Raw genomic sequence first — 56,645 nt, forward strand, 5'->3', positions numbered from 1 at the left:
TTTATTCGGTCGCATGTTCGCCATGCCTCCGCGTGAGACAAATTACTTCACAGAAAACAAAAAATTCTACGTGGTGAATTACTCAGACTCCCCTTTTAACGTCTCTCGCGAGCTTCGACAAGACGAATGGCGCCTCTCGGTGAAGGGAGAAGTGAAGAAACCCCTGTCTCTTGGCTGGCGAGAGCTATTAAACCGCAATAACTTCGAGCAGATCTCTACTCTCATGTGCATCGATACATTACCCGGAGGCGATAGCCTCGGGAACGCACGCTGGAGGGGGATTTCCCTCAAGAAACTCCTACAGGAAGCGGAGATCGATGAAGAAACCACACGTGACATTGTCTTCCGCGGAGCGGACGCCTACGACGATAGCATTCCGCTGACGCGCGCCATGCAGGATGATGTGATGCTCGCGTTTCTCATGAACGGCGAGAAGTTACCGAAGGAACACGGCTTTCCGCTGCGCCTATTGGTACCTGGACTCTACGGCATCAAGAATGTGAAATGGATTGTGGAAATCGAGGCCTACGCCGGGGATTATCGAGGTTATTGGCAACGAAAAGGGTGGACCGATGACGCCACCATCAAGACATTTTCACGCATTGACTCCCCCGGACACTACCAGACGCTACGCGGCCCCGAGCAGCGATTCCGCGGAATTGCCTTTGGCGGCCCACACTCCATCAGCCGAGTGGAAATCAGCCTGGATGCCACGAGAACGTGGGATTCCTGCGAGATTGAAACGCCGATGTCGCCCTATTCATGGGTCATTTGGAACTACACTTGGCGCCCCTCGAAACGGGGCAAGTACCAGGTCGCCGTTCGCGCGATCGATAGCAAAGGGCAACCTCAGATCGCCGAACTCATTCGACCGCAGCCGGCCGGATCGAGCGGACTACACACGATTGTTGCGGACGTGGAAAGCCTCTAACCGAGCAGTCGTTTAAGTACGTAGTTCTACACTCATACGCACGTCCAATTCCCGACATCGGCAATCTTACCGCGCAAACGACAATCCAAGACCAGAGCGGCCGTAAAAGACGGTACCCGCAAGACAGCCGCCTCTGCCGAACATAAGCGGCGGCTCGCACAGATCATATTCAAGCAAATGCGTCCCCACTGCCCCCTCCTGCGCGATCAGGATGTCGCGGTACCGGTCCGCCACAACCAGCGCTACTCTGGTGAGGATGCTAGTCTCCCCTACTTGCGCGCCAACAACGATCGGAATACCTGCCGCCTTCGCACGCGCGGCGACCGTGCATGCTCTTAGCAGACCGCCCATCTTGGAGACGCGAATATTTAGAATCCACAAGGAAGGCTCGCCTTCAATCAACGGAAATTGACCCACATTCACAAAACTCTCGTCCAGAATAATCGGCACGCCACAGTGCCGGGAGAGTGCCCGACACCCCTCGTAATCGCCGACCCGCAGCGGCTCTTCCAGAGCGGTAAATGAGCCCTGTAAGCTCTGAATATACTCGCAGGCTTCATCCACGCGGTGCCAGCGATTGTTGGCATCAAGCCGCACGCGAAGGCCTGGTGTGCCCGCAGCCGTGAGCGCCGCTACACGCTCACGATCGGCATCCAGATCGCCCATGACCTTGAGCTTGAAATCGATAAACCCTGCGGCAAGATACTGTCGCAGCTGTTTCTCGAACGAGGAAAACTTTTCCCCGCCTAGTACCGCCGAGTACCGAAATGGCCCGGACAACGGCGTGCCGCCAAGCACCACTTCAATCGGCTGTTCCAGCTCTTTTCCCAATAAATCCAGGCAGGCCGTTTCAACCGCGCACCAGGCCGCCGGATTGCGGTCGATCAGATCAGCATGCGCGGTTCCCCACGTCTGCAGATCATCCATCGATGAACATGTCATCCATTCGGCCCGGTGGCTGCGGAAAAACTCCTGGGCACTAGCCACGGTTTCGCCCGTTACGTACTGCCGCGGACAACCTTCTCCCATCCCCACCAAGCCACGAGCAGACTCTGCGCGAACCAGCACCGCCTCGGTCTTGGCTCGTGTAGCCGAGGCATGCGTAAAGACCTGCCGGAAGGGGATCTCTAAGGATGTCATGGTCAAGCTACGCATGCGCATCACGTCATCACCTCCCCATGCCGCTCAAAATCGAAGGTGGAATCATGGGCGTATTGGAGGCGAATGAGCTTGAACTGCGCCTCGCGCTGCCCCTTGCTGACGCAATGTTGCCGATAGACATCCCCGGTTCCAGGACGCAACTGGAGGACGTGAATCGGCTGCAGCCGCCCACTTGCACGCTTGGCCTTGAATTCGATATTCATCGACGAGAGCCGCTCCTCCACGAGGATTCCCAGATCACCCAGTGACGAGGCATGTTCTAGACACAGGGTGTAGCGAGAATTCTCGACGTCGGCCAACATGACAAAAAATTCCGAGCTCAGCCCACGCGCGATCAGAACCTGCCCCACGGCCTCGGTGACCTGATGTTCATAGAGCTTTTCCCCCGTGATATTGGTCACACCCTTCCCTTTTTGGACAAAGCGGATCGTGGGCGTCCGATTGAAGTACCCCGTCACTTCAATGATATCGTTCATCGCATACCGGTACAGACCGTTCCTGGTTGTCACAATCACGGTGTATTTCCGGCCCGCCTGCAGCTGCTGGAGCAGGACCAGCTCAACATCTGATGCTTCGTCTCCAACCTCCACAAACTCAAACAAATTATCCGCTAGGGTCGGCACACATCGGTTGTTGAGCACGTCCACATTCACCGTCCCCAAACATTCGCTCGAGAGATAGCCCATTTCAATAATCCTGGTCTGTGGCGACAACAGCGACCCTAGTTTGGGTATCAGTACCGCACAATTTCCACCAGTCCACGTCACCACGGCCCGCAAGTTCGGCCAGAGCGTCGCACAATCCAGGGCCTCCTCTTGCCCGATGAACACCCGAAGCTGTGACAATCTCGTTGAACTGATTGGAAGCTTCTCAAATGGCGGCAGACAACCCCCTCGCGTCTCGCCGGACAACGCCTCCAGCAGTAGCGCATACTCCCCGCGAATCACCTCCAGCAATTTCAGAATCGTCGACGGATTAGGTGTGGCCAGCACTGAAAGAGAGGAATCCGCCAGCGCTCGGACTGCGATATTGAAATAGCGCTGCCGATAATCCGACGCTGCGGATTCGCCGCCCCGAAGTATGCTTTTTCTCCGAATGGCGGCTGGCAAACAATCGAACATCAAGCCCGACATCGATCCGAACGGGGTGCCGCCAGGCAAGTGGCCCTCGATGGTTTGCCCGCTGATCACCAGCACGCGACCTTGGTAGATGGCCGGCACTCCCTGCCATTGCGCATAGGCACACAGGCCCTGATAACGGCGTATCGCTTCGACCGTTTGCGGGAGGATCGGGATGTTCTTCGGCACTCCCGTCGTCCCGCTAGTTTGCGCAAAGAGGATGGGCTGGCCGGAGGTAAGAAGCGGCTCCCTGCTCTTTTCCTGCACCTCAATGGCAGGCCGCAGGTCTTCGTACGTACACACCGGCACCTCGCTGGCAAACTCCTCGTACCTGCGCAAGGACCCGAACCGATGCTTGCGCCCAAAGGCCGTGCCGGCTTGTCGCGCCAGAATATCCCGAAGCGCAGCCTGCTGAGCCAGCTCCGGGCAATGGGTATGGGCAATAAACGGATTCCAATCGCGATACTTCGTAAGGGTCAGTGAGAGCGACAAGGCAGGATCATGGAGAAATCTCAACATCCCGGCTCTCACACTGTCTGCTTATCAAGGCCGGGGGTAAATGGCGCAGCCATTTGATCTAGAAAACCACGAGGGTACTGCCGATTCACCAAGCCTAGCGCACCCACCGACCCGTCAGCTGGCAGGTAACGGGACCCGAACACAACATCCCAGACAATCAAATGATTGCCGTAATTGTGATTCGACTCCTCCTTCTGCATGGAATGATGCCATCGATGCAGTTCCGGTCCACTGACCACATAATTCAGCCATCCCAGCCGCACATCCGCGTTGGAATGCTGAAAGAACCCGTTCACGGCGTACCACACGAAGTACAGGCCCAACACGTCTTCCTGGACGCCAAGCGCGAGGAACGGCAGCGCATCAAAGACAAATTGGAGGCCCTTGTCGATGGGATGAAATCGTCCCACGTTGAGCGTATAGAGCCGCTGCGGCGCATGATGCACCGCGTGAACGCGCCAGAGAGGCTCCCACTCATGGCTGAGCCGATGCAGCCAATAGCGCAGGCCATCGACGATCAGCACCATCAACATCGTCTGCGTCGGAACCGGCCAGTCATGCGGCCACCACACAGACATACCCCAGCCCCGTCCGTGGAGAACATCAAAGATTACAAACACCGACGCCGCCGCCAAGGCCTTCGGCAGGATGATATGCACGAGTGCCAGAAAGGTCGAATCCTGAACGACCTCAACCCGCGACGGCCGCCAGTCAGATCGATAGGGCAACGTCGCCTCCAGCGCCATGATCAGCAACGTCCCGAGCGTGACCGGTAGATAGGTCGCCGGCAGCACCCCCGTGCCCATGTGAAACAGCACAAGATTGCCGATTACGCAGGCCAGCAAGATTGAGGGATAGGCCCCATATCGAAGCAGAAGGATCACGCCGCACCTTCCGAGACTGGTGCGACCGAACAGGATCCGCTTGCCGTATGAAAGGAGCCACTGACGAGCAGGAAACTAGCCAGCACCAGATGAAATAACGTCGGTACAATGGCGCCGAACCAAAAATGATTCGGTGCGACGGTGAGCCCAATCAACAGCCGAATCCCCATCACGACGAAGTAGACCCACCCCAGCACCAGGAGCAGCCGGCCCTTTTTCCCTGAAGGGACCACGGTCCCGGACAGAAAACTCCACACGACACGACCGCAAGCGACAAGAATGATCAATTGGAGCGAAACGAGCAGCGGATACGGAAGCGCTCCGCTCTGCCAGGTTTCGAATGGCGGCAGCGAGGTAACCGGCGAGTAGGCTTGAATCAGCTGTGCCGCCACACGGAAGAAGAACAGAAGCAGCAGCCCGAGTAGCAGCCAACCATAGGGGTGAGAGATTCGCCGGCCTGACGATGCATCAGCCATGGCCCCCTTATTCTATGTCGCATCCAAGTGCAGACAAGAAAAAAGAGATTCTTCAGAGGATTCAACCTAGGGTTTGGGGGCTGGTCCAGAGGTGCGAATGAGTGCAGGACACGCAGGATCGTCGGAGAGAAGGAGAACGGTCGCACAGGGAGACGCCATGCGCTCCATCGTTCGCATCGATGGGGTAAGACTGGGCCTGCGCACACGCCGGCCCTACCGGCCGGCGTCCATACGGGCATTAGCAAAGGTGTTTGCAAAGAGCTCTACCATCGCACGCACCCCTTTTCGGACGGCATCGGAGACTTCGTCCCTCGGCCCGTACCCGAGAATCGCTTGATTCCACAGGCTCCCCGGCGTTTTTTGTGCAGTGTACGACCCCGCGTTACAGTCTACGTGATAGGCGGCAATATACTGTTCGCCCACCGTCCAGACCTCGCAAGTAAAAAATCCAAGCTGGTTGAGCCGCTCGGGAGCGTCGGAAGAAGGACCACTGGACGATTCGAGCGCAATCCCCGGCACCTTATTGAGCAGCGTCGCCCTCGTCACATCGGTCAACTCCGCTCCATTGATGCCAAGCTTCTCAGCCGTTCCCTGGGTTTGCACTTCAACCGCCACGAACTTTTTAATGTGTCGCATATCGGACAATGGCACGGACTCCGGATTGGCACCCAGCGCAGATACGGTCGGCAGAAGACCGATCCCACACAGCACCAGCAACAAGGACACCCTGCCCACGGCGATTGTCTGTGACCTCATCGTCACTCCCCTCGTTCGACTCACAGCATTCAACGCTTCCACCCTCCTCACGCCCTCATCTGAGATCCTTCCGATCAATCCATGCTCTGGAACTTCAGCATCACTCCATGATTCAGCGACAATGCGGCCCATCTTAATCCTCTTCAACTCTTTTTCCAACGCACGGCTCAACAATCCCGCCACTACTCCACCGCCCGCTCCAGCAGGGTCCCAACCGGATCGAGTCTGGCCGCCAACTCTGCCGCTAATCCGTGCCGCACCGGCAAAAGCGCAGGAGCATTGTACGTGAGCCATACTCGGCCGACCTGGTCTTGCCATGCCAAGGCCTTCATCGGCAAATCGATGGCCACCGTGGGAGCCGCCAGCATGAGCGCCGTGCCGCCTCTGGGATTACCAAAGAGCAGTAATTCCGTAGGGGGCATTTCCAACCCGACCTTCCGCGCCTCGTCCGCATGATTGATGCGAGCGAAGAGAAGCATTCCCTTGTCGGTGACGGCCCGTGCGATCCGATCGATCGTCTCAGCAACCGTATAGTGACTTTGCTTTGTCACAAGCGTGTCGTCGGCATGAGCTGGGGACATACGGACTAAGAGCCCCAGCAGGACGCCACACAGACCGACGATGATCCGATCACAAGTGTTCATGTGAGCTGCCTCCTTAACCCGGACTATTCATGAATACCTGCTCCGGCGTCCGATCCTCTCGCCCGGCGAGGCTTGTCTCGGACGCCTCGCGAGAGCATTCATGAATAATCCGGGTTAACGCCCTGCCATCAGGTACGCCTCTCTCAGGAATAACCATAAATCTCAGCTGTCTCTGCTTTCGTAAGTTCTCGCCACTCACCGGGCAGGAGCGCCCCCAAGAAAATCGGGCCGATCGCAACCCGCACCAGTCGCAATGTCGGATGGCCTACCGCTGCCGTCATCCGTCGAACCTGGCGATTCATGCCTTCGCGCAGAGTGAGCTCCAACCATGCGGTGGGCACATGCTTTCGGAATCGAATGGGCACTGGCCGCTCCGGGATCTGAGGCGCTTCCAGCAACAGACGAACCCGAGCAGGCTTCGTGCGTCTTCCGCCGACCACCACCCCTTGTTGCAGGCGCTCCACGGCAGCCGCATCGGGGATACGCTCAACCTGTACAAGATAGACTTTGGGAAGATGGTGCTCGGGATCGGTAATGCGATGGGCTAACGCCCCGTCCGAAGTCAGCAGCAGCAGGCCTTCGCTATCCCGATCCAATCGACCGGCCGCATAGACGCCAGACACATCGATGTAGTCGCCCAGGGTCTGACGCCCCTCCGGATCGGTAAAGCAAGGCAGCACATCGTAGGGCTTGTTGAACACCAGCGTGCGGGCAGTGCGGTGAACCGTCATCAGAACGGGACTCTCCGTATCGCCGCAATCCTTCGCCTCATCACAGAAGTGGACGGACAGCACCGCAACACGATGAAGGAGTGCGTGTGACGAATGACCAGTAACGAGGGACCTATCGCGGCACCGCGACTAATCAAGTCGCCGGAAGCGCGCGGAGTATTCCTCATGAGGAACCGGTGTGCTGAAGAAGGCGGATTTACTCTGATTCATGATGCGGGTCTTGACGAGCAGACTTCCGTCCCCTTCCAGAGTCAATTCCTGTGCGATGTCGGAAATGTTGCGGAGGGGCTCTTCGGCTACCCCGCCTTCCGAGCGGGTCCGGTGAATTCGGATCTGATTGCGATCGCAGGTGACCCGATCCTCCGGCTGTAGATCCAATTGATGGGCCGTGATGGCGCCATCAAACCGGTTGACCAGTTCCAGGGTGTCCTCATGGACCAATTCCACGCGCACGGCCTCCTGCGCGAGATCCGCAGGCACCGCCACGCCCAGCATGGCATTCAAGGTGAGCTTGTTGTCCCGGTTCCGGTAAAAATTCATCGTGCCGGGGAGTGGCTCTCCCTGAAGCTCATACGTTCCGCCGATCTTGGGACATTCCGGCCACGCCAGGCTCGGCTTCAAGGTCGGAGGGAGCGGCGTTCCCGGTGACTGACAGCCGGAGAGGCTAAGCAGCCCCGCCAACGCCAGAACAATAAAACGCGCCCGAGTTGGGGCTTGTCGATGCATCGGGTTGGTCACAGTGGTCATGGAATGAGTCTAGCGAAGCGACCGTTGGCCTGTCTAGTCCGATTATGCAGGCTCATCTGGACAACCAATCCGGTGCGTCAACGTGAGACAATCAGCTACCGCCCAGCACGGAGGCGCAGGCTGAGGCCCTGCACTCACGCCCACTGCCAGCACCACAATCGACGAACGGCTTATGAGTATTGCGCGTTAGGGACACCCCAGGCTTGCTCAAGTATGACAAATGTGGTTCCATCAGCGTGCCCTCATAGTCCTCGACGAGACGTTACGAGCCTGATATTCACCAAGGAGTCCTGCCATGCGATGGGAAGGTCAACGCGAGAGCCGGAACATTGAAGATCGTCGAGGGATGGGTGCGGCCAGGTCCGGCGTAGGCCTTGGATTAGGGGGCATCGTCCTGGTCCTCGCCGTGAGCTTCCTGACCGGAACCAATCCCCTGACGCTGCTCAACTTGCTCAACGGCGTCCAGGAAATCACCCCGCCATCCGAACCGGAGCGCCCGAGCCCGAAGGGTGCACCGCGTGACAGCCTCGGCAAATTTGCCTCCGTGGTTCTGGCCGACACCGAAGACACCTGGCGAGTTCTGCTCCCTCGATTGGGCAGTACGTATGAAGATCCTCAGATGGTCCTCTTCACCGGCACAGTACGATCCGCCTGCGGCACCGCCTCGTCCGCCGTGGGCCCGTTCTACTGTCCCGGCGATCAGAAGGTCTATCTGGATCTTTCCTTCTTTGACGAAATGGCCCAGCGACTCGGCGCGCCCGGCGACTTTGCCCAGGCCTATGTCATCGCGCACGAGATCGGGCACCATGTCCAAAACCTGCTCGGCATTGCGGGGAAAGTCACCCGACTTCAACAACGTGGCTCGACGGCAGAGCATAATGCGCTCTCCGTGCGCATGGAATTGCAGGCCGATTGTTTTGCTGGCGTATGGGGCTACCATGCCCAGCACAACCGAAACCTGATCGAAGCAGGCGATTTCGAGGAAGGACTGCGAGCTGCCGCCGCAATCGGTGATGACCGGCTTCAGAAGATGGGGCAAGGCCACGTACAGCCGGAAAGCTGGACCCACGGGTCATCCGAACAACGCATGACCTGGTTGCGGCGCGGTCTCCAGTCCGGCGATCCCAACAACTGTGATACCTTCTCCGGCGGGCGCACCTAGTTCCGCCACACTTCGTGAGCAAAACGAGTTCCTGACCGGCTATCTCCTCTCAGCCGGCGCAGCCACTGGCGACATATTTATGGGGAATCCCCAAAAACCGGCTGGTCATCAAAACCCGATACTGATCCCGCCGCCCGACCGGCTTCCGCCCCCGAAACCGACGCCGCCGAACACGTTCCACCAAGGTCCGATCACCCGGCGGTCATCCACCTGCCTGGAATCCCATCGATGCAGATGCTTCACATCCAGCGTCGGAAAACGATAGTCCGCCTCATCTATTTTTTCGACCGCCGCGCCCGTAATTTCGCCGACAATCGTCACCCTGGTGCCGTCCGTCATCGTGGCCGGATCGAGGAACTCTTTCTGAAGCGCCAGGAACCGCCCTTTCGACTCCATGCGGTCGGTTACTGGCCCCTGCTCGTCATCGAGCGGGAGCTGCAGCACCTCCAGTTGAGTACCACCCTTCATGGCTTTCGCCTTGAGCACTTCACCGGCCCACACTACGACCTTCCCGCGATAAGAATCGGGGGCTTCCAAGACCTGACTGAACGTCACGGCCTTATCGACTTGCGGCTCAAGCGATTCGGGAATGACCGACGTCGCGCAACCGGCGGCCACAGCGAGCAGGCCTAGTATCAGATACTGTCTTGTGCCTAGCAGCATGAGCTCAGTATAGCGCCCGTCGCAAGAGGATGCCACGGCGGAATCTCCCCTCGACCTGACGTTCGCCATCACTGACGCACGACCACATTTCATCCGCTCCGGCCTCTAGGCTATACTGCATCTCTGACGACATCCTCACGAAAGGAACGGTTCCCTATGTCGCGTTCGTCACTCGATTACGTCAAACAGATTGTGCGGGGTTCGCTCGGTATGATGGCCGCTGTGAGTCTGGCCACAGGCCTCTTCACGAACGAGGCGGCAGCCATCGAGGCCACGATGCTGGAGCGCGCCAAACTGGCCACCATCGGTGTCCTGGAGGACACGCAAGACCAACGCACACCGGATAAACCGGGCAAGATTCTGGTGCGTGGAACCGGCTTTCATCTCCGCGACGGCTACATTGTCACCGCCCGCCACGCAGCGGAAAAGCAAGATGTCACGACCGGCACCGTCATCCAAAAACAGATCCACGTCCTGACCACCGACCTCCATGAAATCCCCGCCGATCTTGTCGGCGACAGCGCGTTCATGGACGTCGTGGTCTATCGCGTCGCTGAAGCCCATCGCGCGAAGTTGCGCGCAACGGTCCCCTTTGCCTCCGGCGACGTGCAACCGGGGCAAGAAGTCTTCACCGTGGGCTACCCCATGGGCTGGGGCCCGACTATGTCGTTCGGACACCTGGGCAATACGAACACCTTCCTCCAGACCGTGGACACCAGATTGATTCAAGCCGACGTGGCCGCGTGCAGCGGCAACTCCGGTGGCGGCCTCTTCAACGACAAGGGTGAAGTGGTCGGCATCATGCACGCCATCATCCAGACCGAACGGGACGACTCGACCGCGCATTGCAGCCGCATGGCCTTTGCCATTCCCGCGATGCTGGCTGAACGGATCGTCACCGCCGCTCTGGACGGCAAGCCCATGGCCTTCTCGAAGATGGGCATTCACATGGTCGCCGTGAAAGACGGCACCAGGTGGCGCATGGCGGTGAAAGACGTGATGGAACCGGCCAAGTCCGCGGGCATTGAAAAACACGACATCATCATTGCCGTCGATGATACCGATATTCAGGATGCCGCACATTTAAAGAACTATTTGATCGAACGAACCAAGCCCGGGCAACAAGTCAGCGTCAAGGTCCGCCGCATCGATACCAATCTGACCTTTACGGTAACGCTGGCAGGTGGATGATCCAACCTGTTACGACAGGCCAGGCAGGGCTTGATACCAGCCGTTGGCTTGGGCGAGCACGATGGGACGGTCAAAGAGGGTGCTGATGCGGTCGTCGGTCAGCAGGTTTAGTTTCGGGCCGTCGGCCAGTATTTTGCCCCCCTTCAGAAAGATCACGCGATCGATCTCCGGTGGGATTTCGTGCAGATGGTGGGTCACAAGCACAACGGTCTTGCCTTTATGAATCTGTGTGCGCACGAGGTCCAAGTACTGGAAGCAGGATTTGAGATCGAGCCCGCTGGTCGGTTCATCCAGGACAAGAACCGGCGGGTCGTGAACCAAGGCTCGCCCAAGAAGAAACCGCCGCTGCTCCCCTGTCGAGAGCTGCCCGAAGACACGCGTGGCGAACGATTCGATGCCTAGCTCCCGCATCACCGCATCTGCCCGGCTTACCTGGTCTCGCGTAAACGTCTGATGGTCGTAAGTGTCGTTACTGGCGTAAAAGCCTGAGAGGACGACATTGCGCCCCTCGGCACAAATCAAATAATCCCGCTGCAGATCGTAAGAGACGATGCCCAGTTTCTTGCGCACATCCCACACGCTCCAGCGTTCCTCACCGAAGAGCCGCGTGCGCGTCTCCTCTAAAGCAAGAGGATGAACTTCACCGGATAACAACTTGAGGAGCGTAGACTTGCCTGCCCCATTGGGGCCGAGAATGGCCGCAGGTTCGCCCGCATTGAGCCGAAAGGAGAAATCGGAAAAGACGCGGGTCTCGCCCCGGTACACCGTGGCATGTTGAATGTCGAGAATCGGGAAAGGGATCGCCATACAACAGGTTGGATGCTGACTGCGTAAGCTAGTGCATATTCACTAGAACAGGCCCTGTCGCGTACCGCCGACCGTCTTCCCGGCCCGGCGAGACTGTTCAAGCCCGGCACGTGCCAGTGCGTCCACCCGTTCGTTGTCCGGATGACCGTTGTGACCCCGCACCCAGTGCCATTCCAGCTTGTGACCGGAAGCGAGCGTATCGAGTCGGCGCCACAAATCCTCATTCTTCACCGGCTCTTTGCCGGCGGTTTTCCACCCGCGCCGCTTCCAGCTATGAATCCATTCGCTGATCCCCTTTTGCACATACTGCGAATCGGTGTAGACGCGCGCCTCCACCGGCTGCGTGAGCGACTGCAACGCCTCAATGACGGCAAGCAGTTCCATGCGGTTGTTCGTCGTGGCCGGATCTCCGCCGCACATTTCCGTTTCGGCGTTGTCTATGCGCAGTAAAGCCCCCCAGCCACCAGGTCCTGGATTCCCGCTGCAGGCCCCGTCGGTATAGATTTCGATCATTGGCTCAGAGTCCTCTTCTGTTCATCATCAGGTACCATGACCGACAGGTCGCCCGCCGCTCAAGAAGCACCTTCCGCCGATCACACACACGAGTCAGACCGAAGACGACTCGGCTTCGCAGGATCAGGCTTGATCTATGCGTTTGGTTTCTTACTCACCGGAACAGCACCATACGGTGAAGAACTCGGAATCTTTGGCGTCGCCGTCTCCACATCGGCGTTTTGCGCGCGATGCAAGAGTGCGTGATCCATCAGCACCAGGGCCATCATGGCTTCAGCAATCGGCGTGGCCCTGATACCGACGCAAGGATCGTGACGCCCATTGGTTTCGAGGGTCACCGGGTTGCCCTGCTTGTCGATGGAACGTCGCGGAATACGGATGCTTGATGTCGGCTTGATGGCGATGGTCACGACCACATCCTGCCCGGTGGAAATACCGCCGAGAATGCCGCCGGCATGATTCGTCACAAACCCTTCAGGCGTGAGTTCATCGCCATGCTCCGAACCCCGCTGCGCGACCGAGGCGAACCCTGCGCCGATCTCCACTGCCTTGACCGCATTGATGCTCATCATGGCGCCGGCCAGGTCAGCATCCAGCTTCGCATAGACCGGAGCACCCCACCCGACCGGCACATGCTCGGCCATGGCGGTAATCTTTGCGCCCACGGAATCGCCGGCCTTCCGCAACTCGTCCATGAACGATTCAAGCTTCCCCACCACCTCGGCATTCGCCGAAAAAAATGGATTGGTGTCCACCGTTTCCCAGCTCTGAAAGGGAGCTTCGATCGGCCCGAGTTGACTGAGGTAGCCACGGATGACAACACCGTGCTTTTCCTGCAACCACTTCTTGGCAATCGCAGCCGCCGCCACTCGCACGGCCGTTTCACGCGCCGAAGATCGTCCCCCGCCGCGATGGTCGCGGATCCCGTACTTCTGCCAATAGGTGTAGTCGGCGTGGCCCGGTCGAAAGGTGTCGAGGAGGTTGCCATAGTCACGGCTGCGCTGGTCTTCGTTCCGGATCAAGAGGGCGATGGGCGTACCGGTCGTCTTGCCCTCGAACACCCCGGAAAGGATTTCAACCGTATCGGATTCCTGCCGCTGCGTGACGTGGCGTGAGGTGCCCGGCTTGCGCCGGTCGAGATCCCGCTGAATGTCTTCGGCGGATAGCGCAAGGCCTGGCGGACACCCATCCACCACGCAGCCGATCGCCGGTCCGTGGCTTTCGCCGAATGACGTGACGGTGAAGACTCGGCCCAACGTATTGCCGGCCATGGGTTGGATGACTCCTACCTACTCGACGAGATCCAACTTGATGCGCAACTCCTTCAATTGCTCGGCACTCACGCCGGAAGGCGCTTCGGTCAGCGGGCATTGCGCGCGTTGCGTCTTGGGAAACGCGATGACATCGCGAATCGAATCGGCGCCACCCAGCAGCATGATCAACCGGTCGAGGCCGAACGCAATGCCGCCGTGCGGAGGCGCGCCATACTCCAGCGCTTCCAGCAGGAAGCCGAACTTCGCTTGAGCCTGTTCCTTGCCGATCCCCAACAGATCCAGAATCCGCAACTGGATGTCGCTACGATGATTGCGAATGCTACCACCGCCGATTTCGCTCCCGTTGAGCACCATGTCGTAGGCCTTGGCCCTGGCCTTCAACGGCTCCGTGTCGAGGAACGGCAGGTCTTCATCCATCGGCGCGGCGAAGGGATTGTGCATGAAGATATAGCGTTTCTCTTCCGGCGAATAGTCCAACAGCGGGAACTCCGTCACCCACAAGGGCTTCCAGGCTGTTTTGTCGATGAGATTCAGTTCCTCACCAAGCAGCAGCCGGATTCGTCCCAAGACATCGTGCACGATGGCCGGTTTATCCGCGCCGAAGAGCACCAGATCGCCGGGCTTCGCTTCCGGCAAGGCCTCGGCAAAGGCCTTGGCATCGAGAAATTTGGCGATTACCGATTCTAACTGGCCGTCCGCAGTGACTTTCAACCAGGCTAGGCCTTTCGCGCCAAAACTTTTCGCCGTTTCACCGAGCGCGTCGATACGACTCCGCGCAATGGAGGCCCCTCCGGACACGATCAGCGCCTTGACGAGTCCGCCCTTGGTCGCCGCCTCCTTGAACACCTTGAATTGGCTTTTCGCGGCAAACGCCGTGACATCATGCAACGGCATGTCGAAGCGAAGGTCCGGCTTGTCCGACCCGTAGCGCCCCATGGCGTCGGCATAGGTCATCCGGGGAAAGGGCGTGGGCAACTGTACCCCGCCGGCATCCTTGAAGACAGAGACGATCATGTGCTCCATGAGCGTCATGACCTGCTCACGATCCACGAACGACATTTCGAGGTCAATCTGGGTAAATTCAGGCTGGCGATCGTTACGAAGGTCTTCGTCGCGGAAGCAACGGGCAATCTGGTAATACCGATCCACACCGCTCACCATCAACACCTGCTTGAACAGCTGCGGCGACTGGGGCAGTGCATAAAACATCCCCGGATTCACGCGGCTGGGCACCAGATAATCACGAGCGCCTTCCGGCGTACTTTTGGTCAACACGGGCGTTTCCACTTCCAGAAACTGCTCCGCATTCAAGAATGCCCGCACCGCCTGCATGATCCCGTGACGCAATCCCAGCAACCGCTGCATCCTCGGGCGCCTGAGATCCAGATAGCGGTACTTCAATCGAAGAGACTCGGTGATCTCAATGTCGTCCTCGATCATGAAGGGTGGCGTCTTGGCTTCGTTGAGAATCTCGACGGCATCCACGAACACTTCGATCTCACCGGTGGGCAGGTTCGGATTCTTGGACTCATCCGGCCTGGCCATCACCTGGCCGGTCACCGACACAACGCATTCGCTCCGCAAGGTATGTGCGGCTTGGTGGACCGCCGCATTCCGCTCGGCGTTGAACACCACTTGCGTCAACCCTGTTCGATCACGCAGATCGATGAACAGCACCATGCCGTGATCCCGGCGACGTTGCACCCATCCGTTCAACACCACTTGCTGACCGACTTGCGCCTTGGTCAATTCCCCACACCGATGGGTCCTGATCTTCATGCTCTTCTCCGCGTTGAGGGCCGCGATTTTCCAGCAGGGCCTCGTTGTCCCGGGCGCGAAGCTGACGATCCGCCGCGCCGCTTCTGTTGAAAGTTCTGACCAGGACCCGAGCGCCGAACCGTCATGCCCCGACCGGGGCCTTGAGGTTTCGCACCGGACCGGGGCCGCTGAAATCCTGCTCCAGGCTGAGTGCGCTGGGGGTTTTGGTCTGGCCCGGTCGGACGCGAGCCAGGGCCACGATCAGCCCCCTGCGGGATCGGACCAGCCTGAGTCCGTTGAAAACCAACCCCTTTGGCAGGACGACGAAATTTGGCACCTGGACTCATGGGCCGCCGCGTGGTTCCGCGACCTGAGCGTGAAGATTTCGCACTGGCCAGAGACCGTTGAGATCGCGGCCCCCGTTCGGAACGCTGAGCTTTTGGCCCACGCCCTGAACGCTCGGGCTTGGGAGGACGAGGCGGAGCCGGCTCCGTCGGCGGCATCCATCGAGTCGGTTTTCCGGACGCGTCCAGTTCCGGACGTTCCGCTCTGGCCACCCGATCCTCCACCAGATCCCGTAACCGATTCGCCTCGCGGTCGGTCAGGAATCGATATTCTCGCGGCGCCAAATCTCCCAAAAGCAACGGTCCCATGCGGACACGCACGAGCTTAATCACCGAATGGCCCACCGCCTCGACCATCCGCTTCACTTGATGTTTCCGTCCTTCGTGAATCGTGACCTCAAGCCACGAATTGCTCTCAGCCTTGCTGACCTTATTCACCTTCGCCGGCGCCGTGAAGCCGTCTTCCAGCTTGACGCCTCGTTCAAGAGCTTCGATCTTCGCATCGTCGAGCACACCCTTGACCTTGATCAAATAGGTTTTCGGAACATGGTAGCGGGGATGGAGCAGCGCCTGAGCCAGGTCGCCGTGATTCGTGAGCAACATGAGCCCTTCGCTGTCGAAATCCAAGCGGCCGACAGGAAACACGCGCACGGTGACTCCGTGCAGGAGGTCCTTCACCGTGGGACGTCCCTCAGGATCATCCAGCGTGGACATGACGTTCTTGGGCTTGTTGAGGATCAAATACACATAGGGCTGCGCAGCCCGAAGATGTTTCCCATCGACTTTGACATGGTCGCGAGCGGGATCGACTTTGGTGCCGAGTTCCTTTACCACGCTACCATTGATCGTCACGCGCCCGGACGTGATCAACTCCTCGGCTTTGCGTCGCGAAGCCAGTCCGGTGCCGGCGATGAGTTTTTGTAGTCTGACTTCCATTTATCTCTATGCCTATCCTTCAGCCATCGTGAGGCGGATGAGATTTACCGTGAGCGTGGCAGCATGTACCAATGTACTAGCCACATCAGGCCCCATCCGATAATTGCAAAACTCACAGCGGTTACTATTCCGTACCTAACGCCCGCGTAGATCACCATCCCAAACCACAATATGCCGAGAATTGAATCAATAATTCTTGAGAGGTTACCGTTTAGTCTCCAGTTAGCAGGAATCAAAAAAGATAATCCTGCAAACGACACCAGAAAGAGGGGGGAAATATTTTCCATTTTAAAACGCGAAATGACTACTCCCACTCAATTGTACTTGGAGGTTTTGAGCTGATGTCGTAGACGACCCGATTGACGCCTTTCACTTCATTGATGATCCGACTCGACATCTTCCCCAGCACATCGCTCGGAATTTTGGCCCAATCGGCGGTCATGCCATCAAGGCTCGTGACCGCGCGGATGGCAATGACATATTCATACGTCCGCTGGTCACCCATGACACCGACCGTCCGGATCGGCAGCAGGACGGCGAAGGCCTGCCAGATCTCTCGATACAGTCCCGCGGCGCGAATTTCCTGATCGACGATCGTTTCCGCCCCGCGCAGAATGGCCAGCCGTTCCTTGGTGACTGCGCCGAGCACGCGGATCGCCAGGCCGGGACCGGGAAAGGGTTGCCGCCAGATAATCTCATCCGGCAGGCCGAGCTCCTGGCCCAAGGCCCGCACTTCGTCCTTGAACAATTCACGCAGGGGCTCGACCAGCTTCAACTTCATTCTGGTCGGCAATCCCCCGACGTTGTGGTGCGTTTTGATCGTCGCCGAGGGGCCCTTGAAGCTCACGCTTTCGATGACATCGGGATACAACGTGCCTTGCACGAGGTATTTGATGCCTTTCAACTTTTTGGACTCGACCTCAAAATTCTTAATGAAGAGACGGCCGATAATCTTTCGCTTCCGCTCAGGGTCGGTCACGCTCTTCAGGCCCGTGAGAAACTGACTGGTGCGATCGAGGATCCGCATGTTCAGATGCATCTGCGACGCGAAGGTTTTCTCGACCTGGTCACGTTCACCGGTACGCAACACCCCGTTGTCGACGAAAATGCAGGTCAGTTGATCGCCGACCGCACGGTGCGTGAGCGCGGCCGCCACAGAGGAATCCACCCCGCCGCTCAAGGCGCAGATCACCCGCTCCGTCCCGACCTGTTGCCTGATCTGTTCAACGGCCGTGTCGACATAGGAGCGCATGGTCCAGGTCGGCTTGCAGCCGCAGATATCGTAAACGAAGTTCTTGAGGATCGTGGCGCCCTCGGTGGTGTGCGCCACTTCCGGATGAAATTGAAGACAGTAGATGCGCTGCCTGGCGTCGTGCCGCTTCATCGCGGCGATGGGAGAATTGTCCGTGTGTGCGATGGAGCGGAATCCTGGCGGCATCCGTTCGATGCGATCCCCGTGCGACATCCACACGACGGTAGAGCCCCGAGTCCCTATTCCCTTGAACAGATCCGACCGGTCATCGAGGGTCAGCTCAGCCCGGCCAAACTCGCGGTGCGGAGCCTTCTCCACTTCGCCGCCCTGCAGATGCGTCACCAGCTGCATTCCGTAGCAAATCCCGAGAATGGGAATGCCCTGTTCGAAGAGTTGTTTGGATACCGAAGGAGCCTTTTTGTCGTACACGCTCGATGGTCCGCCGGATAACACGATACCCTTCGGACGGTAGGCTAATACCGTCGCGAGCGGCACGGTGCAGGGCAGGATCTGCGAATAGACCTGCGCTTCACGGATACGTCGTGCGATCAGCTGCGTGTACTGGGAGCCGAAATCAAGGACAAGGATTCTATCGTGCCAGAGTTCCATGGAGATGTTTCCGTGAAGCGTGAATCGTCGTTCGTCTAGTGAGGGGATCTGAATTGCGAGATACGCTTCACGAGAAACGTTTCACGCGAGGCTATTCCCAATCGGTGCGATAGTTGGGAGCTTCTTTGGTGATGATGACGTCGTGCACGTGCCCCTCGCGGAGACCGGCCACTGTCTGGCGGATGAACGTCGCCTTCTGCTGCAAATCCGGGATGGTCTTACATCCGCAGTAGCCCATGCCGGACTTCACGCCGCCCACCATCTGGTAGATATGGGGAGCCAGCAAGCCTTTGTAGGGCACCCGTCCCTCAATGCCTTCAGGAACCAATTTCGGTGTCGGTCGTCCGCCCTGACCGTATCGATCGCCGCCCCCCCGTTCCATGGCCCCGATCGAACCCATGCCGCGGTACACTTTGTAAGTACGTGCCTGGAACAGCACCGTTTCGCCGGGAGCCTCTTCCGTTCCTGCCAGCAGACTGCCCAGCATGACCACCGAGGCACCGGCCGCCAAGGCTTTCGTAATATCGCCGGAGTACTTAATCCCCCCATCGGCGATGACCGGAACACCCGATCCCGCCAATGCCCTGGCGCAGTCTGCAATCGCCGTCAACTGCGGCATGCCTGCGCCCGACACCATGCGTGTCGTGCAGATCGAACCAGGTCCTACGCCTACTTTCACCGCATCCACACCGGCCTTGACCAAATCCTTGGCCGCCTGGGCCGTCGCAATGTTGCCGGCAATGATGTCCAACTTAGGATGTGCTTTTCTCACCATTTTGACCGTATCCAGCACAGCCTGCGAATGCCCATGCGCCGTATCCACGACCACCACGTCGACACCGGCCTTCACCAGTAACGCCACCCGGTCTGCGGTATCGGGTCCCACCCCCAAAGCCGCCCCGACCCGTAAACGACCGTGGGCATCCTTGCAGGCATTGGGATACTTGATCCGTTTCTCAATGTCCTTAATCGTGATCAGGCCTTTGAGTTCAAATTGCTTGTTGACGACCGGCAGCTTTTCAATTCGGTGCTCGTGCAGAATCTCCCTGGCCTTTTCGAGGCTGGTTCCCTCCGGAGCGGTGATGAGCTTATCGCGCTTCATCACCTGCGACACCTTCAGTTCCATTCGCGTCTCAAAACGCAAGTCTCGATTCGTGAGGATCCCGACCAATTTACCCGACTTGGTCACAGGGATACCGGAAATCCGGTATCTGGCCATGAGGTCATGCGCATCACGGATGGTTTGATCCGGCGAAATCGTAATGGGATCCAGGATCATCCCGCTCTCAGACTTCTTCACCTTGTCGATTTCAGCCGCCTGATCGGTAGGAGAGAGCACACGATGCACGATGCCGAGTCCACCCTCTTGCGCCATTGCAATGGCCAATCGCGCCTCAGTCACGGTGTCCATGGCCGCGCTGACGATGGGAATATTCAGCTGAATGTTTCGAGACAGGCGAGTACGGGTGTCGACCTCGCTCGGGAGGACCTGTGATTTAGCCGGTACCAAGACGACGTCGTCATAGGTGAGCCCGAGCCGAATCTCCTTCTCTAACATCAGTCGCCACCCTCTCCCGGGCCTTTCGCCCGTTGCCCCTACACTCTCGTGGTTTTATCGACCTGCCCTAACTCTGCGGCGGCATCCGCCTCTTCCTGCAACCGCTCGCTGCCTTCATCCGCCGGCATGAATTGCTGCACCCGGGTGTTTCCGCTATCAACGGCGAACACACTCCCCCGGGAATCCACCACGATGCCATACGGGAAGTTGAATTGTCCGTCACCACCGCCGAATCCACCCCACTGAGCGATAAAGTTGCCCTCACGGTCGAACTTCTCGACACGATGGTTGCCGGTATCCGTGACGTACACATCGCCCTGACCATCGACGGCAATGCCCCAAGGAGAGCGCAACTGTCCGGCTTCCTGCGCCAACGGGCTGCTGGCATGGCCGGCCTCGGAACTGCCGCCCCACTTGGTGAGCAACTGCGGCAATACGTTGGTGCTGGTATCGAACTTCTGCACGCGGTGATTACCCATATCGACGACATACACCGTGCCGTCGGCCTGATCTACGGCGATCCCGCGAGGGAAATAGAATTGACCGTCGCCGTTGCCGAAACTGCCCCATGACATGATGAACTCTCCGCTCATGTCGAACTTCTGCACTCTGAAGTTGGCGCTATCCACGACATAGATGTATCCGCGCACCCGATCGATCGCGATACCCCATGGGGCATTGAACTGGCCTTCGCCGTTCCCTCGCGATCCGAACTTCATCAAATAGCCGCCCAGCTTCCCGTCGAACTTCTGCACGCGGTGATTGTTGGTATCCACCACGTAGACATCCCCCTTGGCATCGCAGGCGATACCCGTCGGGTTATGGAAGTTCGCATTGGCGGCGCCGAAATTCCCCCAGAGAATGATGAAATTCCCCGTGCGATCGAATTTCTGGATACGGTTGTTCCCGTTGTCCACGACAAAGATCGACCCCTGTTGATCGATGGCCAGGCCATACATCGGCGCCATGAATTCGCCGCCGTGCAACAACGACGCACCGCGACCAGGCTTGCCCCACTTGGAGACACAAAGATAGCCGGAGGTGTTGACGAGAATCGTCGCGCTCGCCGGGGTGGAGATATTGTTTCCAAGATCTTTGAACCAGACGATGACGGTCTTCTGCCCGTCCCCAGGAGACAGAATGAAGGGGATCGTTGCGCCGAACTTGATCGCCGGCGGCACCTCGACCCAGCCCGGCGTTCCCGCCATCGGGGTCATCGGGTTCTCTGAGATATAGTACGCCGCCACGCCGGTATCGAGGTCGGTGGCGGAAATCGTGACGACAATTTCAGGTGAGTTCGTCATAAACGCGCCGTGGTTGATCACCGCATACGGCGTCTGAGGAGCCGTGATATCGATCAGCACCGGCGTCGCGGACACTTCGTCCGACAATCCACTCTCCGTGCCGTCCTCATAGACCGCCGTCAGCGCGTAATAGTAGGCCTGGTCGTTGGTCAATCCCGAGTGATTGTACGGACTGGTGACGCCCTCGATCTTGGTGCCGCCTTCCTGCGTCAGATTGGCCGAAGTATGAAAGTAGAGATTATAGGAGACCGCCCCAGGTACATCCATCCAGCTCAAGAATGTTTCGGTATCTCCGGGCTTGATCGCCAGATTGCGGGGAATCGGGTACTCACTGACGGCTTGCGCACGTTCGCGCTCCGCCTTGCCACGGTCCAATTCTTCATCGGTCGGCACGTATTTGATGACCCGATGGTTACCGCTATCGACGACGTACACCGCCCCTTCTTTGTCCACGGCCACGCCGGAGGGAAAGTTTAACTGGCCCTCGGTCTTTCCACGATTTCCCCAGGCACAGAGGAAGGTCCCGTTTCCGTCGAACTTTTGAATGCGGTGGTTGCCCTGATCGACGACATACACATTGCCCAAGGCATCGCAGGTCACGCCCCAGGGGGCTTTGAACTGGCCGGGACCGCTTCCTTCACGGCCCCACTTGGTCAAAAAGCTTCCGCGGGTATCGAACTTCTGAATGCGATTATTCCCTTCATCGGCCACATACGTATTCCCGACGAAGTCCACGGCCACACCGCGCGGGAAGAAAAAGGCCCCGTCGAAACTTCCATCCCGACCCCACTTCAACAACGGGGTTCCATCGCCCTTGAACTTTTGAATGCGGGCGTTGTTGGTATCGGTCACGTAAATATTGCCGTCCTGATCGGTGGTCACACCCCAGGGAGCGTCGAACTTATTCATGTCGGCCCCACGCCAGGCAAACCCGAACTTACCCCAGGCCTTCATGGGATTGCCGTCGGTGTCGAGGCGCTGCACGCGATTGTTTCCGGTATCGGCGACGTACACCTGCCCGTCCGAATTCGTGGTCAGTCCGCGCGGATAATAGAAGCCGCCTTCTGCGCTGCCGGCTTCGCCGCCCCAGCGACCGAGAAATTTTCCGTCTTTGTCGAATTTCTGGATGGAGTGATTATCGGTATCGGCCACGTAGATATTGCCGTCCTTGTCTACCGCAATACCAGTCGGAGAACTGAACTCGCCGTCCTCCACGCCCTCCTGCCCGATGATCTTGGCAATGAGGTAGGGAGCCGGGATCGCCATGACTTCCTGAGATTCGGGGCTCTCCCCCTTCTGCGTCACCACGGTCACGACATAGTGGTAGCACGTTCCGTTTGCCAAATCGTCATGCATGAAGGGCGACTGCGCACCTTCAATACATGTCCCCTTTTCCTTGGTCACGCCGATGACGGTTTTGAAATCTTCCGCGCTGGCGATGGGGCGAGTGAGTTCGGAGAATTTAATCTGCACGCCCTTGGTGGTCATGAAATACAGGTTGTAATACATGGCCTCCGGCACAGCGTCCCAGGTAATCATCACCCGGCCATTTCCAGCTTGAGCGGCCACCCCAGTCGGTGCAGGAGGCAGGTCTTCCTCCTCAGCAACGGAGTCCCCGGCGCCCCACTCACTCTGACTTCCCTCCGCCGTGAGATACCGCCGGTCAAACCGAAACATTTCGTCGAGCAGCCAAGCCTTGATCATGGTGTTCCTCGTGGTACGAGATTGGTGAAGATTGGCGGATGTTTCAATAACTTAGATCGGCCAGTCTAACAAAGCGAAAAGAAGGGAGTCAAGGCAAGACCCGCGTGGCCTGGGACGCTCTGGAGGCTCTTCCGCTGATACATCGGCAACGGAGTCACCGCGCCGACCAGAGCGTACGAAGCCGCGCGCTAGGCAGGGTAGGCATCCATCCCCCCAAAGCTGGATGGACGCATTTCTTTCGAATGTCATAGGCTCTGCACTCTCGACGTTGGATAACAACGCGCGTGCCCGGTAAGATGAACCAATCGGAGGTGTACCATGTGGCCAACACGACTTGTGCTCGCAACCCTCGCCGCGAGTCTGCTCCTTACTCCCAGCGTGCACGCGGTCGAGTCATCCCCTGTAGAAATGTGGGAATGCCCAGGCCCAGAGGGAACGATCCTCTACACCAACAAAGAGCGACCCGATTGTCAGGCCAAGGTCCTCAAAGCGCTCTCCGTTGTGCCCTCGCTACCCGATCTGCCACTCGCCCCTCCCAACGGTTCGACCTATCAGCCGACCCCGAAAGCGAAAGATTTTTCATACGACACCCCCATCGGCGCCTTGCGCAATCTCTCCCAGATACCCGAGTCAGGACGCGACTGGTATGCGGGCAACGCCAGCGGCGGGTCGGTGCAGGGCGAAGTTTGCAGCATGTATATGGAATGGATTCATCTGAATCAGAACAGCCGTGGCGGTCACTTCTTCGGCACCGATCCGTCGTACGGCAGCAATCCGACGGCCCGAAACTGGTACACCCCGAGTTACTCATTCTATGACAACGCCCGATACGTCACCCTGTCACAGATCTTCGGCGCGGGTTTTGTTCCAATCGGTTGCCACTAGGTGCTCGCAGCCGCGAACTGCTGCTGATCGTCAGACACAAAAGGCCTTCGGGAAAACCCCCTTCACAGGAGTCTCTCGAAGGCCTTTTATGCATAACGACTGAAAAAGCGCCGGCGGCAATGCGGGGCGAATCTATCGGAGTCTTTGAGCAGACATTGCGACCAGCAGTCAGGACTCTTCCGCGATATCGGCGACTACAAGGTCCCCTCCGGCCTCATTCTCCAGAACGAGTGACTCTGAAGTCTGCCCCGCTTCATCTGCCGGCTCAAGAAGAGCCACAGGCTCATCCATGCCTTCGGACAGCCCTTCGACGACCGCCTCTGTAGATTGCGTCACGGGCTCTCCATCAACTGCCACGACCTCATCAATCGGCAACATCGCCTGCTCAGATTCGCCCAACTCTTTGAACTCACGAAGCGGCGGCAGCTGAGATAAATCGCGCAACCCAAAATGTTCGAGGAAAAACTTGGTCGTCCCATACATGATCGGGCGGCCCGGCTCTTCCTTGCGGCCAACGATGCGCACGAGTTTTCGCTCCAGCAGCGTCCGAATAACCCCTGATGTTTCGACCCCTCGAATCTGCTCGACCTCCGCGCGAACGATCGGCTGCTTGTAGGCAATGATCGCCAGGGATTCCAAGGCTGAGCGCGAGAGTTTCGAGGGAGACTTTACCTTCTCCAACCGTTTGAGCCACGGGGCGAATTCGGCCTTGGTGACGATCCGGTAACCGCCGGCCACTTCAGCCAACTGCAGCCCGCGGCCTTCCTGCTCATAGTCCTGAGCAAGGCTCGCGAGCGCCTGATCGACATCCTGCTTCGTAACCGCTCCGAGCAATGCCAAGAACCGTGTGACCGGAATAGGCTCGGCAGTCACAAAGAGCAAGGCCTCGAGGATACCCTTCAGTGCGCGCATGTCGGACAGCGCAGAATCGGCCGCCGGGGCCGCCATGTCGTGGACAACGCCCTTGCCCGACTCCGGCACCACCTCAACCGCATCGAGTGACGCAGTCGGCTCGTCAACCGGATCCCGCACCTCGATCGATTCCTCGATTGCCTCCTCCACGCCGGGACTCATAGGTTCTTCCATTCAGACTCCTCCACTAGCTCCCCTTCCGCAACCGCTGAGAAGGCACGCGAGACAAGAATCGCCCCGAAAGTTTCACTCTGAAACACGCGCACGACCCTGATTCGAATCAATTCGAGCAGGGCCAGGAAGGTCACGATCACCACAAGCCGATGACTCGACTCCTCGAACAGCGCCGTAAAGGCCATGGATTCATGCAGTTCCAGCGCCTCGATAATGGCGCTCATACGGGTGCGGACCGTGAGGTTGTCCGGAATGATTTCAACAAGTCGCTTGCCTGGATGGCGGGACAAGACCCCCTGCAGCGCATCAACCAGATCAAAGAGGGAAATTTCGTCGAGCAGACTCTCGTCTTTCTTGACCTCGACCGGCGGACCGGGCTCGCGCGAAAACACATCCCGCCATAGACGTTCTTTATAGTCCAGCTGCGAAGCCGCCTCTTTGAACTGCTTATATTCGAGCAGTCGCCGGACGAGTTCTTCGCGCGGATCGGGGCCGTCCTCCTCGTCCACCGCCACCTCGTCGACCGGCAACAACATCCGTGACTTGATATGCAGCAGGGTCGCCGCCATCACGAGGAATTCACCGGCCACAGCCAGGTTCAATTCCTTCATCACCGACAGATAGTCCAAGTATTGCTGCGCGATCAGCGCAATCGGAATATCGTAGATGTTGATTTCGTTTTTCTTAATGAGGTGCAAGAGGAGATCGAGAGGACCTTCGAAATTCTCGATCTTGACTTGGTAGGGCAGTTCAGGTTGGTCCATCAGGTACGAGAGGCTCCCTTGGCCAAAGTTTCAATCTTATACCAATTTATGGGGGGACCGGGCAAGGCTAAAACTATATGTTGTGGGTTCAACCAGGGCTACTTGGCCCTGATGATATAGACCAACAGCCCCAGCGCCATGACAAATAGGAAGATCGTGACGGCCTGGGAAAATGGAGCCGAGGCAGAAGCCGTAGGACCCGGCATCGTTGTGCTGACACGAGCGGTTCTGGTCAGCTGCGGTGTGCGCGCGAAGGTCGCCTGTGCGAGATCATCGGCCTGTTTAAATGCGGCATCGGAAAAGTCGGCCTGCGATCCGAATCGCGCGGAGGCAAACGTAGCCGGACGGTCGAAGATGGCGAACAGAAAAAATGCTTCCCGATCGAACTGAGACGAAGAGAAGTCGCACTTCGCACGGCAATGCGCACCGGAAAATCCTGTTCCGAGGTGAAATACCGCTCGCGAAAAATTTGCATCCTGCTCAAACACCACTTCCAGAAACTCAGTTAACCCCTGAAAGGTCGCCCCGCGAAAAATCGCCGGGCCGGCAAACACCGAGCGGTGAAATCGAGCGTGCGGGCCGAAATGCGTATCCGAAAACATGGCTCCCTGCGTAAATCGATCCTGAACAAAATAACTCTCCTGATGGAAGGTCGAATTCGATCCATCGACCAGGCCGAGAAACACGGTGCGCGAGAGGTCGACGAATCCGGCGAAATCCGTGTGCGCCAACACCACCGGTCCGGTGATCAACAGAAACCCGCTCTTGAGCCGGTTGACGATCCGTCCTTTCACCCTCGACTGCTTGATCACGAATGGCCCGCGGATGACATGCACCTCCTCGTCATTCAGCCCCTCAAGCACTCGACGGTCCTCGGGTGCCAGGTCGCCCACCGCACTCGCCTTCTGAGCCGGCAGCTCATCGAGGACCAGGTCGCCCTGAATCACGACTCCAGACAGGTCCAGCCCCTTTCCCGCCGCCAGCGCCCGCAGCAATTCTTGCGCGGATACGGCACGTGCCTCCCGCTCAGCCTCGGTACAGGTATTCGGTAAATGCAGGGTGAACACAGCCACTGCGCTTTTTACACCCGTCTCCGCGGCACATTCCGCGCGCAGTGCAACGGGGAGCAGCACCATTCCCCACAACACCCCTATTACGGCCCAAATGGGAAATCCACGAGGCCGAGAGGATCGGGATGATGATTCCACAAAACCTCTCCGAACCAACCGAGAAACACATAACGGTGCGAACACTTTACTCCCCCAATGCCTTTGCTACACTTCGACTCATATGTCCGCGATTACACCCGTGGTTCATACCAGCGGAGGCCGACGCTTCCTATGCACGGTCTTTGTCTGCACCGTTGTGCTACTCGCAACTATCCCGCGCGCCGGCGCAGAAGCGGTGGTCGAAGTCCCGATGCTCGCGGCGATCCAATCGAATAACCTCGGCGTGTTCGAAGTGCTCCTGTTGCGTTGGGATCACCGGCCAAGCCCCTCGCCCATGGAGCTGCAATGGCTGGGCGGCAACATCCGGCCCGGACAGACGAACCTCAGTTCCATGGTCCTTGCCTTTCAATATGCGCTCGCCCACACGCCACAGATCGATCATGCGGGAACGGTCAGTGCCATGGGCATCGCATACGCCGCAACCGGGACAGACGGCCCGAGCGCAGGGGCAGTGATGACGGTCGGATTTGCGGCGCTATTGAAAGGAGATCATATCCGGCGAGGGATTGCCTTAACCGGTACGATTGCCAAGGATGGCACCATCGGACCCGTGGGCGGCATCCCCGACAAGATTCGTGCGGCAGCCCGCGAGGGTTATCGCACGATCCTGATCCCCCAAGGCCAGCGGGACGATCCGCGCTGGAACCTCAACCGGCTCGCCTGGGAGCTCAACGTTGAAGTCACGGAGGTCGCCACAGTCGAGGAGGCCTACCGTCTCATGACCGGAGGCACACTCGAATAGGAGTCTCGCGGTCGGTGGACGCCGCGGCTACGCTTCCACCCCCAACCCTTCGACGATTGCCCGAAACTCCGCGTCCGTGAGACGATGCATGCCAAGACTAAGCCGCCGAGTCAATTCGGCCTGCGCCTCGATACCCAACACCCGCTGAAGCAGAGCCTGACAGTCCGGCGCATGACCCTGCCAACGCCGGAGCGGCGTGACCCGAACAAATCCATATCGGGCTTCTGTTCGCACCTCGTCCTTGAGCAATTCATCCAGGGCTTGAAACGGCTGGACCGGTGAAGTAATCGTAAACTCCGCTCGAATACCTTCCTTCAGCACATACACCAGTCCGTGGGAGTCCTGCGCCAAAAACTTCTGGAGATTGTCGCGAATCAAGGCCGTGCAGAGACCCCAAATCCCGGCGCCAAGCTGCAGCTCGGCACTCTCCTGGGAGGTCCGTTCACGAAGGGCTCCGGCGATAAACAAAAAATGGCTCATGAAATCTACAGGATCAGGATGATGGCCAGAAGCCGCTACCAGCGGAGCACCACAGCGACGGGCGCGAGGAATCTTCCCCAGACAGCCCCAGGCCTGTCTGGACGGAGGTCACCATCAGGCCTGTTCAGTGGAGCCTTCACTGGCTAGGGAGCACGTGGCACAAAGAGGCATCAACCGAGCACAACCCGGTAAGCCACGACACCAACGTGGGCTAATTGTTGCGATACTCGTCTGCGTCGTCGAGGAGATCTTCCGACTTTTCCAGATAGTCCACGTCGTCGTCTTCACCATCGAGTCCGAGTTCTTCTTCGATCTCTTCTTCGATTTCTTCCGACACATCCTCAAGGTCTTCCGCCATTTCCTCTTCGTCATCGAGCTCCAGCGGTCGAGGCTCGGGCTCCACCTTCGCCGCCTTGCTGACCTCCGGCACTGGAGGCTTCGCAGGTTTCGACTCAGGAATCACGGCCGACTGTTCGACCGGAGGGTTGACCTTGGGGGGCGCAGGCTTGGGTTTGGGCTTTGCCGCAGGCTTGACGGCTTTCGGCGCCGGCTTCACCGCTTTGGAGACGGGCTTCGCCTTGGAAGGACGTTTGGCCGCTGCAGCCGGTTTTTGGGCCACTTTTCTTGCGGGCTTGACGACTTTCTTCGCGGCAGGTTTCCCCTTTACCGCTACCGCCTTCTTGGCCTTCACAGGCTTCTTAGCTGCCACGGCTTTCTTCAGCTTCGTCGCCTTTTTCACCGCGACTTTTTTCGGCGGCGAGGCTTTGGCAGCAACGCTTTTCTTTTTCACGATTTTCTTCGCCATTCCACGTCCTCCTCTCAGGTCTTCAGCATGGCACGTCGGTGGTAAAGCGGCCTCCATCTAGCATGAACAAGCGGGTTCTTGCAACCATCCTGCACCCACGGCTGACTGTGTCAGGCTGCAACGCTGTCGCGCCCCTGCAAGCATTCACATTCGTGCCGTCGGCGCCGCCCGGGCGCATCCAGCACGACCCGGCGTGTTCCTTCCTCCAGCCCAGGCGAATGCCTCCCCATAGGCCGACTGAATCCTTCCGTCGGGAACCTGTCTCTATGTATAATAGATGTATATTGATTCACCGGAATGACGACGCTATGAGCTGGAGACTGTTCTTCTTCGTATTGGCGACAAGCACCTTGATAGCCTGGCCGACCTCTGCGACGCCACCGGCGACGCAAGTCCTGATGGACAGCGGATCACCCTATTATGTGCCTGCAGCTGTGACTGTAACCGCCGGCGGCGCCATCCGTTGGGAAAATCCAACGCCCACCCACCATACCGTGACCCACGATGCATGCCTTGAAGAAACCGGCCGTTGCGCCTTCGACTCAGGGGCCGTCGAACCGGGAGGAGCCTACACCATCCCAAGCCTGCCGCCTGGCCGTTACCCCTATCAATGCCGCATTCACCCCATTATGCGCGGCATGATTATCGTGACGGAGTCGCCGCTGCTTCCCTCGCAGACGTAGCCACTCCTCCTCATCGAGGTTCTTGCACGTCAGCGCCGCGCTCGTGTAGGCTGCGGCTTTTCGTGCCTAGGACCTAACCAGATGAAAGCTGCCGCAGCCATCCAAGAGCCCCTCACATTGAGCGGCGACACCCTCAACCTGCTTGCCTGGCGTATTCCCGACCTCGTAGCCTACCAGCACGCCTTCGACGAATGGTGGCTAGCGCCGCTCGACGACGACTTCCCGCTCGTCCGGCTCAATGCCGTCGGGATTGAAATGCTCACCTCCATGAACGGCCACATTACGGTGGGCGCGCTCGTGGAGAAGTACGGGAATAAGATCTGCGGCCCGGACGGCCAGCCCGGGACCTGGCACCTGGCACGGTGGTCCACGCCCAATTATTCGCTGTGCTACTTCGGCACGGAGCCGCCCGGGGGCCATCGCCACAAGGCCAAATGGGACCTGCTCCTGCAGCAAATCCGGGAGAGCTGGTCGGGGCAGCAGGAGTTCGAAGGTGAGGAACACCTCGAAGATTTCCATGTCCACGAGTTGAAGGAAAGTGACCTGGAGGATGGCCACTTCGATCTGATCGAAACCACCGTCTCCCACCTCTTCCGGGAACCCTGCGAAGCCCTGGGCGGCACGACCTATGGCCGCCTGCTCATGCGCCAACTACGCCGGCTCGGCTGGTTCAAACCGAAGCCAAAAGTCATTGTCGAGATCGGTGGTGGATTGGGTTATGTCGCCCGCGAGCTAGGACAGGAACTACTGCCCTTCGAGAAACAAGGCATTCAATACATTTCGTTGGATGTCACGCGCCCGTTCCTGCAGCTCCAGACCAAACGCGCGAAGGCCGGCGGCTGGACCGGCACCGGCACCCATGCCAACGGCGAATGCCTGCCCTTTAGAGACAACTCCGTCGACCTCATCATCGACAACGAAAATATGGCCGACATGACGCCGGTGAAGCTCAGCCGCAAGGAGCTCACGGAAGGCACAGGCGAGACCGCACAACATCAAGAAGCGCTGGATTGGATCAGGCGGCTGAAGGTGCCGCTTGAGAAGGAATTGCCCGAAGAAGTGATCTTCAATCTGGGACCGATGCGGTTCGTGGCCGAAGTCTGGCGGGTACTCAAGCCGGGCGGTCGGGCATTTCTCACGGAGTTTGGCGTCGAAGAAGGTTGGCCCGCCGCCGTGAAGCTCCCCCACCACACGGAATACGAGGTGCAGTACAACCACCTGCGACAAGCGGTACGTTGGCTTGGCTTTCAGGAGCGGTACCTGTCACTCCCGCAGTTTTTGCAGATCAAGCCGGACACGAAAGTCCTCTGCACCGGCGCGGCCTATACGATTCAACGGTTCTGTCAGGGACTGGGGCAGAACTTTTCTGTGCGGGCCTACACGGAAAGTGAGCTCACCAAAACCCTGGGCGACATCCTCCCCAAGCTCCAAGGCTGCCACTACCACGACATCGCCGACCCCGCCTGGTTCGGCCTCATCGACTTCAAGGTGCTACTGCTGGAAAAGCCGGGCGGCATCCCCCAACCGACCTTCACCGAGCAGAAGAGCGGCCTCCGCTGGTATTCGCAGAGGTAACGTTCTGGCGATTCCTCAATTTCAGCACTAGGGGCCACTCAAGTGTGATCGCGATCCGACAGAGGGAAACCTTACGCTTTAACTGAGCCTTCAACTGAACAGAAGCCAGGATTGTCATTGATCCGCACGCGCTCAAAAATAAATCGAATGACTGAAAAAAAATAGCACTTATCGACCACCGGCAAGATGTATCAGCACCCCTTCGCGCAACCCCAAATCGCTGACCAGCAGACTCGACATCCCCAATGTCTCCATCACCGTGCGCAGGATGACCGCGCCGGCAGCAATGACGTCTTCCCGTCCACGTTCAAGCCCGGGCAGGCCTTCCCGTTGCGCCTTCGAACAACTGAGTAGCTGCAACTCCAACTGCTTCACCATATTTAGCGTTAGCGTGTAGTTGTGAATTCTTGCCGGCTCATAAGCAGGCAACTGCTGAACCATAGCGGCCAGCGCAGTGATGGTTCCTGCGGTGCCGACGAACATGACTCCTGGCGACCGTGGCATTGCTGCTATTGCGGCAGTGGTTTCCCGGCGCACCCAGTCGCGCGCTTCCTGCACCTCGTCTGGGGTCGGCGGATCACTGTGCAGTATCCGTTCGCTCAACCGCACGACACCGATATCGATGGATCTCGCCAGCGTCGCCTGGCCGGGCCGGTCCAGAATAAACTCGGTGCTCCCTCCCCCGATATCCAACGCCAGCAGATCCGTCACACCAGAGGGCAGGCCGGAACGGATACCAAGCATGGTTCGGCGGGCTTCCTCCTCGCCGGAAATGATCTCAACCTGGAACCCGGCTTCCCGTTGGACCAGGCCTAGGAACTCATCACGATTCCCGGCATCGCGCACCGCACTCGTCGCCACGGCCGTTGCCGCGTCAACATGATAGCCGTCGATGACCTGACGCCATTCTTTCAACGTGGCCACCACTCGTGCCATGGCATCGGGACGCAGCACACGCTCCCGATCCACCCCTTGACCGAGCCGGAGAATGCGTCGGTCAGATCGGAGCTCTCTCAACCCTCCGGCAGAGGTCAGTTCCGCTATGAGCAAACGACAAGTGAGCGTCCCGATATCGATACCGGCGAAAATTCGTGTGGGAGCAGTCGTCTCGGGGATCATCAACTGAGTCTCATTGACCTTCGACCGTGATGTCGTTCATTTCCAGCAGCAACTTGGTATGTTCATCTTGCAGTGTCCGCACCTGTTGCATCAGGCGGGTGATTTCAGAATCGGACAGGATACGGTCTGCCGATTCACCACGATCGTGCAACGCAATCGTCCGTTCGCCGATGTCCCCGTGGAGATCGTCAAGCTGCTGATCCACCTTTCGCAATTCCAAGCGGTAGCGCAGTAGTTCGCCCTCTTCCAGCGCGCGCGTGGCGGCCTTGGCCGTGCCGTGCCGCAATGTCACCCAGCCGGCCCGCAAATCGTGACTCAAGCGCTGCAACATTCCCATCGATCACCCTCCACCCAACCGGCAGTGTCCCAGCTGCTTAGCTCACATCTCCCAAGGCCAGCTTACCTCGCCAGCGACGAAACATCGCGGCCTTGAACGCCTGGTGCTGGGGTAACATCAGGCCCGGATCCTCTTCCAACAACGTCACGGCTTCCTGCCTGGCCTGCTCCAACAATTGCGCGTCCCGCACCAGATTCGCAGCTCGAAACTCCGGCACCCCCCACTGACGCAGCCCCAGAAATTCACCGGGGCCTCTGATCCGGAGATCTTCTTCGGCAATGACAAATCCATCGTTCGAGTTCACGAGCGCGGCCAACCGTTGTTGCGCATTGGAGGCATTCTGCTCCGGCGGGCCGTCACGGCTGACCCGCGTCCTGGCCTCTCGCGCGAGGTATGTGGCGATCAAAATACAGAGCGATTGATGTGCCCCACGCCCGACACGCCCTCGCAATTGATGTAACTGCGCCAACCCGAATCGTTCGGCATGCTCGATGACCATGACCGTCGCATTCGGCACGTCTACCCCGACCTCGATCACTGTGGTCGCGACGAGAACCTGAATCGTCCCGGCCTTGAAGGCCGCCATGGTGCGCTCTTTTTCCGCCGTCGGAAGCCGGCCGTGCAGCAATCCAACCCGCGCCTGAGGAAAGACCTCGCGCTGCAGGTGTTCCGCTCCCTGGATCGCCGCCTTGAGATCGACCTTCTCAGATTCCTCGACCAGCGGGTAGACGATATACGCCTGGCGCCCGGCCTTCAACTCATCTCCCACCAGCTGCCAGGTCTTGTGACGTTGCCCGTCGGTATAGAGCAATGTTCGCACCGGTTTGCGGCCCGGCGGCAGCATGTCGATCACCGATACATCTAAATCCCCATAGACCGTCATGGCCAGGGTTCTCGGTATCGGCGTCGCCGTCATCACCAGCACGTCCGGTCGATACCCTTTCTCCAGCAACGTCTTCCTTTGCAGGACGCCGAACTTATGCTGTTCATCAACAATCACCAGGCCAAGGTTCGCGAACCGCACCTTCTTTTGAATCAATGCATGGGTGCCGATCGCGATCTGCGCAGCGCCGGACTCCAACTGCTTCAGCGTCTCGTTCCGGTCTTTTGCCTTCCCGCCGCTAGTCAGAAGCACTGCCTTCAACCCCACTGCCCTCAGCAAGGGGACAAGATTCAGATAGTGCTGTTCGGCCAGAATTTCGGTAGGGACCATCAACGCCGTCTGGCAGCCCGATCCACAAGCCATCACAAGGGCATGCAGCGCCACGACGGTCTTCCCGGACCCGACATCACCCTGCACCAGGCGATTCATCGGCCGCGAGGTCACCATGTCGGCTTGGATCTCACGAAACACACGTTCCTGCGCGGAGGTCAGCGTAAAGGGAAGGATCTTCGCCAGTTGCTTCAGTTGCGCCACGTGAGGATTAAACCGAAATGATTTGAGCTCTTCCTTCATCTCCCGTTGGCGAAGCACCATGGCCGCCTGTAGCAGAAACAGTTCTTCAAACGCCAATCGTCGGTGAGCAGACGTCACCCCCTGATCCAGGGCGGCCAGATCCGTCTTCGGCAAGGGAAAATGCACGTGTTGAATCGCCTCGCCGATCGGCGGCAGCCGATGGCACGCACGGACAGACAGAGGCAGTACCTCCTCTATGTCAGCCCCATACTCCGCCAGCAACCCCTGCATCAAAACTCGCATCTGACGTGACGTCCACCCCTTCGTCTCATGGTAGATCGGAACGATGCGCCCCACATGGAGTAACTCATCCTCGCCGCCGCTCAAGACTTCAAATTGCGTCGCTTCCAACCGCACATCGGTCCACCCACCCCGACCGGCCGCCACCCGCCCAGACATCATGACCCGCAGGCCTTCCTTCAACACATCTTCCAAGTATGGTTGATTAAAAAACACCGCGTGCACAGTCCCCGTTGCGTCCTGAACCGCCACATCGAGAATCGACAGCCGGCGAACGCGCGCACGCGTTGCCTCTGCCCGAGTGATCACGCCGCAAACGCTCCGTGTAGCCCCCGGCACAAGCTCGGCCACCGGCGTGATGACCGAACGATCTTCATAGCGCCATGGTAACGTCCACAAGGCCTGCTCGACAGTGCGCACGCCCAGCCGCTCCAGCAAGAGGGTTCGTTTGGGACCAACTCCTTTTGCATATTGAATCGATAGCTCCCACAGCGGTCTGGCAGGACTGGACCGAACCGGTAAAGGTTGTACTTGGTTCTCCTTCGGAGGCCCCGCCGGCTGACTCACCGCTCGCGCGTCCCCTTGTAGGCGGCTGAGCAGCGCCAGCGCTTTCGTGAGCCGATCCTGCTGTTCGAGGGGTGTGAGCCGAGTGTGAAAGTCGACAAACAGGTTGCGTAGTGCGATCAGTTCCGTCTCCAGCGCTCGCGGATAGACTCGCTCGCCAAGAGTGCCAATTACCTGTTGCGACACAAAACGGTCAAGATTCCTGACCGCCGAGAGATGGGCGTACGCATCGCGACAAGCAAATTCAATCGGTCTGGTTACACGATGCAGGAAGGCTTGGAAAGGATCGTGAGAGTCGGCGGATTCAGGACGTGGCATCCTGGAGCAGGATCGTACCACAGCCACCTTGACGGCTCAACGAGGGGACTTCTGCCGAATGGTAGCCAGTCGCACAGACCCCGGCTGCTTTTTCAACTTCCCTTTGTCCGCTCCCGGCTCGGTGGTACAGTGAATTCGCGTAGGATTCACGGAAGGACACCTATGTATCGACGCAATATCAAACATATTCTCGGGCCTCTAGCCGTGTTGATCGGCATCTTTATTTTCTATCAAACCTGGCTGAAGCCTCGCTATTTCCACGACACACCGGCTCCATCACCGCAGGTCATTGTCGAGGAAACCACCCCTGCGTCGAACGCTCCTGTGGCCCCATCGCAGGAACGTACCGCCCCGGAGATCAAACGGTCAAGGACTATCGATCCCGTCAGCATTCCAGTTCCGAGACATCCCGAGCTGCTCGGAGCCATTCACGAAGAACTCGAGAAGCACAATATTGCCTTAGCAGAGACGAAACTGGAGGAACTGCCGTCGTCGATCCTGACGGAATCCGCCACCAAGCGGCATGTTGCCATCTTGTGGAATAACCTCGGAATCATCCAGGAAAGAAGCGGGGGGACCGAAGTTTCCGTGAAAGCATTTAAGAAAGCGGTCGCGCTCGACCCCCAAAATCCGATTGCCCACCTCAATCTCGCCCATGCCTACTGGGGGTTGCGGGACCCCGCACTCACGGAAGATTTCCTCCGGAAAGTCGTGGCACTGTCTCCGGATGAGCCGTTCCCCCATGTTGCCTTGGCAGACCTGCTACAGGAGAAGGATCACCTCCCGGAAGCCGGCAAACACCTCGCGCAGGCCCAGGAACGAATTAAGAAAGACCCCGGTCTTCAGTCTTATCTGAAGGCGGTCACGACGAAAGTACATCGCGCCGAGAAGGTCGAGGATAAATTCTCGACGCACAGCAGCGTCCACTTCACCGTCAAGTACGACGGAGGTGACGACCCGGACACGTGGACGACCGTGCTGGATATTCTTGAAGAGGCCTATCGGGAAATCGGTCAGAAATTCAACTTTTTCCCGTCAAAGCCGATCATAGTCGTCCTGCACACAAAGAATCAGTTTCAAGGCGCCACGGGAAGCCCTGGTTGGGCGGATGGCCTGTTCGATCCCGTCCTTGGGCGCATTCAAATCCCAACCCAAGGCGCTGCAACGGATCGGGCTTGGCTGAGTCGAGTGCTTCGTCACGAATTTGTGCATGCCCTGATTCACGAGGAATTGGGGGCAACCGGTGGAATGATTCCAACCTGGCTGAATGAAGGCTTGGCAATGCAGCTGGCCGGTGATCCCTGGCAAGAGGTGACCAGCGTCACGCCCGGTGAGCACAGCCTGGTTCCTTTGACGGCGCTTGAGGGTAGTTGGGAGAGTCTGCCTGCGGAGAAGGTCAGTCTCGCTTATAGGGAGGCCAATGCCGCCACCCACTATCTCATTGAACGGTTCGGCATGCACAAGGTTCACGAGGTGCTGGTCCACCTGAAGGCCCGTCAGACAATTGCTGCCGCCATGCAGGATAGGCTGCTGCTGTCATACGATCACTTCCAGCAGCAATGGGCGGACAGTCTGGGCTCCACACTGGCTCAGCCAAAATCCTAAGGCTATCGCAGCTTCGTCTGGTACGCGTGATGCCTCGACGCAGCGCTAAGATTCCAAGATGGAATGGCCTGGGGATGGGCACGAAGCTCCGGCTCGGTCGGAGACTCCTCAATGCGATCCAGTTGCTCGAACGAATCCTCCCATAACAGCGTTCCGGACGTGCGATCGTAGGTCCGCACAACCAAATCAAAAATATGTCCGATGGGGTCGCCGACCGGCCTGACGAACAGCCCACCGAATAACACCCCTTCGACCCGGGCCCGCTTTCGAACCCCTGGGGCGAACTGATCCTGCCAGACAAGTCCGCCCGTGAAAGGATTTACGGCCCGAACCGAGAAGAGGGTCTGAAGTGGAATGGTGCTGGAAACCGATACTTGTAGCGCCGATGTGCGGGTCGGGATGATCGTCGCGCTGGCTCTCGTCATCCCTCCTTCGCCCAATTTGAGCAAGTTCAGCTGCCCTTCCCAAAGAAACCGCCCCGTTTCTGCATCGTACACTCTCAACATAAAGACTGACTTCCCTTTAGAGTCAGTTCCAATGCCACCGGCAAAGATGCGCCCCTTATTCCCATCATGTTCGGCGACGCCCTCTTCCTTCACGTTTACATCGAACGAATCCTCCGACAGGATGGCGCCTGTCGGCGCATCGTAAGTCCGTACCGTAATCATTGACGACCCGGCCGCCTGAAACCCAAACCCGGCTGCTAACACTTCTGAATGATCGGCAGGCACTTGGGCCACGCCCTTCCCGCTAAATCCAGAAGCGGTTATGCTGCCGGGAGATACGTGGGAGGGGGCAGCTGAGGAAAGGCCGGAAATGAGCACAAGCACACTCGTCGCCCACAAAGCTAACGCCAACCGTCGCTCCTTTGGTTGACGACCGAACCTTCTCGACCCTCTGCTTGATCGCATTCCAAGAAGCCACCCAGCAATGCTCTCTGAAAATATATGTAGGGCCACGTGTGCCTCCCTGTGAGAGGCGGATTCTCGCTCGAATACCCACAGGCCGTAAATCACACAGCGGGCCGGGCTGGCCCCTCAAAGGTTGGGTACATGATCGCATCCTCAGGTGAGCTTGGACTTGCGGGGACAGGGGGATCCCTGGTGACGAGCCCCCAGACAAATCGCCTGGCATTAGAACCAGGGGCCAGGGAACTTGCGATGGGCAATCGCGGCAGTTATAGTGCCTCCATGAAGGCATTTCGTCCGGTCATCACTCTGCTCGTTGCTCTGGTCGTGCTGGAAGGCCTTCTTTTTGAGGCAGGATCAGCCAACTCGCTGGCCACGATCCGGGACGGTATTTTGTTAGGGTTTCTGTTCGGGGTTCCGACACTACTGGTGGCGGGAATTCTCCTACTCCGTCAACACTGGGTCGTGATGGCAGCCGTCATGTACAGCACGATTGCCCTGGCACTCGATCTCTCTACAATTGTCCAGGAAGCAAGCCAGGCTTCCCCCCGCCCTCCGATCCTGGCACTGACACTCGGAAGCAGCCTGCTTAATTTTCTCCTCATGATCTTCGGGGGCCGGTGCGCGCTTTCCTTCCGGCCGGACGAATCGCCTCCAACACCCCCCCATCCCAATCTTCAGTCCCCTTCTTCATCCTAAGCGGCCTGATCCGCACAAACCCCGCCGCTCGAAGCCACTCGGCTGTTTCACTGAATGAATAGGTATTTCCCGCAGGTGTAACCAACAGCATACTCACGGCGAACAGGCTGGCTTCTTCGGGATAGAGGCCTTCTCGGTCGTGAAGAAATACATCCTGAATGATCAGTCGTCCGCCGGGGGATAATGCAGAATACAATCGCCGAAACAGCGCCTGGTTTTCTTCCGCGGAATAGATATGGAGCACATTGGAATACCACACTACATCATACTGACCCGGCTAGCACCTCATCCATAAAGTTGGGCGGCAGATAGGACAGCCGCTTCCTTGCCCTGTGTGTCGCAGCAATCTCTTTCGCCACATCCAAGGAGCGGTGATGCATCGCTCAGGTAAACCGACGCCGATACGCCAGCAAGTCCGGCTGATCGCGTTCCAGCGGACTCCCGGTTCGAACAACCCGCGCGAGCCGCGACCAATCCACCCAGTGACTCTGCAACAACTCAACGTAGGCTCCTCGGTATTTGGGATGCTTCGCATTCAACACCGTTGCGGAAAATGGGGTGTTACGGTAGGCCTTCTCGCGCTTCCTCAACAATCCGCACATCGCAAGATTCCGACAAAGAATGTCCACCCCTCGCTCGCTCACATCAAGAGCCTGAGCAAGCTTCTGGATAGACCAGCTCCCCGATCCCATTGCGGTAAAGAGACTCAGCTCCGGCGCGGTGACAATCACACGCGGCAATCGGCAGGCAGCCAGGAGGCGATGAAAGGTTTCAATACTGGTGATGGGAGGGCGCATCACGAGGTAACCCGGCTGAATTATCTCGTGCTATGGCTCAATCTTGAATAGATTCTGGCACCAGCGCACGGCAGCAAGGACCTCATCAAACCGCTGAAAGTCTACTGTCTTGTGGAACGTAATGGCGACATATTCGTCATTCATATCGGTCTGTTCCGCGAAGCCTGCCTTCAGAAGCGCAGGACGCTTCTTAGACACCGCAGGGCCCAGAAAATACTTGGCCTGTTTCGCCACTTCATCGGTACCCAGGTCTTCGGTTGTTCCATCGCACATCAGACTCTTCACATCGTCCATGGCGATGCCGTGCTGGCAGAGGAGTTGCCCGTCCGACCGCACCTCCAACAGCCACCCATCATCCCCCAGATCAAGCGCCAAGGCTCCACCGGGCTCCAGCTCATAAAATTGCGGAACCGTACTCACCAGCCGTGCTCGAGCCTGTTCCCATGATGGAAGCGCGACGGCATTCATGCGCGTGACTCCCGAGGCTGGGGAGTCGGATCTTCGGCGCCTAGGCGGGCGCGAAGCCGTTCGAGGCGAGTCACATTCTCAGCTAATTTAGGGAGATCGTACTTACGGTCCATTCGCACCACCTGCTCCAGTAACTGAACGGCCATCTGCAGCTGACCCAAATCCTCATAACACTGGGCGAGAACATAACGGGCACCGCCTGTACGCAGTTCATCTCGGCTCCGCTCCGCGATTGATTGACTGGTATGACAACAAGCAATGGCGTCATCGTAGCGCTTTTGGATGGCAAAGGTTCGCCCCATCATCCGCCAGGCATCGGCGACGCCTCCTTGATTGTTGAGACGGCGCATGAGCACCAGAGACTGCTCATAGTACCGTAGCGCCTCTTCGAACTGGCCTGTTTCACGCGCCACCAGGCCGAGATCGGAAAACAGCACTGCCTTTCCCAGCTCGTCGTGTACCCGCGTCATGATATCGAGCGCCTCAAGGTAATAGGCTCTCGCACGATCCCACTCCCCGGCGTCGGCGCGGAGATTCCCCAGATTGGCCAGGGTCGTCCCAATGCCCTTCTCGTCACCCAAGACCTTCTGCAACTCCAGCACTTCCTGATAGTAGCTCTGAGCCGACTCACGGCGACCACTAACCGCGCAAATATTGCCGAGATTGCCCAAGGTCGCGCTCAAAGCGCGATGATCACCGGTCAGGCGATCACATTCCAGGGCCTTTGCATAACAGACGTAGGCATCCGTATAGTGCCCGCGCGCAAAATGCTCGTTGCCCTGACGGTTGAGTTCCTCTGAGAGTCCGTTTCGAAGGGCCATTGTTCCCTACGTCTGAAGGGCCTGCTCCACAGCCTGTTTAGCTCCGAATACGATGCTAGCGCCATCGCCCACAAGAATCGAGTCGAAGTTATATTTCAACAATCGCCGGAGCCCGACTCTCGCATTCGTGATATCGCCATATTTTTCCGGAGCCAGGAGGCTCAAGCCTCCCGCCGGTTTGCCAATTAACGCATCGCCGACGATCAACACGCCCTTCCCCTGCTGAATGTACAACGCCGACTCACCCGGAGATTTTTGATCATTCAGGTGAATGACCCAAATACCGCCGGGCAACAACTCGCCATCCTTGAATGTCTTGGACGGCTTCACATCCATCTGCGCGACATCGGCCTCAGGCATTTGTAGTTGGCAACGAAAATCGGCCTGGTACGACGCCGCCTCACGAACATGATCACGGTTGGTGACAATGATGTAATCAAGGGCACCCTGGCGTCGAACAAATGTGTGGGCCTCGGCCGTCATCGGCGGAGGATCAACCAGAATCTTATGTTCCCCCACGTTGAGAAACAGCCCGTTAAAATCGAGCTGCTTGTCTTCTGAAAACCAGGACCATTGCCAAATACCGGGAAGGAGCTGTTTCACTGATATCGCCTCACGTGGATGGGATTACAACGCTGCCACCGCATCCTGGAGAGTCTTTGTAACCTTCGCACAGATGCCGGCTTCGCTGGGAAGATCGACAATATCGTCTTCCGAGAGGGTAATGAACTTCCGATTCGGCCCCTTCGTGAGGGATATAAGGAACATGCTGTTTGTTGGCTTCGTCGGAATCACGACCTGAACGGTCTGATCAATACTCTGCACAACTTCCAGAAACTTCTGCTTTCCCTCTTCCCATTCGTCCATGGATGATCCTCTTTCCCCACTACATGGTTCCTGCGCCGGCTGGAGTCGAAGCTGCCAACAGTTTTTCCACTTCCTGAATGATGACCTCGGCGCCCGCCAATTCCATATTGCCCACCCGCTGCCACCTGATCACACCGCGCTGATCGATCACATACACATTGGGAATGAACTTCCCACCGCCATACAGTTTGTCGGTGGTCTTATTCGGATCGAGTAAATAGGGGTACGTCACCTTCACGGGAAAGGCACTCAAGAATTCGCCCACGCCCCGTTTGGAATCCCCCGACGAATTGACCCCGACGACGGCCACATTTTTCCCGGTCATCGCCTCATGGACCTTTTGCAGGTTGGTCCCTTGGGTCATACAGGGATCACAAATATGAAACAACCCGAGGACAACCACTTTCCCCTTTAACTGCTCAAGCGAAACAGCATCGCCTGTCACAGACGTCAACGAGAAGATCGGCGCCGGCTCGCCGACTTTAAAAAACCCGGCGGCGACTACAAGGTGGGCAGCCCACAGATGCACCAATACGATCGCAACCGCTACGAGAAGTCGCTTCATCAGATCCTCCTTCCTGGAACCAAGCCAATGATGGAGGCCAATGCTCCCTCGGCTGGTTCTCAGCAGTCACCAATCACTGCTGGTGATGCAGGCATCCTAGCATGCGTTTTTTTTCGGGAGCAACCACTTAGGGAGGCAAGCCATTTATCTATTGACGAAGGAGAAACGTTTCATGCCGGAAAACCCACGATCAGCCGGAGCTCTGCAACCACCGCACGACTGCTTCACGCATCCGGACAGAAAGAATCCATTTGGCGATAATCCGATGAAACGGCTTCAAACAAGTGGCCAGCATACGAAGTCGTCGTTGAACCCGGAACCAGGGCAACGAACGGGTGAGCACCTCTGCTTCCGCGCGACAGAGCGCGACCCCAAGTTTCCACCGCTCAAGCCAGGAGTCTTTGAGCGTCATGTACAGAGCCTCCGCACAATCTTCATCAATCCCATGACGAGGATTCTTCAGCAGCTGCTTAGGCATCTTTCGAACGAGGACGGGGATATCTGCATCTGTCTCGATCTCCTGAAGTATCGTCAGTGGAACGGCAGTATCGAACAGACTGTGAGCCATCGCCAGGCCGAGCAGGACCAACCGTCGACATCTCCACTCGCCTGCCTGAAACAACACACGACTCCAATCTAACGCCGGCCGCCGACGCACGAGTTCCGCCACATCGCAGACCCACTTCAACTGCTCCCAGGCATGTTTTGCCCCATGCACGCAAAGAAGAATCAACAGATCCTCCGGGCAGAGGCCCATCACCGATTTTGTTGGTAAGTGAACAGGCTTCAGCCTTCCCCAAAACGCGCTCCGATCAAGCCGAAATCCGAAATGCCGGCGAGCCATCATCCACTGAAGATCGACCGCAACAATGCCGTTTCGCCTCTGGAAAAAGTGATACGGCTCCCCTGACTCCTCCCCGCCTCCCATGTCCTGGCTGGTCAGTTGATACCCCTGAGACCATAAGACTTTCCGAGCTTGGGGAATCGCTCCCTGCTCAACAATCAAATCAATATCCGCACATTCCCGTAAACCTAGGTCGCCATACGCCGTCTGTGCAAGCGTGACGCCTTTAAAGGGAATCGCCGTCACCCCCTTGGCCGCCAACGCATCGAGTAAGGTCACGAGTTCTTTAGCCAACAAGCTATTTAAAAGAGCGTTCGCCTGATTGTGCCGACGAAAGGCTTCGTGAATGGAAGAAGGCACGGCAGCGGGACAAATTGTGACCAGATTGCGATACACTAGCGGCGCCACGCCATGGGCTCTGGACAGCTGCCAGACCAGCTCCCAATCAATTCCATCGTAGGCCAAATCTGCCACTTCGACTCGAACAAACTCACTCACCGTCGTTCGCGCACAGAGCGCAAGCAATCGTCCCTCCGCACGCATGAGGAACAATCCTGGCGCCGGTGTCGTCCCCTTACGCGAAATACCTCCAAGACGAGAGGAGCTCCATTGCGCGACGGTGGACCTTGGAAACTGTCCCATGTCAGTTCTCTCTCCTTGCTTGCCGCTTCTCCAGAAGAGGCGTTACCAGCCATGGCAACTCCATGACATCGCGTCCGAAGTGGAGTCGGTAACAATCTGCCTGCTCGACCAATCCCACAAGCGCTTGAAACTCCCGGCGCGCCACTTCGGTGTCATACACCAGCAAGGAATGCGGAAGAATCATTTCCAATGCTACCTTCTTGGACAAGGGCTCCAGACAACTGTGCGAGGAATTGACCACCTCGGGAAAGAGGATCACGCTGGGCTCGCAAGGCTGACCTAATGGCCCCGGATATACATCCTCAGCATGGAAATAGCTCTTGGGGACACCGGCATGAAGCACAGATGGCGGGGCCGCTCGCAGTTCTGGAAAGAACGATACGGTGTGATCAGTAACATTGATCTTGAGCGGATACGGGAGGATCTCCACACGCGTGCCGCTGATCCGAAAAAATGGGTGATCATCGGAAAGGTAACGATACCCTGCTCGCAGCAGGGATAGGAACGAGGTGGTTTTTCCCCGCCCACTGAAACCGGGAATCAGCACACCTTGCCCCTTGTGCTCCAGTGCGGTGGCATGAAACGTATACAATCCTCGCCGCTTCAGAAGTTCCGTCATGGCGAAATGGACAAAACTCGCCCGGATATCCGGCGCCATGGCCTCCGGTCTCACCAGATAGCCCCGGACAGATTGTGAGTCCCCATCAATCACGACAAGGCCCTCTCCATGAAAATCGGCAATCAATAGGCCGTTGTCTGAATAAATGTCGCACAACCATGTCGTCTTCCGATCAGGGTCGATCGCGAGGCCAGAACCGCTATACAACAATTTCGCTGAACTGGAAATCTGGACCGGAACATCCTCACATCGCTCGATCGCGTCGAACTCCATCCGCATGGGCTGAGCCGCAACGGTGTCGCGGTGAAAGTGACGGAGTAACGCCCAAACGGAATGTGCCAACTCGGACGAATTGGTGGTGAATTTCATCTCTATGCCATGGACGGAGAGTAGAAGTTCCTTCATTGTCGACGCCATGAACATTACCGCTTCTCCTTTTCAGCCTTCTGCCCGTCGTCACTACCGCAGAGATGTGGGGCGAGCTGGCCGGTCTAGTTAACCGGCCAGCTCCATGGCTCTCACTAGAGCACCTGGCATGTTATATGGGTGTTCGATCCAGCACGCGGGACAACTGAATGGCCGTTACGTCGCGCAGCAACTCATGTTTCACGAGCGCCGGCTTGACGTATTCGGTCTTTATCTGTTGCTCCATTCTCACTCACCTCCTTTCTGTGTGAAGTAATCCTTCCTGCTCCAGAAGCACAATCAACGCCAGCATATCGTCCTGCGCCTGCTGTTCAGACACATCAAACCTGGCACAGATTGCTGAGTGAATCTGCCGCAACGACTGCTCCCCTCTGCACAAATTCCAAATGGTTGATCCGACGACATTGAGCGTGTAATAGCGGCCGGAGTTCAGATTCAACAGCACACTTTCACCATCGAGAACCGTGCTGTGGACCTGTTCATCCTGCCTGGGAAATATTTCGGACAATTCGAGTTGAGGCTCACTCCACAGATGCACAGTGGCAGGCATATAGATGCTCCTGGTTCAGATTGCTGGGACATGTGACTGCTCCGATACCACCATTCGTTCTGAAACCGATTTTTCCCCGAAGTCTTGGTCCCTCTACAAGCAAGCCGTGCACATCACTGCAAGACAAGGGCGAAACTATCGTCATCACGCTCGTTTCTCTATCCCCAGTGAGATTGGGCTCCACCTCCCTTTGGGGGATCCGGATTTTATTTTCATGAAGAACGGATGAAAAAAGCGTACGGATGGGGCCGCTAGTGGGTTTCAAAGCCGAACTTGTCAGCTTGATTCACACAGACGCACAGGAAAGACTCGATTCGCCCAGGCCCGCCAGGTCCAGTTGACCCCAAGAGAACGGTAATGTGCAGAGGAGGTCTCAGGAGATGCGAGATGATTGAGTACTTGAGGAAACCAGGGATTGAGGGAAGGTAACCGTCACGGTAAACGATTGCCAGTAGGAGGACGGCTCAAGAAACTCATGACCCTCCAGCACCAGCCATGCGTGTCCCTCCAGCTGCTGATTGAGCTTCATCACTCCGCATTTGAATTGAACGGGGAGGCCGGCACGGCGGGCGAAAAAAAATAGCGCTAACGCTCGAGGAAAACAATTCCCCTTCGGATTGTATGGAAACAGCGCGAGCCACCGATCCACATAATAGGCCACATCTTCCATCGCGTGCTCATCCGGATCGGCTGAAATCTCGCATACTAACCAGCCGAGCAATCGCCTGAGACTCGTCAGGCGGGACGCGATGCGGACCCCAACGACCACAACACCAGTGGCAACGATCACTCGATACTTCCGAACCAGCGACATGCCAATTAGTCTAGCAAGGCGCAGGAGGAAGTCCAGACGATCCTATGAACCGGCGAGGACAACGATGTCAGCGCGGAGCTTCAAAGAGCCCTAGTTGGAGTTCTTCTGCCCGGGTAAAGGAGATAGGGTATTGTTCGGTAAAGCAGGCATCGCAGTACTGCCCCGGAGTACCGGGAGCCGCCTTCACCATGCCGTCCAGGCTCAAGTAGGCGAGGCTATCCGCGGTGATGTATTTGCGAATCTCTTCGGTGGTATGGCTGGATGCGATCAATTCCTTCTTGGTCGGTGTATCGATGCCATAAAAACAGGGCGACACGATCGGCGGAGAACTAATGCGCATATGCACTTCTTTGGCTCCGGCATGACGCAGCATCTTGACGATTTTTCGGCTCGTCGTTCCCCGAACCAACGAATCGTCTACTACGACCACGCGTTTCCCTTCGAGGACTTCGGGAACGGCATTGAGCTTCACCTTCACCCCGAAGTGACGAATTGACTGCTCCGGCTCGATGAAGGTGCGACCCACATAATGATTCCGGATCAGTCCGGTTTCAAAAGGAAACCCCGACCCTTCCGAATAACCCAACGCCGCCGGCACCCCGGAATCCGGCACGGGAATCACGATGTCCGCATCAACCCGCGATTCTTGCGCCAATTGCCGGCCGAATGCCTTCCGGATGGAATAGACGGCTTTGCCTCCAAAAATGCGGCTATCAGGACGGGCAAAGTAGACATATTCAAACACACACATGGCCGGCTTGGTTTGAGCGAATGGCTTATAACTGGTGACGCCCTGATGATCCAGTACCACCAACTCTCCCGGTTCGATCTCCCTTACATATTCGGCATCCAACAGATCGAACGCGCAACTTTCGGAGGCCACTATCCAGGCGTCACGAAACCGTCCCAGGCACAGGGGGCGAAATCCATGGGGATCGCGCGCGGCGACAATGCCCTGATCGGTCATCAGAACCACTGAAAATGCACCGCGAACCTGGGTGAGCGAATCGATGACCCGGTCCAGCAGCGTATCCGCCCGCGAATGGGCGATGAGATGGATAATGACTTCCGTGTCGGACGTCGATTGAAAAATAGCGCCATAGGCTTCCAGTTCACTGCGAAGCATGGTGGCATTGATCAAATTCCCATTGTGCGCCACGGCGAGGTTACCGAAGGCAAAATTGACGCTCAAGGGTTGCACATTCTTGAGCCCTGCCCCGCCCGCAGTGGAATAGCGGTTGTGCCCGATCGCCATCGTGCCGGGCAGACGTGCCAAGGCCTGTTGCGAAAAAATATCTGCAACAAGGCCCTGACCCTTTTCGACATAAAACTGTTCACCGTCGTTGGAGACAATACCGGACGCTTCCTGTCCGCGATGTTGCAGCGCATAGAGACCGAGGTAGGCGAGGTTCGCGGCCTCTTTATGACCATAGATACCGAACACGGCACATTCGTCGTGGAACTTATCGGGAGAAATCAGCGGTAATTCGTTGGCCATGACGTCCGTATCCTAGTCCTGACCTAATGCACGAGGGATTGCCAATCCCCAATGGGCATACAGTGCCGTCAATTCGAGATCGATTTTGCAGCCAGCCGCCCGCTGATCACCGTCTACTTGAATCACCAACCGGGCACCTCCGACTGTACCGATCCGAGCGGCATGAACACCGGCCTCCCAGGCCGCATTTAAGACCCGCTCGGCCAGCTCCGCTTTCACGGAGAGCAGAATTCGCGATTGGCTTTCCCCAAAGAGCAGCGCATCTCGACGAAGACCATCAAGCGGCAATTGTACCACAGCCCCCAGTTGTTCAGCTGAACCCGAGATGCAACACTCCGTCAGCGCCACCGCCAATCCACCATCGGAACAGTCATGGGCCGACTGCACCAATCCATCGCGGATGAGTCGAATCGTGCAAGCCTGCACGGCTTTTTCAGTTTCCAGACTCAGCAAAGGCGGCGAACCCTGCTCCCGATGGTGCAAGACCTTCAGATACTCCGTTCCACCGAGATCTTCACGGGTCTGGCCCAGAAGAATGATCACATCGCCGCTTTCCTTGAACCACTGCGTCACGGCACGATCAGCGTCTTCGATCAACCCGACCATCCCGATCATCGGCGTGGGGTAAATCGACAGGTCATTCGTCTCATTGTACAAACTCACATTGCCGCTCACGATGGGCACATTCAACGCCTCGCAAGCATCCTTGAGCCCTTCAATCGCAAGTACGAATTGCCACATGACCTCGGGGCGCTGCGGATTGCCGAAATTCAGGCAGTCAGTCACGCCGATCGGCTGAGCTCCCGAGCAGGCCAGGTTTCGCGCGCATTCCGCAATGGCAATCTTGGCGCCCTCATAAGGATTCAAGAGACAATAGCGCCCGTTGCAATCGACGGACAACGCCAGCGCCTTATTCGTCCCCTTCACCCGCACCACCGCCGCATCCGACCCGGGACGCACCATCGTATTTGTTCTCACCATGTGGTCATACTGCTCATAGACCCATCGCTTACTGGCAATAGTCGGCGAATCCAGGAGTGCGAGCAATGCGGCATTAACGTCTTTGACGTCCGGCAAGGCATCGTGATTCAGCGCCTGCAACATTTCTTGATAGGCAGGCGGCGCACTAGGCCGGTCATATCGCGGACCGTCGTCGGCCAGAGCCTTGGCCGGAATCTCCGCCACCATCTGGCCGTTTTCTTTGAGGACGACCTTGCCCGTATCGGTCACCCGGCCGATCACGGCCACATCCAGATCCCACTTACGGCAAATCTTGATCACCTCGTCTTCACGACCGGCCTTCACCACCATCAACATCCGTTCCTGGGATTCCGAGAGCATGATCTCGTAGGGCGTCATCCCCGGTTCACGGCGCGGCACATCAGCCAACTCCAACTCTACACCCGTGCCTTCTCGCGAGGCCATTTCGCAGGCCGAACTCGTCAAACCGGCAGCACCCATGTCTTGAATGCCGACCAGGCAATCACCGGCCATCAGTTCCAAACAGGCTTCGAGCAACAGCTTCTCAGTGAACGGGTCACCGACCTGCACCGTCGGCCGCTTCTGAGCCGCTTGCTCATCGAACGAGTCCGAGGCCATCGTCGCGCCATGAATCCCGTCACGCCCGGTCTTCGAGCCGAAATAGATCACCGGGTTCCCGACGCCGGCCGCCTTACCCAAAAAAATCTTATCCTTCTTGGCAATTCCCAGACAGAACACATTCACCAAAGGATTCAGGGCATAGATGTCGTTGAAGACAATCTCCCCGCCGACAGTGGGTACACCCATGCAGTTGCCGTAACCGGCAATACCCGACACAACACCCTTGAGCAGATGGCGGGTATTCGCATTGTCCAATCCGCCGAATCGCAGCGAGTTCAACAACGCAATCGGCCGAGCGCCCATCGTAAAAATATCGCGTAGAATTCCGCCCACCCCCGTCGCCGCACCCTGGTAGGGCTCGATGAAAGAAGGATGGTTGTGAGACTCCATCTTGAACACCGCGCACAGACCATCCCCGATATCCACCGCGCCGGCATTTTCGCCGGGCCCCTGAACCACGCGCGGCCCCGTCGTCGGCAACTTCTTCAAGTGGATGCGGGAGCTCTTGTAGGAACAATGTTCGCTCCACATGGCCGAGAACATGCCCAGTTCGGTCCAGTTGGGTTCTCGCCCCAAGATCTCCAGGATCTTCTTATATTCGTCATCGCTCAGCTTATGCTGCTCAAGGATGGCTTTGGTAATGACCAGTGCGTTCATGAATGACACATTCTCAATCGTAGGGGGTTACCGACAGTTCCGGAACCGCTACTCACGCGAACCGGCCGTCATACTCCGATCAACTTGGATTGCAATTCGGGCTTGCCGAACGAGCTCAACATCGACTGAAAGATCAGCCGCCCATCTTCATTGCCCAATATCGCTTCTGCACTGCGTTCGGGATGCGGCATCATGCCCAGCACATTTCCATCCGCATTCATGATTCCGGCGATGTTATCCAGCGACCCGTTCGGGTTCGCATCGGGCGTCACCTTGCCGGCTGCCGTGCAGTAGCGAAAAATCACTTGTGCATTGGCTTTGATGCCGCCGAGCGTGACCGGATCGGTGTAATAGTTCCCGTCGGCATGCGCGATGGGAATCTTCAGCACCTGGCCGGACTCGCATTGATTCGTAAACCGTGTCGCCGCATTTTCCACCTTCACGTAGACGTCTTTGCAGATAAAATTGAGCGAGGTATTGCGCAGCATCACACCTGGCAGGAGACCAGCCTCCAGCAGAATCTGAAACCCGTTGCAGATACCGATGACCAGGCCACCCTTATTCGCAAAGGCCTTCACGGCTCCCATCACCGGAGAAAACCGCGCGATGGCGCCGGTCCGCAAATAATCCCCGTAGGAAAACCCGCCCGGCAGCACGACCGCATCGAGCCCCGCGAGCAGAGTTTCCTTATGCCAGATCATCTCCACATACTGGCCGAGCACATCCTTGAAGATATACTGGCAGTCGTGATCGCAATTACTGCCGGGAAATACCACCACGCCGATTTTCATAATTCTAAAGAGCTTATGGCCTATGGCAAATGGCGTATGATACGAGACAGGAACGAGGTCTCGGCCTCTGCCATCAGCTATAGGCTATAAGCCATCTGCTCCTATCCGAGTTCGTACCGATAATCCTCGATCACCGTATTCGCCAGCAATTTTTCACACATCTGCTTCACCTGGGCATCCGCCTTGGCGCGGTCCGCTTCGTTCACGTCGACTTCCATGTACTTGCCGACCCGCACGTTTCCCGCATTCTTAAACCCGAGGGAGTCCAGCGCATGTTCGATCGCCTTCCCCTGCGGATCGAGAATTCCCTGCTTCAGCGTCACATGAATCTTGGCTTTCATTGTGCTTTTCCCACTTCCTGCTGTGCCTTGCAGACCCTCTGCACGTACTTCCTGATCCAAAAGATCACGCCGATGGTCCCGAGCCCTGCCAGCGACATCAGGACAAACGCCCAGCGCCAGGGGGATTCCTTGAGGTGATAGGCCATCATCGCCACCGTGGCCGCCCACACCAGAATCGCCGCCACCAGACCATAGTTCAAAAACAACTGGAGAAACCGGTTCATGCCGCCCCTATTCGCACACCCGCTTCAACACTTCCTGATACGCCTCTTCGATTTTGCCCAAATCCTTCCGGAACCGGTCCTTGTCCATCGACTCTTTGGTCGTCTGGTCCCAGAACCGGCAGGTATCGGGGGAAATTTCGTCGGCGAGGATGAGTCGATTGTGAAAGACGCCGAACTCCAACTTGAAATCGACGAGCATCATCCGGCGTTCTTTGAAAAACGGCAGCAACACGGCATTGATCTTGTGGCCCAGCTCGCGCATCTCCCGTAACACAGCCGGAGTCGCCACATTCAATAGGCGCAGGTGATCGTCGTTCACCAGCGGATCCCCCAACGCATCGTCCTTATAGTAAAACTCGATGATCGCCGGGTCGATGGCCGCGCCTTCTTTGAGACCCAGCCGCTTGGCAAGACTCCCCGCAACGACGTTCCGGACCACCACTTCGACCGGCACAATCGTCACTCGCTTGGTGAGCATCTCACGGTCGCTGACGCGCTCGATGAAGTGCGTCGAAATCCCGTGCTGTTCGAGAAGCCGGAACAGCCGCTCCGACACCTTATTGTTGACCACCCCTTTATCGACGATAGTCCCGCGCTTCTGCGCATTGAAGGCCGTGGCGTCATCCTTGAAATACTGCAACACCTGGTCGGGCCGATCAGTCGTGAAAATCTTCTTGGCCTTGCCCTCATAGATCATCGTGCCTGCTGGTTCGACGGTCATCCCTCTCTCCTTCGACTACTGTGCGAACTTTTCCAGGATCTCATCCAGCGGACTCATCGTGCCCAGGAGGGTCGGATGTCCGAAGCGTCGATTGTGGCGGAATTCCTTCACCTGCTGCAGCGCCCGCACCAGATTGTGAAAGTCCTCCAACTTCTCTGTTTCAAAATAGGTGATGAAATCGACGTCGTCGAGACCCGTTGAATGATACAGTTTTCGTTTCACCGTCTTCAGATAGGGAAGCGCCGCCTGCGTATGCTCTTGCATCAGGGCGGTCCGTGCTTCCTGGTCCAGTCCCCACCATTCCGCGTCCTTCTTGATAGGGATCACAATTGCGTACGGCCTGGAACCGGATTCGCCGTTCACCTGTAACTCTGTCTTCATGGATTCAGGGAAGCCGGCAACGTAGGTCGGCTTCTTGCTCACGCCATGAAGAAGTCCGCCTGAGGTGAGATGGCGTCCTAATCGAGTGCCCATGAATGCCGAGAGAAACTGCTGTGTGTCCGACAACGTCCGGGCATGCACACGAAACATGAGATCGGCATGGTCGGATAACCCCCGGAGCAGATAGGACTCGACCAAAATCTTGCCGGACCACTGCTCGACTAATCCCTTAACCTCCGCTACCGAGATGACGCGCGACTCGCCCGGGAGGTCCCACCAATCATGGTCCATCTGGAAGGTCGCAAATGTGCCGTATACCCCCGGCTCTGTCAGAAGCTTCTCGCGATCAGCTGCGGAAACCGGCCAAACCGCGGCCAGCACCAGCAAACCGGCCAAGAGCCCGACTCGTACTGTCGACCGCAGGCTCATGCCCGTTTCCTCCGTCGTCTGGCGGACGAAGCGCCGCTCGCTCCGAACACCCGGCGAAAGACTTGATCCAAATGTCGAAGGTAATAGGCCGGATCGAAACAGGCGGTGATTTCGTGCGGCTTCAAGTGGGTCGTGATGAACGGATCGCGAGCGACCAGTTCCTGAAACCCGACTCCACCTTTCCAGGCCGTCATCGCGTTGCGCTGGACCGCTTCGTACGACTCTTTGCGCTGGGCGCCCTTATCGATCAAGGCCAGCAGCAGTCGCTGCGAATAGACCAGGCCTCCGGTCAGATCGAGGTTGCGTTGCATCCGCTCGGGATACACAATCAGATTCTTCACCAGGTCGGTCACGCGTGCCAACATGTAATCGACCAGAATGGTGCTGTCCGGCATGATCACCCGCTCCACCGAGGAGTGGCTGATATCGCGCTCATGCCACAGGGCCACGTTCTCCAGCGCGGCCAGGCTATTGCCGCGTACCAGGCGCGCCAGGCCGCACAGATTTTCCGACGCAATCGGATTGCGCTTGTGGGGCATCGCCGATGAGCCCTTCTGTCCGGCGGAGAAATATTCTTCCGCCTCCAGCACCTCCGTGCGCTGCAGGTGACGAATTTCGGTGGCGATTTTTTCAATGGTCGCGGCCAGTAGCGCAAGCGCGGAGGCATAGGCCGCATGCCGGTCTCGCTGCACGATCTGGTTGGACACCGGATCCGACGCGAGCCCCATCTTGGCGCAGACATATTCTTCAATTTCAGGGCCTTGATGCGCAAAGGTGCCCATGGCTCCCGAGAGCTTTCCTACGGCGATATCCTTGCGCGCCGCTTCGAGGCGCGTCCGGTGCCGGCAGGCCTCCTCATACCAAATCGCCAACTTGAACCCGAACGACACCGGCTCGCCATGAATGCCGTGCGACCGGCCTACCATCACCGTATGGCGATGCTCGAGTGCCCGTTTCTTCAGCACAGCAATCAACTCGTTCAGATCCTCGAGAATCAGATCGAGCGCTTCGGTCATCTGCACGGCCAGCGACGTATCGACGATGTCCGATGAGGTGAGCCCCATATGCAGGAACCGGTGCTCAGGTCCGACGGAATCCATCAGTGATTCGAGGAAGGCGATCACATCGTGCTTTGTGACCTTTTCGATTTCGGCAATGCGCGCCACATCGATCTTGGCTTTCTTGCGAATCCGGGCGCTGGTCCCGCGCGGAATCTGCCCGCCACGCTCAAACGCAGCGCAGGCCTGCAACTCCACTTCCAGCCAGATTTCATACTTGTGTTGAAGGTCCCAGATGGCACTCATCCGCGGACGGGTGTATCGATCAATCATCTCTTCCTCGTTATTCGTCGCTCGTGAAGCGTCGTTCGCTTAGGCAATCCAGAGGGGATGTCCCTCGAAAAACGTTTCACGTTTCACGCTTTACGCTGCTGTCGCTGCCCACCACCGGCAATTCGGGAAACGCGCGCTTCCGTTCCAACCGTGCATCCGACCCGAGCACCTTGTCGAGAATGCCGTTCACGAACTTGGAAGCCTCCTCGTCGCCGAAACTCTTGGCCAGTTCGATCGCTTCGTTCAGCGTCACCTTGGCCGGCACCTCGGGCACCTGCAGCAATTCAAAACAACCCATGCGGAGAATATTGCGGTCGATGATCGGCATCCGGCTCACCTTCCAATTGGTCGCATAGGTCCCGATCAGCGCATCCAGTTCCTTTTTGTTGGCCCGGACGCCGGCGACCAATCGCTCCGCGAATACCCGCAACTCCTCGGCCAAGGGATACTGAATCCAGAAATCGTCCAGCCAGGGGCCCGCCTGGCCATGAACGTCGTATTGAAAGAGAATCTGTACCGCCCGTTCACGGGCTTGATGTCGAGAGGCCATAGTGCAACGCCGGTCAGCGTTTCGGCCTCGCTGCCGATCGCCCGGCTCGTCGTGACGGGGTGGCCGGCTGCGGCGCCTCCCCGCTTCCTTCCTTTTTGAGCAGTCGCATCACATTGACCATTTCGATCGCCGTTTTCGCCGCATCGGCGCCGCGATTCAGCTGCTCCGGATCGGCGCGCTCAATGGCCTGAGCCACGGTATCGGTGGTGAGGACGCCGAAGATGACCGGGATATTCGAATCCATCGAGGCTTGCAGAATCCCTCGACTGACTTCGGTGCTGATGTACTCGAAATGCGGCGTATCACCACGGATCACTGCGCCGAGACAGATCACCGCATCGAATCGACCGGACCGGGCAAGCTGGCGAGCCACGAGGGGAATTTCAAACGCGCCCGGTACCCGCACCACCTCGATGGCCTCGTCCGTCACGCCGGCCTTCGTCAGCGCCTTCACGCACTCCGTCAATAACCGGCTGGTGACAAACTTATTAAATTTGCTCGCCACGATGCCGAACGTCAGCCCCGTCGCGTCTTGGGAACCTTTGCGAAGCTTCATGGAATGAGATAACGAGTCAGAGGTCTCATGGACTGTATGCGCCGAAGAAAGAGGGGGATCATACCTGGAAACGCCCTCAAATGGCTACACGTTTCAGGCCGTCGGCGCACGCATCTTTCCCACACGAGGATGACTCAGGATTGAGACCGGCTGGAGCGGCGCTAGACCTTTTTCAAGAGGTGGCCGAGCTTGGCTTTTTTGGTGCGGAGATATTTTTCGTTGTCGGCACGGGGGGCGATCTCGATCGGCACCCGTTCCACCACCTTCAAGCCGTAGCCTTCGATGCCGACAATCTTGCGCGGATTGTTGGTAATCAAGCGGATGCGGTGCAGCCCGAGCTGCACGAGGATCTGTGCACCGACACCATAGTCGCGCAGATCGGCCTTGAAACCGAGCTGCAGATTCGCTTCGACGGTATCGCTGCCGGAATCCTGCAGACCGTAGGCACGAATCTTATTCAGCAGGCCGATCCCGCGCCCCTCTTGATTGAGATAGAGCAACACGCCCCGACCGTCCTTCTGAATGATCTCCATCGCCCGATGGAGTTGCTCACGACAGTCGCAACGCAACGATCCCAGCACATCCGCCGTCAGACAACCGGAATGGACCCGGACCAGCATCGGCGTCTCGGCATCCACCCGGCCCTTCACCAGCGCAATGTGAGTCGCGCCGTCGATGTCATTCTCGAATGCAATCGCTTCAAAATCGCCGAAGGTGGTGGGCAACAACGCACTAGCGGCTCGCCGCACGAACGTCTCACGATGCATGCGGTACTCGATCAACGCCTTGATCGTGACCATTTTCAACTTGTGCCGCCTGGCAAACTTGGTCAGTTCCGGCACACGAGCCATCGTGCCGTCTTCGTTCATGATCTCGCAGATGACGCCGGCCGGGTAGAGTCCGGCCAATCGTGCCAGGTCAACCGACCCTTCCGTCTGCCCTGCGCGCCGAAGCACCCCGCCGACTTGTGACTTCAGGGGGAAAATGTGACCGGGGCGCGCCAAGTCGCCCGGTGTGGAACGCGAGTCGATCGCGACATGAATGGTCGTGGCACGATCCGCCGCCGAGATACCGGTGGTGATCCCTTTGCGAGCGTCGATGGAGACCGTGAACGCGGTGCCGAAGGTGGCCGTGTTCTCCGCCGCCTGCGGCGCCAACTGCAACTCCTCCACCCGCTCCGGAGTCAGCGCCAGACAGATGAGGCCACGCGCATGTTTGGCCATGAAGTTGACGGCGTGCGGCGTGACCTTGCCGGCCGCCATCACAAGATCGCCCTCGTTTTCACGATCTTCGTCATCGACGAGGATGATGAACTTCCCCTTCTTGATATCCTTGATCGCGTCTTCGATCGAATTAAACGGTGTCGCCATAATCCCTCGATGGTGCAGGCCAGCCTGCTTCGGTGGCCCAGCTAACTCTTTTCAAACCACCCCTGTCAACGGGAAAAACCACCGGGGCTCGGGGCCTGCGCGACGGCCTGCGGACGCCACCGCAGGGCCGGAGCCACCGTCATCGCCGCGGCGGCACTCACGACCGCCAATCCCACGAACCCGAACAGGAACGTGCCCGTACTTTCCCGCAGCAACCCGAACCCGATGGGCACCAGGAACCCGC

General features: G+C 57.9%; 57 protein-coding genes and 1 pseudogene (2 of these 58 running past the window's edge). 9 read left to right on the forward strand and 49 right to left on the reverse strand.

Annotated features, from left to right (window positions below; genetic code table 11):
• Positions 1–931, forward strand: partial view of a molybdopterin-dependent oxidoreductase gene (locus NSND_RS06665; protein WP_080878251.1) — the 3' portion only. The gene continues 98 nt to the left of window position 1, outside the view; only the last 931 of its 1,029 coding nucleotides appear in the window; the start codon falls outside the window, past its left edge; the stop codon is at positions 929–931.
• Positions 932–997: 66 nt separating this feature from the next.
• Here NSND_RS06665 and NSND_RS06670 read toward each other — a convergent pair whose 3' ends face one another.
• The 8 genes from NSND_RS06670 to NSND_RS06705 all read right to left on the reverse strand — a co-directional run bounded on the left by NSND_RS06670 (position 998) and on the right by NSND_RS06705 (position 7,967).
• On the reverse strand, positions 998–2,092 hold the full coding sequence (locus NSND_RS06670) for a mandelate racemase/muconate lactonizing enzyme family protein (protein ID WP_080878252.1): 1,095 nt from the start codon (positions 2,090–2,092) through the stop codon (positions 998–1,000).
• Positions 2,092–3,729: a GH3 auxin-responsive promoter family protein gene (locus NSND_RS06675; RefSeq protein WP_080878253.1), complete on the reverse strand. Its 1,638-nt coding sequence runs from the start codon at positions 3,727–3,729 to the stop codon at positions 2,092–2,094. The genes NSND_RS06670 and NSND_RS06675 overlap by 1 nt, the downstream gene beginning before the upstream one ends.
• An 8-nt stretch (positions 3,730–3,737) precedes the next feature.
• A complete protein-coding gene (locus NSND_RS06680; protein WP_080878254.1) occupies positions 3,738–4,613 on the reverse strand; it encodes a sterol desaturase family protein in 876 nt (291 codons plus the stop codon).
• Positions 4,610–5,089: a hypothetical protein gene (locus NSND_RS06685; protein WP_080878255.1), complete on the reverse strand. Its 480-nt coding sequence runs from the start codon at positions 5,087–5,089 to the stop codon at positions 4,610–4,612. Before NSND_RS06685 ends, NSND_RS06680 begins: the two co-directional genes overlap by 4 nt.
• Before the next feature lie 213 nt (positions 5,090–5,302).
• On the reverse strand, positions 5,303–5,845 hold the full coding sequence (locus NSND_RS06690; RefSeq protein WP_143833444.1) for a hypothetical protein: 543 nt from the start codon (positions 5,843–5,845) through the stop codon (positions 5,303–5,305).
• A gap of 182 nt (positions 5,846–6,027) precedes the next feature.
• Positions 6,028–6,489, reverse strand: a complete 462-nt coding sequence (locus NSND_RS06695) for a DUF302 domain-containing protein (protein WP_080878257.1) — start codon at positions 6,487–6,489, stop codon at positions 6,028–6,030.
• 143 nt (positions 6,490–6,632) lie between these two features.
• Entirely contained in the window at positions 6,633–7,220 is a 588-nt protein-coding gene (locus NSND_RS06700) for a pseudouridine synthase (protein ID WP_080878258.1), read from the reverse strand.
• A 129-nt stretch (positions 7,221–7,349) separates the two neighbouring features.
• Positions 7,350–7,967 carry a hypothetical protein gene (locus NSND_RS06705; protein WP_080878259.1) on the reverse strand — a complete coding sequence of 206 codons (618 nt, stop codon included), beginning with the start codon at positions 7,965–7,967 and terminating at the stop codon, positions 7,350–7,352.
• Positions 7,968–8,262: 295 nt separating this feature from the next.
• Between NSND_RS06705 and NSND_RS06710 the strand changes: the two genes are divergently transcribed.
• On the forward strand, positions 8,263–9,129 hold the full coding sequence (locus NSND_RS06710) for a KPN_02809 family neutral zinc metallopeptidase (protein ID WP_080878260.1): 867 nt from the start codon (positions 8,263–8,265) through the stop codon (positions 9,127–9,129).
• A gap of 108 nt (positions 9,130–9,237) precedes the next feature.
• Here the strand turns inward: NSND_RS06710 and NSND_RS06715 are convergent, their stop codons facing one another.
• Positions 9,238–9,792, reverse strand: coding sequence for a Slp family lipoprotein (locus tag NSND_RS06715; protein ID WP_235000189.1), 555 nt, complete (start codon positions 9,790–9,792; stop codon positions 9,238–9,240).
• Between the two features lie 156 nt (positions 9,793–9,948).
• On the opposite strand from NSND_RS06715, the gene NSND_RS06720 reads away from it, so the two are divergent.
• Complete coding sequence (locus NSND_RS06720; protein WP_080878262.1) at positions 9,949–10,983, forward strand: S1C family serine protease; 1,035 nt, start codon at positions 9,949–9,951, stop codon at positions 10,981–10,983.
• Between the two features lie 9 nt (positions 10,984–10,992).
• Here NSND_RS06720 and NSND_RS06725 read toward each other — a convergent pair whose 3' ends face one another.
• The 8 genes from NSND_RS06725 to NSND_RS06760 all read right to left on the reverse strand — a co-directional run bounded on the left by NSND_RS06725 (position 10,993) and on the right by NSND_RS06760 (position 23,042).
• The gene (locus tag NSND_RS06725) at positions 10,993–11,790 is read right to left on the reverse strand and encodes an ABC transporter ATP-binding protein (protein ID WP_080878263.1); all 798 of its coding nucleotides are present in this window, start codon (positions 11,788–11,790) and stop codon (positions 10,993–10,995) included.
• 42 nt (positions 11,791–11,832) lie between these two features.
• Positions 11,833–12,303, reverse strand: a complete 471-nt coding sequence (rnhA, locus tag NSND_RS06730; protein ID WP_080878264.1) for a ribonuclease HI — start codon at positions 12,301–12,303, stop codon at positions 11,833–11,835.
• A 134-nt stretch (positions 12,304–12,437) separates the two neighbouring features.
• Positions 12,438–13,574 (reverse strand): chorismate synthase, encoded by a 1,137-nt coding sequence (gene aroC / locus NSND_RS06735; RefSeq protein WP_080878265.1) that lies wholly within the window; start codon positions 13,572–13,574, stop codon positions 12,438–12,440.
• 18 nt (positions 13,575–13,592) lie between these two features.
• Entirely contained in the window at positions 13,593–15,356 is a 1,764-nt protein-coding gene (gene aspS / locus NSND_RS06740) for an aspartate--tRNA ligase (RefSeq protein WP_080878266.1), read from the reverse strand.
• Positions 15,353–16,615: a pseudouridine synthase gene (locus NSND_RS06745; RefSeq protein ID WP_080878267.1), complete on the reverse strand. Its 1,263-nt coding sequence runs from the start codon at positions 16,613–16,615 to the stop codon at positions 15,353–15,355. The genes aspS and NSND_RS06745 overlap by 4 nt, the downstream gene beginning before the upstream one ends.
• Before the next feature lie 304 nt (positions 16,616–16,919).
• A complete protein-coding gene (gene guaA, locus NSND_RS06750; protein WP_080878268.1) occupies positions 16,920–18,476 on the reverse strand; it encodes a glutamine-hydrolyzing GMP synthase in 1,557 nt (518 codons plus the stop codon).
• Between the two features lie 91 nt (positions 18,477–18,567).
• A complete protein-coding gene (gene guaB / locus NSND_RS06755; RefSeq protein ID WP_080878269.1) occupies positions 18,568–20,034 on the reverse strand; it encodes an IMP dehydrogenase in 1,467 nt (488 codons plus the stop codon).
• Positions 20,035–20,072: 38 nt separating this feature from the next.
• Positions 20,073–23,042 carry a 6-bladed beta-propeller gene (locus NSND_RS06760; RefSeq protein ID WP_080878270.1) on the reverse strand — a complete coding sequence of 990 codons (2,970 nt, stop codon included), beginning with the start codon at positions 23,040–23,042 and terminating at the stop codon, positions 20,073–20,075.
• A gap of 318 nt (positions 23,043–23,360) precedes the next feature.
• On the opposite strand from NSND_RS06760, the gene NSND_RS06765 reads away from it, so the two are divergent.
• The gene (locus tag NSND_RS06765; protein ID WP_143833445.1) at positions 23,361–23,927 is read left to right on the forward strand and encodes a hypothetical protein; all 567 of its coding nucleotides are present in this window, start codon (positions 23,361–23,363) and stop codon (positions 23,925–23,927) included.
• Positions 23,928–24,095: 168 nt separating this feature from the next.
• Here NSND_RS06765 and scpB read toward each other — a convergent pair whose 3' ends face one another.
• The 3 genes from scpB to NSND_RS06780 all read right to left on the reverse strand — a co-directional run bounded on the left by scpB (position 24,096) and on the right by NSND_RS06780 (position 26,913).
• Positions 24,096–25,013, reverse strand: a complete 918-nt coding sequence (gene scpB / locus NSND_RS06770) for an SMC-Scp complex subunit ScpB (RefSeq protein ID WP_200810508.1) — start codon at positions 25,011–25,013, stop codon at positions 24,096–24,098.
• Positions 24,998–25,777 (reverse strand): segregation and condensation protein A, encoded by a 780-nt coding sequence (locus tag NSND_RS06775; RefSeq protein ID WP_080878272.1) that lies wholly within the window; start codon positions 25,775–25,777, stop codon positions 24,998–25,000. Before NSND_RS06775 ends, scpB begins: the two co-directional genes overlap by 16 nt.
• Before the next feature lie 98 nt (positions 25,778–25,875).
• Positions 25,876–26,913, reverse strand: coding sequence for a pentapeptide repeat-containing protein (locus NSND_RS06780; protein ID WP_080878273.1), 1,038 nt, complete (start codon positions 26,911–26,913; stop codon positions 25,876–25,878).
• 154 nt (positions 26,914–27,067) lie between these two features.
• Between NSND_RS06780 and NSND_RS06785 the strand changes: the two genes are divergently transcribed.
• On the forward strand, positions 27,068–27,748 hold the full coding sequence (locus tag NSND_RS06785) for a S16 family serine protease (protein ID WP_200810509.1): 681 nt from the start codon (positions 27,068–27,070) through the stop codon (positions 27,746–27,748).
• A 27-nt stretch (positions 27,749–27,775) separates the two neighbouring features.
• Here the strand turns inward: NSND_RS06785 and NSND_RS06790 are convergent, their stop codons facing one another.
• Both NSND_RS06790 and NSND_RS21215 read right to left on the reverse strand, forming a co-directional pair.
• The gene (locus NSND_RS06790) at positions 27,776–28,228 is read right to left on the reverse strand and encodes a hypothetical protein (RefSeq protein ID WP_080878275.1); all 453 of its coding nucleotides are present in this window, start codon (positions 28,226–28,228) and stop codon (positions 27,776–27,778) included.
• 211 nt (positions 28,229–28,439) lie between these two features.
• Positions 28,440–29,033 (reverse strand): hypothetical protein, encoded by a 594-nt coding sequence (locus tag NSND_RS21215; protein ID WP_080878276.1) that lies wholly within the window; start codon positions 29,031–29,033, stop codon positions 28,440–28,442.
• Positions 29,034–29,341: 308 nt separating this feature from the next.
• Here NSND_RS21215 and NSND_RS06800 point away from each other — a divergent pair, with 308 nt between their 5' ends.
• The gene (locus NSND_RS06800) at positions 29,342–29,716 is read left to right on the forward strand and encodes a cupredoxin domain-containing protein (protein ID WP_080878277.1); all 375 of its coding nucleotides are present in this window, start codon (positions 29,342–29,344) and stop codon (positions 29,714–29,716) included.
• Between the two features lie 81 nt (positions 29,717–29,797).
• The gene (locus NSND_RS06805) at positions 29,798–31,291 is read left to right on the forward strand and encodes a class I SAM-dependent methyltransferase (RefSeq protein ID WP_080878278.1); all 1,494 of its coding nucleotides are present in this window, start codon (positions 29,798–29,800) and stop codon (positions 31,289–31,291) included.
• A gap of 168 nt (positions 31,292–31,459) precedes the next feature.
• Here NSND_RS06805 and NSND_RS06810 read toward each other — a convergent pair whose 3' ends face one another.
• From NSND_RS06810 to recG, 3 genes are read right to left on the reverse strand one after another with little or no spacing between them, the layout of a single operon-like run.
• A complete protein-coding gene (locus NSND_RS06810; protein ID WP_080878279.1) occupies positions 31,460–32,410 on the reverse strand; it encodes a Ppx/GppA phosphatase family protein in 951 nt (316 codons plus the stop codon).
• A gap of 10 nt (positions 32,411–32,420) precedes the next feature.
• Positions 32,421–32,747: a hypothetical protein gene (locus NSND_RS06815; protein ID WP_080878280.1), complete on the reverse strand. Its 327-nt coding sequence runs from the start codon at positions 32,745–32,747 to the stop codon at positions 32,421–32,423.
• 37 nt (positions 32,748–32,784) lie between these two features.
• The gene (gene recG, locus NSND_RS06820; protein ID WP_080878281.1) at positions 32,785–35,325 is read right to left on the reverse strand and encodes an ATP-dependent DNA helicase RecG; all 2,541 of its coding nucleotides are present in this window, start codon (positions 35,323–35,325) and stop codon (positions 32,785–32,787) included.
• Positions 35,326–35,487: 162 nt separating this feature from the next.
• Here recG and NSND_RS06825 point away from each other — a divergent pair, with 162 nt between their 5' ends.
• A complete protein-coding gene (locus tag NSND_RS06825) occupies positions 35,488–36,930 on the forward strand; it encodes a peptidase MA family metallohydrolase (protein ID WP_080878282.1) in 1,443 nt (480 codons plus the stop codon).
• Between the two features lie 2 nt (positions 36,931–36,932).
• On the opposite strand, the gene NSND_RS06830 is transcribed toward NSND_RS06825, so the two are convergent.
• On the reverse strand, positions 36,933–37,670 hold the full coding sequence (locus NSND_RS06830) for a PQQ-binding-like beta-propeller repeat protein (protein ID WP_080878283.1): 738 nt from the start codon (positions 37,668–37,670) through the stop codon (positions 36,933–36,935).
• 312 nt (positions 37,671–37,982) lie between these two features.
• Between NSND_RS06830 and NSND_RS21495 the strand changes: the two genes are divergently transcribed.
• Complete coding sequence (locus NSND_RS21495; RefSeq protein WP_200810594.1) at positions 37,983–38,537, forward strand: hypothetical protein; 555 nt, start codon at positions 37,983–37,985, stop codon at positions 38,535–38,537.
• On the opposite strand, the gene NSND_RS22080 is transcribed toward NSND_RS21495, so the two are convergent.
• The 23 genes and pseudogenes from NSND_RS22080 to NSND_RS06945 form a co-directional block, all read right to left on the reverse strand.
• Entirely contained in the window at positions 38,440–38,796 is a 357-nt protein-coding gene (locus NSND_RS22080; protein WP_080878284.1) for a methyltransferase, read from the reverse strand. The genes NSND_RS21495 and NSND_RS22080 overlap by 98 nt on opposite strands.
• A gap of 124 nt (positions 38,797–38,920) precedes the next feature.
• Positions 38,921–39,334 (reverse strand): methyltransferase family protein, encoded by a 414-nt coding sequence (locus NSND_RS06840; RefSeq protein ID WP_080878285.1) that lies wholly within the window; start codon positions 39,332–39,334, stop codon positions 38,921–38,923.
• 30 nt (positions 39,335–39,364) lie between these two features.
• Complete coding sequence (locus tag NSND_RS06845; RefSeq protein ID WP_080878286.1) at positions 39,365–39,802, reverse strand: hypothetical protein; 438 nt, start codon at positions 39,800–39,802, stop codon at positions 39,365–39,367.
• Positions 39,799–40,623 carry a tetratricopeptide repeat protein gene (locus NSND_RS06850; RefSeq protein WP_080878287.1) on the reverse strand — a complete coding sequence of 275 codons (825 nt, stop codon included), beginning with the start codon at positions 40,621–40,623 and terminating at the stop codon, positions 39,799–39,801. The genes NSND_RS06845 and NSND_RS06850 overlap by 4 nt, the downstream gene beginning before the upstream one ends.
• 6 nt (positions 40,624–40,629) lie before the next feature.
• On the reverse strand, positions 40,630–41,226 hold the full coding sequence (locus NSND_RS06855) for an MBL fold metallo-hydrolase (protein ID WP_080878288.1): 597 nt from the start codon (positions 41,224–41,226) through the stop codon (positions 40,630–40,632).
• Between the two features lie 24 nt (positions 41,227–41,250).
• Entirely contained in the window at positions 41,251–41,490 is a 240-nt protein-coding gene (locus NSND_RS06860; protein WP_080878289.1) for a hypothetical protein, read from the reverse strand.
• Between the two features lie 19 nt (positions 41,491–41,509).
• Positions 41,510–42,055 carry a peroxiredoxin family protein gene (locus NSND_RS06865; protein ID WP_080878290.1) on the reverse strand — a complete coding sequence of 182 codons (546 nt, stop codon included), beginning with the start codon at positions 42,053–42,055 and terminating at the stop codon, positions 41,510–41,512.
• A gap of 190 nt (positions 42,056–42,245) precedes the next feature.
• Positions 42,246–43,541 (reverse strand): nucleotidyltransferase domain-containing protein, encoded by a 1,296-nt coding sequence (locus NSND_RS06870; RefSeq protein ID WP_080878291.1) that lies wholly within the window; start codon positions 43,539–43,541, stop codon positions 42,246–42,248.
• 1 nt (position 43,542) lies between these two features.
• Entirely contained in the window at positions 43,543–44,577 is a 1,035-nt protein-coding gene (locus NSND_RS06875; protein ID WP_143833448.1) for a phosphoenolpyruvate carboxykinase (ATP), read from the reverse strand.
• 241 nt (positions 44,578–44,818) lie between these two features.
• Complete coding sequence (locus tag NSND_RS06880; RefSeq protein ID WP_080878293.1) at positions 44,819–45,136, reverse strand: PqqD family protein; 318 nt, start codon at positions 45,134–45,136, stop codon at positions 44,819–44,821.
• Between the two features lie 373 nt (positions 45,137–45,509).
• Positions 45,510–45,950: a lasso peptide biosynthesis B2 protein gene (locus NSND_RS06885; protein ID WP_080878294.1), complete on the reverse strand. Its 441-nt coding sequence runs from the start codon at positions 45,948–45,950 to the stop codon at positions 45,510–45,512.
• Positions 45,951–46,017: 67 nt separating this feature from the next.
• A complete protein-coding gene (gene purF / locus NSND_RS06890; protein ID WP_080878295.1) occupies positions 46,018–47,448 on the reverse strand; it encodes an amidophosphoribosyltransferase in 1,431 nt (476 codons plus the stop codon).
• Between the two features lie 12 nt (positions 47,449–47,460).
• Positions 47,461–49,707 (reverse strand): phosphoribosylformylglycinamidine synthase subunit PurL, encoded by a 2,247-nt coding sequence (gene purL, locus NSND_RS06895; protein WP_080878296.1) that lies wholly within the window; start codon positions 49,705–49,707, stop codon positions 47,461–47,463.
• A gap of 68 nt (positions 49,708–49,775) precedes the next feature.
• On the reverse strand, positions 49,776–50,498 hold the full coding sequence (gene purQ / locus NSND_RS06900) for a phosphoribosylformylglycinamidine synthase subunit PurQ (protein WP_080878297.1): 723 nt from the start codon (positions 50,496–50,498) through the stop codon (positions 49,776–49,778).
• 101 nt (positions 50,499–50,599) lie between these two features.
• Complete coding sequence (gene purS / locus NSND_RS06905) at positions 50,600–50,839, reverse strand: phosphoribosylformylglycinamidine synthase subunit PurS (protein ID WP_080878298.1); 240 nt, start codon at positions 50,837–50,839, stop codon at positions 50,600–50,602.
• Positions 50,836–51,063 carry a hypothetical protein gene (locus NSND_RS06910; protein ID WP_080878299.1) on the reverse strand — a complete coding sequence of 76 codons (228 nt, stop codon included), beginning with the start codon at positions 51,061–51,063 and terminating at the stop codon, positions 50,836–50,838. Before NSND_RS06910 ends, purS begins: the two co-directional genes overlap by 4 nt.
• A 7-nt stretch (positions 51,064–51,070) precedes the next feature.
• Entirely contained in the window at positions 51,071–51,784 is a 714-nt protein-coding gene (purC, locus tag NSND_RS06915) for a phosphoribosylaminoimidazolesuccinocarboxamide synthase (RefSeq protein WP_080878300.1), read from the reverse strand.
• A 15-nt stretch (positions 51,785–51,799) separates the two neighbouring features.
• Positions 51,800–52,594 carry a chlorite dismutase family protein gene (locus NSND_RS06920; protein ID WP_080878301.1) on the reverse strand — a complete coding sequence of 265 codons (795 nt, stop codon included), beginning with the start codon at positions 52,592–52,594 and terminating at the stop codon, positions 51,800–51,802.
• Positions 52,591–53,925 carry an adenylosuccinate lyase gene (purB, locus tag NSND_RS06925; RefSeq protein WP_080878302.1) on the reverse strand — a complete coding sequence of 445 codons (1,335 nt, stop codon included), beginning with the start codon at positions 53,923–53,925 and terminating at the stop codon, positions 52,591–52,593. Before purB ends, NSND_RS06920 begins: the two co-directional genes overlap by 4 nt.
• Positions 53,926–54,001: 76 nt before the next feature.
• Positions 54,002–54,475 (reverse strand): transcription antitermination factor NusB, encoded by a 474-nt coding sequence (nusB, locus tag NSND_RS06930; RefSeq protein ID WP_080878303.1) that lies wholly within the window; start codon positions 54,473–54,475, stop codon positions 54,002–54,004.
• 97 nt (positions 54,476–54,572) lie between these two features.
• Positions 54,573–55,031: pseudogene (gene ribH, locus NSND_RS06935) on the reverse strand (6,7-dimethyl-8-ribityllumazine synthase); the annotation flags it as partial.
• Positions 55,032–55,192: 161 nt separating this feature from the next.
• Entirely contained in the window at positions 55,193–56,401 is a 1,209-nt protein-coding gene (locus NSND_RS06940) for a bifunctional 3,4-dihydroxy-2-butanone-4-phosphate synthase/GTP cyclohydrolase II (protein WP_080878305.1), read from the reverse strand.
• Positions 56,402–56,466: 65 nt separating this feature from the next.
• Positions 56,467–56,645, reverse strand: the final stretch of a protein-coding gene (locus tag NSND_RS06945; protein WP_159450674.1) for an MFS transporter. It continues 1,051 nt past the right edge of the window; 179 of the gene's 1,230 nt are visible here — the last part of the coding sequence; its start codon lies beyond the right edge, outside the window — the gene reads right to left on this strand; the stop codon is at positions 56,467–56,469.

Source organism: Nitrospira sp. ND1, from assembly GCF_900170025.1.
Taxonomy (GTDB): domain Bacteria; phylum Nitrospirota; class Nitrospiria; order Nitrospirales; family Nitrospiraceae; genus Nitrospira_A.

What these genes read in the sequence shown, in the direction of transcription:
- NSND_RS06710 (WP_080878260.1), top strand. Translation starts at nt 8,263, where the DNA reads ATGCGATGGGAAGGTCAACGCGAGAGCCGGAACATTGAAGATCGTCGA.
- NSND_RS06845 (WP_080878286.1), bottom strand. Translation starts at nt 39,802, where the DNA reads ATGAATGCCGTCGCGCTTCCATCATGGGAACAGGCTCGAGCACGGCTG.
- NSND_RS06940 (WP_080878305.1), bottom strand. Translation starts at nt 56,401, where the DNA reads ATGGCGACACCGTTTAATTCGATCGAAGACGCGATCAAGGATATCAAG.
- recG (WP_080878281.1), bottom strand. Translation starts at nt 35,325, where the DNA reads ATGCCACGTCCTGAATCCGCCGACTCTCACGATCCTTTCCAAGCCTTC.
- NSND_RS06920 (WP_080878301.1), bottom strand. Translation starts at nt 52,594, where the DNA reads ATGAGCCTGCGGTCGACAGTACGAGTCGGGCTCTTGGCCGGTTTGCTG.
- NSND_RS06910 (WP_080878299.1), bottom strand. Translation starts at nt 51,063, where the DNA reads ATGAACCGGTTTCTCCAGTTGTTTTTGAACTATGGTCTGGTGGCGGCG.
- scpB (WP_200810508.1), bottom strand. Translation starts at nt 25,013, where the DNA reads ATGGAAGAACCTATGAGTCCCGGCGTGGAGGAGGCAATCGAGGAATCG.
- NSND_RS06670 (WP_080878252.1), bottom strand. Translation starts at nt 2,092, where the DNA reads ATGCGCATGCGTAGCTTGACCATGACATCCTTAGAGATCCCCTTCCGG.
- NSND_RS06705 (WP_080878259.1), bottom strand. Translation starts at nt 7,967, where the DNA reads ATGACCACTGTGACCAACCCGATGCATCGACAAGCCCCAACTCGGGCG.
- aroC (WP_080878265.1), bottom strand. Translation starts at nt 13,574, where the DNA reads ATGGCCGGCAATACGTTGGGCCGAGTCTTCACCGTCACGTCATTCGGC.
- NSND_RS06780 (WP_080878273.1), bottom strand. Translation starts at nt 26,913, where the DNA reads ATGGTGCTGCTCCCCGTTGCACTGCGCGCGGAATGTGCCGCGGAGACG.
- NSND_RS06775 (WP_080878272.1), bottom strand. Translation starts at nt 25,777, where the DNA reads ATGGACCAACCTGAACTGCCCTACCAAGTCAAGATCGAGAATTTCGAA.
- NSND_RS06690 (WP_143833444.1), bottom strand. Translation starts at nt 5,845, where the DNA reads ATGAGGTCACAGACAATCGCCGTGGGCAGGGTGTCCTTGTTGCTGGTG.
- NSND_RS06720 (WP_080878262.1), top strand. Translation starts at nt 9,949, where the DNA reads ATGTCGCGTTCGTCACTCGATTACGTCAAACAGATTGTGCGGGGTTCG.
- NSND_RS06725 (WP_080878263.1), bottom strand. Translation starts at nt 11,790, where the DNA reads ATGGCGATCCCTTTCCCGATTCTCGACATTCAACATGCCACGGTGTAC.
- NSND_RS06685 (WP_080878255.1), bottom strand. Translation starts at nt 5,089, where the DNA reads ATGGCTGATGCATCGTCAGGCCGGCGAATCTCTCACCCCTATGGTTGG.
- NSND_RS06675 (WP_080878253.1), bottom strand. Translation starts at nt 3,729, where the DNA reads ATGTTGAGATTTCTCCATGATCCTGCCTTGTCGCTCTCACTGACCCTT.
- NSND_RS06800 (WP_080878277.1), top strand. Translation starts at nt 29,342, where the DNA reads ATGAGCTGGAGACTGTTCTTCTTCGTATTGGCGACAAGCACCTTGATA.
- NSND_RS06700 (WP_080878258.1), bottom strand. Translation starts at nt 7,220, where the DNA reads ATGACGGTTCACCGCACTGCCCGCACGCTGGTGTTCAACAAGCCCTAC.
- NSND_RS06850 (WP_080878287.1), bottom strand. Translation starts at nt 40,623, where the DNA reads ATGGCCCTTCGAAACGGACTCTCAGAGGAACTCAACCGTCAGGGCAAC.
- guaA (WP_080878268.1), bottom strand. Translation starts at nt 18,476, where the DNA reads ATGGAACTCTGGCACGATAGAATCCTTGTCCTTGATTTCGGCTCCCAG.
- nusB (WP_080878303.1), bottom strand. Translation starts at nt 54,475, where the DNA reads ATGGCCTCTCGACATCAAGCCCGTGAACGGGCGGTACAGATTCTCTTT.
- purQ (WP_080878297.1), bottom strand. Translation starts at nt 50,498, where the DNA reads ATGAAAATCGGCGTGGTGGTATTTCCCGGCAGTAATTGCGATCACGAC.
- NSND_RS06785 (WP_200810509.1), top strand. Translation starts at nt 27,068, where the DNA reads ATGTCCGCGATTACACCCGTGGTTCATACCAGCGGAGGCCGACGCTTC.
- purC (WP_080878300.1), bottom strand. Translation starts at nt 51,784, where the DNA reads ATGACCGTCGAACCAGCAGGCACGATGATCTATGAGGGCAAGGCCAAG.
- NSND_RS06715 (WP_235000189.1), bottom strand. Translation starts at nt 9,792, where the DNA reads ATGCTGCTAGGCACAAGACAGTATCTGATACTAGGCCTGCTCGCTGTG.
- NSND_RS06880 (WP_080878293.1), bottom strand. Translation starts at nt 45,136, where the DNA reads ATGCCTGCCACTGTGCATCTGTGGAGTGAGCCTCAACTCGAATTGTCC.
- NSND_RS06825 (WP_080878282.1), top strand. Translation starts at nt 35,488, where the DNA reads ATGTATCGACGCAATATCAAACATATTCTCGGGCCTCTAGCCGTGTTG.
- NSND_RS06790 (WP_080878275.1), bottom strand. Translation starts at nt 28,228, where the DNA reads ATGAGCCATTTTTTGTTTATCGCCGGAGCCCTTCGTGAACGGACCTCC.
- NSND_RS06860 (WP_080878289.1), bottom strand. Translation starts at nt 41,490, where the DNA reads ATGGACGAATGGGAAGAGGGAAAGCAGAAGTTTCTGGAAGTTGTGCAG.
- NSND_RS06695 (WP_080878257.1), bottom strand. Translation starts at nt 6,489, where the DNA reads ATGAACACTTGTGATCGGATCATCGTCGGTCTGTGTGGCGTCCTGCTG.
- NSND_RS06870 (WP_080878291.1), bottom strand. Translation starts at nt 43,541, where the DNA reads ATGGGACAGTTTCCAAGGTCCACCGTCGCGCAATGGAGCTCCTCTCGT.
- NSND_RS06885 (WP_080878294.1), bottom strand. Translation starts at nt 45,950, where the DNA reads ATGTCGCTGGTTCGGAAGTATCGAGTGATCGTTGCCACTGGTGTTGTG.
- NSND_RS21215 (WP_080878276.1), bottom strand. Translation starts at nt 29,033, where the DNA reads ATGGCGAAGAAAATCGTGAAAAAGAAAAGCGTTGCTGCCAAAGCCTCG.
- NSND_RS06745 (WP_080878267.1), bottom strand. Translation starts at nt 16,615, where the DNA reads ATGGAAGTCAGACTACAAAAACTCATCGCCGGCACCGGACTGGCTTCG.
- NSND_RS06810 (WP_080878279.1), bottom strand. Translation starts at nt 32,410, where the DNA reads ATGATCCCCGAGACGACTGCTCCCACACGAATTTTCGCCGGTATCGAT.
- NSND_RS06805 (WP_080878278.1), top strand. Translation starts at nt 29,798, where the DNA reads ATGAAAGCTGCCGCAGCCATCCAAGAGCCCCTCACATTGAGCGGCGAC.
- guaB (WP_080878269.1), bottom strand. Translation starts at nt 20,034, where the DNA reads ATGTTAGAGAAGGAGATTCGGCTCGGGCTCACCTATGACGACGTCGTC.
- NSND_RS06875 (WP_143833448.1), bottom strand. Translation starts at nt 44,577, where the DNA reads ATGGCGTCGACAATGAAGGAACTTCTACTCTCCGTCCATGGCATAGAG.
- rnhA (WP_080878264.1), bottom strand. Translation starts at nt 12,303, where the DNA reads ATGATCGAAATCTATACCGACGGGGCCTGCAGCGGGAATCCAGGACCT.
- purB (WP_080878302.1), bottom strand. Translation starts at nt 53,925, where the DNA reads ATGATTGATCGATACACCCGTCCGCGGATGAGTGCCATCTGGGACCTT.
- NSND_RS21495 (WP_200810594.1), top strand. Translation starts at nt 37,983, where the DNA reads ATGATCGCATCCTCAGGTGAGCTTGGACTTGCGGGGACAGGGGGATCC.
- NSND_RS06765 (WP_143833445.1), top strand. Translation starts at nt 23,361, where the DNA reads ATGTGGCCAACACGACTTGTGCTCGCAACCCTCGCCGCGAGTCTGCTC.
- NSND_RS06815 (WP_080878280.1), bottom strand. Translation starts at nt 32,747, where the DNA reads ATGGGAATGTTGCAGCGCTTGAGTCACGATTTGCGGGCCGGCTGGGTG.
- NSND_RS06840 (WP_080878285.1), bottom strand. Translation starts at nt 39,334, where the DNA reads ATGCGCCCTCCCATCACCAGTATTGAAACCTTTCATCGCCTCCTGGCT.
- NSND_RS06760 (WP_080878270.1), bottom strand. Translation starts at nt 23,042, where the DNA reads ATGATCAAGGCTTGGCTGCTCGACGAAATGTTTCGGTTTGACCGGCGG.
- aspS (WP_080878266.1), bottom strand. Translation starts at nt 15,356, where the DNA reads ATGAAGATCAGGACCCATCGGTGTGGGGAATTGACCAAGGCGCAAGTC.
- NSND_RS06865 (WP_080878290.1), bottom strand. Translation starts at nt 42,055, where the DNA reads ATGAAGCGACTTCTCGTAGCGGTTGCGATCGTATTGGTGCATCTGTGG.
- purF (WP_080878295.1), bottom strand. Translation starts at nt 47,448, where the DNA reads ATGGCCAACGAATTACCGCTGATTTCTCCCGATAAGTTCCACGACGAA.
- purL (WP_080878296.1), bottom strand. Translation starts at nt 49,707, where the DNA reads ATGAACGCACTGGTCATTACCAAAGCCATCCTTGAGCAGCATAAGCTG.
- purS (WP_080878298.1), bottom strand. Translation starts at nt 50,839, where the DNA reads ATGAAAGCCAAGATTCATGTGACGCTGAAGCAGGGAATTCTCGATCCG.